Source organism: Acidovorax sp. GW821-FHT10A04 (assembly GCF_059415825.1).
The window spans coordinates 168,399-224,021 of record NZ_JBWKNZ010000004.1 but is presented as its reverse complement, the minus strand read 5'-3'; the positions used below and the strand labels follow the sequence as shown (position 1 = coordinate 224,021).

Annotated in this window: 50 protein-coding genes (2 of these 50 running past the window's edge); 25 read left to right on the top strand and 25 right to left on the bottom strand. The window is 69.3% G+C overall.

What is annotated here, in order from left to right; genetic code table 11:
• Window positions 1–1,038: the 3' portion of a dihydrolipoyl dehydrogenase gene (gene lpdA / locus AC07PF_RS11205; protein WP_494611884.1), read on the top strand. Its footprint begins 795 nt before the window's first position; only the last 1,038 of its 1,833 coding nucleotides appear in the window; its start codon lies beyond the left edge, outside the window; its stop codon occupies window positions 1,036–1,038.
• 18 nt (window positions 1,039–1,056) lie between these two features.
• On the opposite strand, the gene AC07PF_RS11200 is transcribed toward lpdA, so the two are convergent.
• Entirely contained in the window at window positions 1,057–1,200 is a 144-nt protein-coding gene (locus AC07PF_RS11200; RefSeq protein WP_494611883.1) for a hypothetical protein, read from the bottom strand.
• Window positions 1,201–1,292: 92 nt separating this feature from the next.
• Between AC07PF_RS11200 and AC07PF_RS11195 the strand changes: the two genes are divergently transcribed.
• On the top strand, window positions 1,293–2,492 hold the full coding sequence (locus AC07PF_RS11195; protein WP_007848501.1) for a hypothetical protein: 1,200 nt from the start codon (window positions 1,293–1,295) through the stop codon (window positions 2,490–2,492).
• Window positions 2,493–2,508: 16 nt separating this feature from the next.
• On the top strand, window positions 2,509–3,021 hold the full coding sequence (locus AC07PF_RS11190; protein WP_494611882.1) for a DUF4274 domain-containing protein: 513 nt from the start codon (window positions 2,509–2,511) through the stop codon (window positions 3,019–3,021).
• Between the two features lie 13 nt (window positions 3,022–3,034).
• Here the strand turns inward: AC07PF_RS11190 and AC07PF_RS11185 are convergent, their stop codons facing one another.
• On the bottom strand, window positions 3,035–3,811 hold the full coding sequence (locus tag AC07PF_RS11185; protein WP_007848498.1) for a hypothetical protein: 777 nt from the start codon (window positions 3,809–3,811) through the stop codon (window positions 3,035–3,037).
• A gap of 98 nt (window positions 3,812–3,909) precedes the next feature.
• Between AC07PF_RS11185 and AC07PF_RS11180 the strand changes: the two genes are divergently transcribed.
• Entirely contained in the window at window positions 3,910–4,512 is a 603-nt protein-coding gene (locus tag AC07PF_RS11180) for a DUF2199 domain-containing protein (RefSeq protein ID WP_494611881.1), read from the top strand.
• Here the strand turns inward: AC07PF_RS11180 and AC07PF_RS11175 are convergent.
• Entirely contained in the window at window positions 4,499–5,485 is a 987-nt protein-coding gene (locus AC07PF_RS11175) for a DMT family transporter (protein ID WP_494611880.1), read from the bottom strand. The two genes, AC07PF_RS11180 and AC07PF_RS11175, sit on opposite strands and share 14 nt — an antisense overlap.
• 164 nt (window positions 5,486–5,649) lie before the next feature.
• On the opposite strand from AC07PF_RS11175, the gene AC07PF_RS11170 reads away from it, so the two are divergent.
• Entirely contained in the window at window positions 5,650–6,591 is a 942-nt protein-coding gene (locus AC07PF_RS11170; RefSeq protein ID WP_494611879.1) for a LysR substrate-binding domain-containing protein, read from the top strand.
• Here AC07PF_RS11170 and AC07PF_RS11165 read toward each other — a convergent pair.
• Window positions 6,543–8,405: a sensor histidine kinase gene (locus AC07PF_RS11165; RefSeq protein ID WP_494611878.1), complete on the bottom strand. Its 1,863-nt coding sequence runs from the start codon at window positions 8,403–8,405 to the stop codon at window positions 6,543–6,545. The genes AC07PF_RS11170 and AC07PF_RS11165 overlap by 49 nt on opposite strands.
• A gap of 309 nt (window positions 8,406–8,714) precedes the next feature.
• On the bottom strand, window positions 8,715–9,473 hold the full coding sequence (locus AC07PF_RS11160) for a DeoR/GlpR family DNA-binding transcription regulator (protein ID WP_494611877.1): 759 nt from the start codon (window positions 9,471–9,473) through the stop codon (window positions 8,715–8,717).
• Window positions 9,474–9,541: 68 nt separating this feature from the next.
• Here AC07PF_RS11160 and AC07PF_RS11155 point away from each other — a divergent pair, with 68 nt between their 5' ends.
• The gene (locus AC07PF_RS11155) at window positions 9,542–9,955 is read left to right on the top strand and encodes a DUF4406 domain-containing protein (protein WP_494611876.1); all 414 of its coding nucleotides are present in this window, start codon (window positions 9,542–9,544) and stop codon (window positions 9,953–9,955) included.
• Entirely contained in the window at window positions 9,952–10,569 is a 618-nt protein-coding gene (locus AC07PF_RS11150; protein WP_494611875.1) for an NUDIX domain-containing protein, read from the top strand. The genes AC07PF_RS11155 and AC07PF_RS11150 overlap by 4 nt, the downstream gene beginning before the upstream one ends.
• 267 nt (window positions 10,570–10,836) lie before the next feature.
• Here AC07PF_RS11150 and AC07PF_RS11145 read toward each other — a convergent pair whose 3' ends face one another.
• Window positions 10,837–13,197: a penicillin acylase family protein gene (locus AC07PF_RS11145; protein WP_494611874.1), complete on the bottom strand. Its 2,361-nt coding sequence runs from the start codon at window positions 13,195–13,197 to the stop codon at window positions 10,837–10,839.
• Between the two features lie 119 nt (window positions 13,198–13,316).
• Between AC07PF_RS11145 and AC07PF_RS11140 the strand changes: the two genes are divergently transcribed.
• Window positions 13,317–14,405: a GlxA family transcriptional regulator gene (locus AC07PF_RS11140; protein WP_494611873.1), complete on the top strand. Its 1,089-nt coding sequence runs from the start codon at window positions 13,317–13,319 to the stop codon at window positions 14,403–14,405.
• Window positions 14,406–14,414: 9 nt separating this feature from the next.
• Here AC07PF_RS11140 and AC07PF_RS11135 read toward each other — a convergent pair whose 3' ends face one another.
• Window positions 14,415–14,906, bottom strand: a complete 492-nt coding sequence (locus tag AC07PF_RS11135; protein ID WP_494611872.1) for an EVE domain-containing protein — start codon at window positions 14,904–14,906, stop codon at window positions 14,415–14,417.
• 89 nt (window positions 14,907–14,995) lie between these two features.
• On the opposite strand from AC07PF_RS11135, the gene AC07PF_RS11130 reads away from it, so the two are divergent.
• Window positions 14,996–16,792 (top strand): DUF3592 domain-containing protein, encoded by a 1,797-nt coding sequence (locus AC07PF_RS11130; protein WP_494611871.1) that lies wholly within the window; start codon window positions 14,996–14,998, stop codon window positions 16,790–16,792.
• On the opposite strand, the gene alkB is transcribed toward AC07PF_RS11130, so the two are convergent.
• The 7 genes from alkB to AC07PF_RS11095 form a co-directional block, all read right to left on the bottom strand.
• On the bottom strand, window positions 16,793–17,464 hold the full coding sequence (alkB, locus tag AC07PF_RS11125) for a DNA oxidative demethylase AlkB (RefSeq protein ID WP_494611870.1): 672 nt from the start codon (window positions 17,462–17,464) through the stop codon (window positions 16,793–16,795).
• Window positions 17,461–18,195, bottom strand: a complete 735-nt coding sequence (locus AC07PF_RS11120; protein ID WP_145696594.1) for a 2OG-Fe(II) oxygenase — start codon at window positions 18,193–18,195, stop codon at window positions 17,461–17,463. Before AC07PF_RS11120 ends, alkB begins: the two co-directional genes overlap by 4 nt.
• Window positions 18,192–19,346 (bottom strand): bifunctional DNA-binding transcriptional regulator/O6-methylguanine-DNA methyltransferase Ada, encoded by a 1,155-nt coding sequence (gene ada / locus AC07PF_RS11115; protein WP_494611869.1) that lies wholly within the window; start codon window positions 19,344–19,346, stop codon window positions 18,192–18,194. The genes AC07PF_RS11120 and ada overlap by 4 nt, the downstream gene beginning before the upstream one ends.
• Before the next feature lie 111 nt (window positions 19,347–19,457).
• Complete coding sequence (locus AC07PF_RS11110; protein ID WP_494611868.1) at window positions 19,458–22,274, bottom strand: DEAD/DEAH box helicase; 2,817 nt, start codon at window positions 22,272–22,274, stop codon at window positions 19,458–19,460.
• A 34-nt stretch (window positions 22,275–22,308) separates the two neighbouring features.
• A complete protein-coding gene (locus tag AC07PF_RS11105) occupies window positions 22,309–23,181 on the bottom strand; it encodes a helix-turn-helix domain-containing protein (protein WP_494611867.1) in 873 nt (290 codons plus the stop codon).
• Between the two features lie 15 nt (window positions 23,182–23,196).
• A complete protein-coding gene (locus tag AC07PF_RS11100; protein WP_007855446.1) occupies window positions 23,197–23,553 on the bottom strand; it encodes a nuclear transport factor 2 family protein in 357 nt (118 codons plus the stop codon).
• Window positions 23,554–23,640: 87 nt separating this feature from the next.
• Complete coding sequence (locus AC07PF_RS11095) at window positions 23,641–24,546, bottom strand: DMT family transporter (protein WP_494611866.1); 906 nt, start codon at window positions 24,544–24,546, stop codon at window positions 23,641–23,643.
• A 131-nt stretch (window positions 24,547–24,677) separates the two neighbouring features.
• On the opposite strand from AC07PF_RS11095, the gene AC07PF_RS11090 reads away from it, so the two are divergent.
• Window positions 24,678–25,118 (top strand): Lrp/AsnC family transcriptional regulator, encoded by a 441-nt coding sequence (locus tag AC07PF_RS11090; RefSeq protein ID WP_007855444.1) that lies wholly within the window; start codon window positions 24,678–24,680, stop codon window positions 25,116–25,118.
• Between the two features lie 3 nt (window positions 25,119–25,121).
• Here the strand turns inward: AC07PF_RS11090 and AC07PF_RS11085 are convergent, their stop codons facing one another.
• Window positions 25,122–25,991: a helix-turn-helix transcriptional regulator gene (locus AC07PF_RS11085; RefSeq protein WP_007855442.1), complete on the bottom strand. Its 870-nt coding sequence runs from the start codon at window positions 25,989–25,991 to the stop codon at window positions 25,122–25,124.
• Window positions 25,992–26,115: 124 nt separating this feature from the next.
• On the opposite strand from AC07PF_RS11085, the gene AC07PF_RS11080 reads away from it, so the two are divergent.
• The 3 genes from AC07PF_RS11080 to AC07PF_RS11070 are packed head-to-tail and all read left to right on the top strand — an operon-like array spanning window position 26,116 to window position 29,388.
• Window positions 26,116–26,592, top strand: a complete 477-nt coding sequence (locus AC07PF_RS11080; RefSeq protein ID WP_494611865.1) for a DUF3237 domain-containing protein — start codon at window positions 26,116–26,118, stop codon at window positions 26,590–26,592.
• Window positions 26,593–26,644: 52 nt separating this feature from the next.
• Entirely contained in the window at window positions 26,645–27,655 is a 1,011-nt protein-coding gene (locus AC07PF_RS11075) for a Bug family tripartite tricarboxylate transporter substrate binding protein (RefSeq protein ID WP_494611864.1), read from the top strand.
• Window positions 27,656–27,705: 50 nt separating this feature from the next.
• Complete coding sequence (locus AC07PF_RS11070) at window positions 27,706–29,388, top strand: tannase/feruloyl esterase family alpha/beta hydrolase (protein ID WP_494611863.1); 1,683 nt, start codon at window positions 27,706–27,708, stop codon at window positions 29,386–29,388.
• A 22-nt stretch (window positions 29,389–29,410) separates the two neighbouring features.
• Here the strand turns inward: AC07PF_RS11070 and AC07PF_RS11065 are convergent, their stop codons facing one another.
• Window positions 29,411–29,908, bottom strand: a complete 498-nt coding sequence (locus AC07PF_RS11065; RefSeq protein ID WP_007855436.1) for a hypothetical protein — start codon at window positions 29,906–29,908, stop codon at window positions 29,411–29,413.
• Between the two features lie 68 nt (window positions 29,909–29,976).
• Window positions 29,977–30,228, bottom strand: a complete 252-nt coding sequence (locus tag AC07PF_RS11060; protein ID WP_007855435.1) for a GlsB/YeaQ/YmgE family stress response membrane protein — start codon at window positions 30,226–30,228, stop codon at window positions 29,977–29,979.
• 242 nt (window positions 30,229–30,470) lie between these two features.
• Between AC07PF_RS11060 and AC07PF_RS11055 the strand changes: the two genes are divergently transcribed.
• The gene (locus tag AC07PF_RS11055; RefSeq protein ID WP_007855434.1) at window positions 30,471–30,857 is read left to right on the top strand and encodes a hypothetical protein; all 387 of its coding nucleotides are present in this window, start codon (window positions 30,471–30,473) and stop codon (window positions 30,855–30,857) included.
• A gap of 64 nt (window positions 30,858–30,921) precedes the next feature.
• On the opposite strand, the gene AC07PF_RS11050 is transcribed toward AC07PF_RS11055, so the two are convergent.
• The gene (locus AC07PF_RS11050; protein ID WP_035203814.1) at window positions 30,922–31,506 is read right to left on the bottom strand and encodes a C40 family peptidase; all 585 of its coding nucleotides are present in this window, start codon (window positions 31,504–31,506) and stop codon (window positions 30,922–30,924) included.
• A 213-nt stretch (window positions 31,507–31,719) separates the two neighbouring features.
• On the opposite strand from AC07PF_RS11050, the gene AC07PF_RS11045 reads away from it, so the two are divergent.
• Window positions 31,720–32,808, top strand: coding sequence for a PQQ-dependent sugar dehydrogenase (locus tag AC07PF_RS11045; RefSeq protein ID WP_494611862.1), 1,089 nt, complete (start codon window positions 31,720–31,722; stop codon window positions 32,806–32,808).
• A gap of 65 nt (window positions 32,809–32,873) precedes the next feature.
• Window positions 32,874–33,479: an isochorismatase family protein gene (locus tag AC07PF_RS11040; protein WP_007855431.1), complete on the top strand. Its 606-nt coding sequence runs from the start codon at window positions 32,874–32,876 to the stop codon at window positions 33,477–33,479.
• Here AC07PF_RS11040 and AC07PF_RS11035 read toward each other — a convergent pair.
• Window positions 33,472–34,311: an MmyB family transcriptional regulator gene (locus AC07PF_RS11035; RefSeq protein WP_007855430.1), complete on the bottom strand. Its 840-nt coding sequence runs from the start codon at window positions 34,309–34,311 to the stop codon at window positions 33,472–33,474. The genes AC07PF_RS11040 and AC07PF_RS11035 overlap by 8 nt on opposite strands.
• Before the next feature lie 115 nt (window positions 34,312–34,426).
• Here AC07PF_RS11035 and AC07PF_RS11030 point away from each other — a divergent pair, with 115 nt between their 5' ends.
• Together AC07PF_RS11030 and AC07PF_RS11025 are read left to right on the top strand one after the other, a co-directional pair.
• Window positions 34,427–34,858 (top strand): nuclear transport factor 2 family protein, encoded by a 432-nt coding sequence (locus tag AC07PF_RS11030; protein ID WP_494608907.1) that lies wholly within the window; start codon window positions 34,427–34,429, stop codon window positions 34,856–34,858.
• Window positions 34,859–34,941: 83 nt separating this feature from the next.
• Complete coding sequence (locus AC07PF_RS11025) at window positions 34,942–36,879, top strand: propionate--CoA ligase (protein ID WP_494611861.1); 1,938 nt, start codon at window positions 34,942–34,944, stop codon at window positions 36,877–36,879.
• 15 nt (window positions 36,880–36,894) lie between these two features.
• On the opposite strand, the gene AC07PF_RS11020 is transcribed toward AC07PF_RS11025, so the two are convergent.
• The 4 genes from AC07PF_RS11020 to AC07PF_RS11005 all read right to left on the bottom strand — a co-directional run bounded on the left by AC07PF_RS11020 (window position 36,895) and on the right by AC07PF_RS11005 (window position 43,729).
• A complete protein-coding gene (locus tag AC07PF_RS11020) occupies window positions 36,895–37,395 on the bottom strand; it encodes a YcxB family protein (protein ID WP_494611860.1) in 501 nt (166 codons plus the stop codon).
• A 92-nt stretch (window positions 37,396–37,487) separates the two neighbouring features.
• Window positions 37,488–41,327: a sensor domain-containing protein gene (locus AC07PF_RS11015; protein WP_494611859.1), complete on the bottom strand. Its 3,840-nt coding sequence runs from the start codon at window positions 41,325–41,327 to the stop codon at window positions 37,488–37,490.
• A 234-nt stretch (window positions 41,328–41,561) separates the two neighbouring features.
• On the bottom strand, window positions 41,562–42,098 hold the full coding sequence (locus AC07PF_RS11010; protein ID WP_494611858.1) for a methylated-DNA--[protein]-cysteine S-methyltransferase: 537 nt from the start codon (window positions 42,096–42,098) through the stop codon (window positions 41,562–41,564).
• Window positions 42,099–42,145: 47 nt separating this feature from the next.
• Window positions 42,146–43,729 carry a DNA-3-methyladenine glycosylase 2 family protein gene (locus tag AC07PF_RS11005; RefSeq protein WP_494611857.1) on the bottom strand — a complete coding sequence of 528 codons (1,584 nt, stop codon included), beginning with the start codon at window positions 43,727–43,729 and terminating at the stop codon, window positions 42,146–42,148.
• Between the two features lie 149 nt (window positions 43,730–43,878).
• Between AC07PF_RS11005 and AC07PF_RS11000 the strand changes: the two genes are divergently transcribed.
• The 5 genes from AC07PF_RS11000 (at window position 43,879) to AC07PF_RS10980 (ending at window position 50,418) form a co-directional block, all read left to right on the top strand.
• The gene (locus AC07PF_RS11000) at window positions 43,879–45,267 is read left to right on the top strand and encodes a phosphomannomutase/phosphoglucomutase (protein WP_494611856.1); all 1,389 of its coding nucleotides are present in this window, start codon (window positions 43,879–43,881) and stop codon (window positions 45,265–45,267) included.
• Window positions 45,268–45,305: 38 nt separating this feature from the next.
• Entirely contained in the window at window positions 45,306–46,085 is a 780-nt protein-coding gene (locus AC07PF_RS10995) for a carbon-nitrogen hydrolase family protein (protein ID WP_494611855.1), read from the top strand.
• Between the two features lie 10 nt (window positions 46,086–46,095).
• A complete protein-coding gene (locus AC07PF_RS10990; protein ID WP_494611854.1) occupies window positions 46,096–47,439 on the top strand; it encodes a 3-deoxy-D-manno-octulosonic acid transferase in 1,344 nt (447 codons plus the stop codon).
• A complete protein-coding gene (locus tag AC07PF_RS10985; RefSeq protein WP_494611853.1) occupies window positions 47,432–47,893 on the top strand; it encodes a GNAT family N-acetyltransferase in 462 nt (153 codons plus the stop codon). The genes AC07PF_RS10990 and AC07PF_RS10985 overlap by 8 nt, the downstream gene beginning before the upstream one ends.
• Before the next feature lie 125 nt (window positions 47,894–48,018).
• Window positions 48,019–50,418, top strand: coding sequence for a penicillin acylase family protein (locus AC07PF_RS10980; RefSeq protein ID WP_494611852.1), 2,400 nt, complete (start codon window positions 48,019–48,021; stop codon window positions 50,416–50,418).
• A gap of 22 nt (window positions 50,419–50,440) precedes the next feature.
• On the opposite strand, the gene AC07PF_RS10975 is transcribed toward AC07PF_RS10980, so the two are convergent.
• Both AC07PF_RS10975 and AC07PF_RS10970 read right to left on the bottom strand, forming a co-directional pair.
• A complete protein-coding gene (locus AC07PF_RS10975) occupies window positions 50,441–51,850 on the bottom strand; it encodes a sensor histidine kinase (protein WP_494611851.1) in 1,410 nt (469 codons plus the stop codon).
• Window positions 51,850–52,536 (bottom strand): response regulator, encoded by a 687-nt coding sequence (locus AC07PF_RS10970; RefSeq protein WP_494611850.1) that lies wholly within the window; start codon window positions 52,534–52,536, stop codon window positions 51,850–51,852. Before AC07PF_RS10970 ends, AC07PF_RS10975 begins: the two co-directional genes overlap by 1 nt.
• A 205-nt stretch (window positions 52,537–52,741) precedes the next feature.
• Here AC07PF_RS10970 and AC07PF_RS10965 point away from each other — a divergent pair, with 205 nt between their 5' ends.
• Both AC07PF_RS10965 and AC07PF_RS10960 read left to right on the top strand, forming a co-directional pair.
• Window positions 52,742–53,335, top strand: coding sequence for an outer membrane beta-barrel protein (locus tag AC07PF_RS10965; protein ID WP_494611849.1), 594 nt, complete (start codon window positions 52,742–52,744; stop codon window positions 53,333–53,335).
• Between the two features lie 255 nt (window positions 53,336–53,590).
• Window positions 53,591–55,623 carry the 5' portion of a putative bifunctional diguanylate cyclase/phosphodiesterase gene (locus tag AC07PF_RS10960; RefSeq protein ID WP_494611848.1) on the top strand. The gene runs 196 nt beyond the window's last position, so 2,033 of the gene's 2,229 nt are visible here — the first part of the coding sequence; its start codon is at window positions 53,591–53,593; its stop codon lies beyond the right edge, outside the window.

The following is a 55,623-nucleotide window of genomic DNA, read 5'->3' as shown; positions in this document are numbered from 1 at the left end:
ATCGCCGCCGGCAGCCAGGCAGTGCGCCTGCCTTTCATGCCCGACGATCCGCGCGTGGTGGACTCCACCGGCGCGCTGGAATTGAAGGAAGTCCCCAAGCGCATGCTCATCCTGGGCGGCGGCATCATCGGCCTGGAAATGGGCACCGTCTACAGCACCCTGGGCGCGCGCCTGGACGTGGTGGAAATGCTGGACGGCCTGATGCAGGGCGCCGACCGCGACCTCGTCAAGGTCTGGCAGAAGATGAACGCCAAGCGCTTCGACAACATCATGCTCAAGACCAAGACGGTGGGGGCCAAGGCCACGCCCGAAGGCATCGAGGTGACGTTTGCTTCGGCGGAGGAGGGCGGTACCGCCCCGGCGCCCCAGGTCTATGACCTGGTGCTGCAGGCCGTGGGCCGCACCCCCAACGGCAAGAAGATCGCCGCCGAGAAGGCCGGGGTGGCTGTCACGGACCGTGGCTTCATCAACGTCGACATCCAGATGCGCACCAATGTGCCGCACATCTTCGCCATCGGCGACATCGTGGGCCAGCCCATGCTGGCGCACAAGGCGGTGCACGAAGCGCATGTGGCGGCCGAAGTCATCGCTGGCGAGATCCAGGGCAACAAGGAACTGGCCAGCGCCGCCTTCAACGCCCGCGTGATCCCCTCGGTGGCCTACACCGACCCCGAAGTGGCCTGGGTGGGCCTGACCGAAGACCAGGCCAAGGCCCAGGGCATCAAGGTCAAGAAGGGCCTGTTTCCCTGGACGGCCTCGGGCCGCGCCATCGCCAACGGCCGTGACGAGGGCTACACCAAGCTCTTGTTCGACGACAGCCCCGAGGCCCATGGCCACGGCAAGATCCTGGGCGGCGGCATCGTGGGCACCCACGCCGGCGACATGATCGGCGAGATCGCGCTGGCCATCGAGATGGGCGCGGACGCGGTGGACATCGGCAAGACCATCCACCCGCACCCCACGCTGGGCGAGAGCATCGGCATGGCGGCGGAGATCGCGCATGGCAGCTGCACGGATGTGCCGCCGCAGAAGAAGTAAGTAGGCAGACGGGCCGCTTCACTCCAGCAAAAAGCCGCGCATGCCTTCGGGCACGTGCGGCTTTTTTTTGTGCCCGGCCACGTACCGATCCACCAGGACATCGGCGTGCGCGGCTACAACGTGGCTTTCTACAAGCCGTTGTGCGAATGCATCGAGTCCCATGCAGGCGGGGTTTTCCGGTAGCCGCCCGGCGCGCCATTGCGCACAATCCGCTGATCCTGTTACATATTCGGGTGTCTGCCGCTTTCGCTTTCATGAGCACCATCGTCCAGATCTTCGACCGCATCACGGCCACCGACGTGCCCACGGCCCTGGCCGCGTGCCAGCGCGACCAGCGGGCCACGCCCCGCGTGGTGGCCATGTTCGACCAGTTCTTGCGCGAGGTGCAGTGCTACTACCCGCTGGCCGCTGGTGCCAACGGGGTGGAGCAGCCCCTGATCTGGGCCGAGGGCCTGCCGTTCGGGCCGTTGGACCACTGGCCGTTGAACCTGGGCCTGCACCTGCAGGCGCTGGACGCCACGGTGCTCTCCACCCTGGGCCATGTGGCAGCCGACGCCGGGCTGCAGCTGTTCGAGCCGCAGGGCGGGGCGCTGTACCGGCTGGACCGCCAGGTGGTCTACGAGGACGGCACGGTCGAGCCCTTTGCCGAACGCGCCCTGCGCGTGGAGCCGCCCAAGGTGCAGGCCGCGCCCGGCAGCTTTGCCCCGGCGCGGGTGCCGCACAGCCTGGACGTGCTGTGCGGTGCACTGATGGAGCGGCTCGCGCCCCTGGGTTTCGAAGTCCACCCCCATCCGGTGAACTCACGCGCGCGCCTCGTGCAGCGCAGTTATGGCCCTACGGTGCAGGCGTTTTTCATACAGGTGCAGCCCGAGCATGACCGGCAGTACATCCATTGCTCCGTGAACTGGTGGCTGCCCGGCGTGCGCGAGGCCTGGCTGGCGCGCCTGGACGAACTGGGCGGGCCCGAACTGCGCGGCCGCATCAAGACCTTCATCCCCGACTACGAGCGGACCCTGAACGATTTTCAGCAGATCCCCTGGCACCGCAACCCGCGCCTGGGCCAGAACGACCTGCGCAGCGCGCACGACCTGGCCGAGTTTGCCAAGGCCCTGGCCTTCTGGGCCGCCGAGCGCGCCATCCTCTGGCAGGACGCGCCCAAGGACATGGCGGCCCTGGGCAAGCTGCTGCTTTCGGTCGACCAGGTCAGCCGCGTGCTCAAGGACGGCGAGAGCGGCGTGCACGGCCTGTTCTATCTGCAGGAGCAGATGGCCCTTCTGGTACTGGCCTTGCACTGCAGGACGCCGCTGCGCGATGTCTGGGTCGAAACCCTGCGCCACCGCCAGCGCGTGACGCAGCACGTGCAGTGGAAGCCCGTCAGCGGCAACGATGGCAATGCCTTGTTCGACGCCATTCTCCACAGCCTGGTCGAGCGGCCTGCCGCACTGGGCGCCTGATCCATCCCCTACCGACATGACTTCCGACAACGACATCGAAACCCGTGTCCAGGCGATCGTGCAGGCCTACCTGGCCGATGCCTCTCCCGCCGCCTGGCACGTCTTTGCTGCGCGCTCCAACTACGACGGCAATCTGCAGGCATTACAGTGGCTGGTGGACCAGCCCACGCTGGACCGGGGTACGGCGCTGCTCATCTACTGGTACCTGGGCGCCGGCTGGCATGTACAGTTCACCTCGGCAGAACAGGCCTTGAGCCCAGAGACCTTCTTGCTATTGCGCCTGATCGAGGAGCGCTACGCAGCGGGCTTCTACAACACGGGCCATATCTGGTTCGACCCGCACACCTCCGAAGGCGGCCGGCCCGACGACTACCCCAAGGTGCCGGTGGTGCGGCCCGTGCCCGCCATCATGCTGGAGCCGGTGAACGGCAGCGAGTTCGTTGAGCTGGACCCGGAGGGCTTTGACGACGGGCTGCCGATGGCTGTGGCAGTGGCGATCTACGCGCTGTTCGAGGACAGCGACAGCTGAGCTTTCCGGCGGGTCAGCGGGCCGTCGTACCGTCGGGCGCCTCGGTGTCTGCACTGTGCGAGCCCAGTCCCGCGCCCATGGCCATGCCTCCCATGCCGGCCCCACCACCGCCACTGCCACCTGCGCTGCGCCCGCCACCGCCCTCGGTACTGCCGGCTGCCCGCTTTCCGGCGGCACCGCCTCCACCGCCGCTGCTGGGGCGCAATGGGCCCTGGTTGGGAATGGCCACCGCGCTGGGGATGGGCTCCAGGTCCAGTGCCGAGCGAATGAAGTGGCGCAGCGACACCACCAGTTGCGCAGTCTCGATGCTGCGCCCGGCCACCATGTCCTGGGCGGCCTTGGCGGCCAGTTCCACCTGTTCCTCGGTGCCGAGCAGGATCACGTCGGACAGCGCGGCCTCGACCGCATCGCGCACGCGGCGCTGGCGTTCGGTGCTGGTGAGGGCGAGGGAAGGCAGGGCTGGCTCCCCAGTTTCGGCGGCATCGGCTTGCGGCGTTTCTCCAGCCATGGCCATCTGCACGGCGCTGTCATGCACCTGGTGGCGCCTCAGGTCGCGCATGTGCGTGGGATGCACCTGCAACTGCCCGGTGAATGAGCCACCCAGCGTCTTGTACGCGGCAATCAGGGTCTTGAGGCGTTCGTTGATCTGCCGGTTCTCGCGCTCGCGCCGCTTCTGGATGGTCTGCATGAACACCAGGCGCGTACCCACCATGACCAGGGTGGCCACCAGCAGGCCCATCAGGGTGGTGAGCAGGGTGGACCAGGAGCTGAAGTCGAGCAGGTTGCGCATGGGGGCTGGCAGCGTGGGGCGGGGGAGCACTGATGATAGGCAGGGTGCCTGGATGCCGGTGTAGGCCTGCGGCCCAACCAGCCGGTCTGTCAGGTAGCATGCCCCTCCCATCCCCCACAACCGGTGACCGAATCCACGGGCACGACCGCATGAACACCAGCCGCCCACCAGAGGCCGACACGCCAACCGCCCCGGCTCCCGGCATCTGCCCCTGCTGCGGGCTGGCGCACGACGGCCTGTCGGTTTCCATCCCGGTCTCGCGGCCGACACTGACGGACAAGGTGCCGCCCGCGGAGTGGGCCGAGCGGGTCTGGTCCAACGGCGAGATGTGCGTGATCGACGACGAGCGCTTCTACCTGTACGGGTCGGTGCTGCTCTCCATCCATGGCCACCCGGACGAGTTTGCCTGGGGCGCCTGGGCCGAAGTGAGCGAGGAGCAGTTCATGGCCTACCAGGAACTGCGTGCCGAGGAGGGGCGGGAGGCGCACGCGCCATTGGCGGCGCTGCTGGGCACCGACATCCCGTTCTACCCGGTGACCCTCGGCCTGCCGCTGATGGTGCATATCCAGCCGCAGGGGCTGCGGCCGAATTTTGTGCTGGATGCCGGGCCGCATCCGCTGGTGCAGGACCAGGCCGGGGGTGTCAGCCCTGAGCGCGTCGAGTCCATCAAGGCCTGGTTCGCCTCGATCAAGGCTGGGTGACCACGCTGGGCTTGCCCGCCAGCGGGGTGGACGGGGGCAGGGCCCTGGCCGCCGCTGGCGCGGGGCGCTTGCTGATCAGCAGCACCCCCGCCAGCACCAGCCCCGCGCCGGCCATCTGCCACCAGGACAGCGGCTCGTTGAGCAGCCAGCAGCCGAAGAAGATGGTCAGCATGGGCCCCAGGTTGCCGATCAGCGCGGTGCGGGCGGCGCCGATGCGGCGGATAGCGGCAGACGTCATGAACACCGGCAGCACGGTGGAGAAGATCGCCATGCCCAGTGCATGCAGGTACACCGGCGCGGGTTGCGCCAGCGCCGCGACCGGCTGGGTCGCGACAAAATGCGCCAGCGTGGCCACGGTGGACACCAGCATGGCCAGTGCGGTGAAGCGCGCCGCGCCCAGGGTGCGGATGGCCGATTCGCTGCCCGCCTGGTAGAAGGCGTACGACACGGCCGAGCCGAAGACGAAGCCTGCGCCGATGAGCACGGCCCGGGTATCGCCGGCCACGTGCAGGTCGTGCGCAAAGGCCAGGCCGATGCCGGCATAGGACAGCAGCAGCGAGCCGATCTCGCGCCGCGATGCGCGCTTGCCCATGAAGAGCACGCCGATCACGATGGTGAGCGTGGGGTACAGGAACAGGATCAGCCGCTCCAGGCTGGCCGTGATGTACTGCAGGCCGATGAAGTCGAGGATGCTCGCGCCGTAGTAGCCCAAGAGGCCCAGGGCCGTGACCAGCGCCCAGTCGCGCCGGGTCAGCGGCGCCAGGCTGCGGCTGGCGCGCCAGCCGACCCAGGCGAACACCGGCAGCGAGAACGCCATGCGCAGCGCCAGCAGGGTGACCGAATCGACCGGCGTGGCCTGGGGCACGGCATAGGCCAGCTTGACGAAAATGGCCTTGAACGAGAAGCCGAGGGCGGCGAGAACGGCCAGGGCCAGGCCGATGCGTTCGGCAGGCCAGTGTTTCCAGGAGGACATGGGGTGTTTAGGGTTCAATGCATGCGGTTGCCGCGAACGGTATGTGTGCATGCGATAGGGGGCAGAGGAATCAATGGGGCCATGTTGCTCTGTTATGTTGCAGGGCACAATTGCTATTCCCGCAAGCATGCGTTCGTACATAACGAACGCTATGGGCCCGCTGCATGAACTACGACCTGACCGACCTGCGCCTGTTCGTCGCCATTGCCGAAGAGCGCAACCTTACGCGCGGGGCCGCGCGCGCCTGCCTGGCGCCGTCATCGGCCAGCCACCGGCTGCGCCGGCTGGAGGATGCGCTCCACACCACCTTGTTCGAGCGGCAGACCCGCGGCGTGCAGCTCACGCGCGCGGGCGAAGCGCTGCTGCGCAATGCGCGCCAGGTGCTGGCCAGCCTGGAGCAGATGCATGCCAACCTGTCGCCCTTTGCCACGGGCATCCGCGGCCATGTGAGCCTGTGGGCCAACACCCATGCCACGCACACCTTTCTGCCCGATGACCTGGCCGGCTTCCTGAAGCAGCACCCCCAGGTCAGCGTGACGCTGGAGGAGCGCACCAGCGCCGAGATCGTGGTCGCCGTGGCCAGCGGTGAGATCGAGGTCGGTGTGCTCGCCGACAGCGGCAACAGCGCGGGCGTGGAGCTGGCGCCCTACCGGCAGGACCGGCTGGTGCTGATCGTGCCCAGGGGGCATGCGCTGTCGGGGCGTGCGCAGGTCGGCTTTGCCGAGGTGCTTGACCACGCTTTTGTCATGCTGCATGCGGGCTCGGCCATCCATACCTTCACGATGAACGCGGCGGCCTCCCTGGGGCGGCACCTGGATGTGCGCATCCAGGTGCGCAGCTTCGAGGCAGTTTGCCGCATGGTGGGGGCGGGCGTGGGCATCGGCCTGGTGCCGCGCAGCGCGGTCCAGCTGGCAGGCCTGGCGGACCCGCCGGTGGTCGTGGCGATGGACGAGCCCTGGGCCCAGCGCGACCTGCAGATCTGCGTGCGCAAGGGCGTGGCGCTCTCGGGTTTTGCCTCGGCACTGGTGGAGCACCTGCGGCGCAGCGGCACCAGCCCTCAAGAGGGTGGGCTGTCAGTCGGCAACCGGCCCTCGGGGAGGCCGTAGGGGCTGGGCTTGGGAGGTTTGATGGGTAGCCACAGGGTGAAGCGTGTTCCAGTCGGCCCGGAGGCCCACGCCACCGTGCCGCCGATGGCCTGGGCGCGGCGCTGCAGGTTGCGCAGGCCCCGGCCGGCAGACTCTGCATGGGCCTTGTCCACATCGAAGCCCTGTCCGTTGTCCTCGATGGCCACCTCGACGACTTCCCCCACCTGACCGGTGCTGAAGCGGATTTGGGTCGCCCGCGTATGGTGCAGGATGTTGGCCACGGTCTCCTGCACGATGCGCAGAATGTGCAGCGCGCTGGAGGGGTCCAGCCATTCAAGCACCGGCACGTCCTGCACCTCCCAGCGCAAGGCGATGCCCGCACTCTCGATGCGCGGCCCCATCCGAAAGCGCAGCGTGGCCAGCAGCAGCAGCAGGTCGGCATCCACCGGCTCCATCGAGTCGATGGCCAGCTTCAGGTCGTCCATGCAATCGGCCAGCACCCGGGCCATCTGCTCGTCGGTCAGAGTGCCGCCCTGGACCGAGCGGATGGCGCTGGTGAGCGAGGAGCCCAGGCCATCGTGCATGTCCTGCATCAGGCGCTGGCGCTCCTGGCTCAGCGTCTGCGCGTGCTCTGCCGTGCGCAGCGCCTGGTAGCTGCGCTCCAGTTCGGCCTCGCGCGCCGCGAGCCGTTCGGCCAGGCCTGCGTTGACCCGCTTCACCTCGGTGATGGCCCGCACGTAACGGCGCAGCATGATGAACATGAAGACGGCCAAGTACAGGACCGCGGCGTAGGGCGTGAGGTAGAACCATTCCAGGTCCAGCAGTTGCTGGGCCTTGAACCAGTCGTAGATGCCCAGACCCACCGCCACGGCGACGCTGCTGCTCAGCAGCAGGCCGTCCATCGACCGGCTGCGCCAGGAATGCCACAGCCCCCCGGCCACCACGGCGACCGCCAGCGAGATCTGCAGCATCTGCAGCCCCGGGCGCAGCAGCACCAGGGCGGGCAGCGGCAGGCCGAGCGGCAGCGTCAGCAGGGTGAACATGGCCGTCAGCGCCAGCAGCGCGCCGGTCAGCCGTGGCAAGGTGCGCCCATGCAGCAACTGCAGGAACGCGTGCAGGATCACGATCTGCCAGGCCAGCGCGTTCAGCGTGATCCAGCCGAACCAGGCGTCGCTCACCGGCAGCCGCTCCAGCCCGGTATGGAAATGCCAGCGCCGCACCACCTGCAGCAGCGAGAAGCCGGCCAGCAGCAGGTACAGGGGGTCCTGGCGGCGCCACAGCCACACGCCGAAGCAGAACAGCGCCACGGCAAGAAAGGCCGAACTGCTCATGAAGGGCAGCTGGAATTCCAGCCACTCGCGCACGGTGTAGTGCGACAGCAGGGCATTGGTGTCGCCCACATAGAACGACGAGAGCCCGCCGCCCGCGCCCTGCAGGCTGTCCAGGCGGATGAGGATCTCGCGCGGCGCAGCCGCCAGCGGTGTCTGGTTCAACGGCAGCAGCAGGCCCGGGTGGCGGAACAGGTTCCAGCTTGGGCTGCCCAGCGACCGGTGGATCAGCCGGCCGTCCGCGTACACCGCAATCTGGCCCGCGGTCTGCCAGCGCTTGAGGTAGAAGTGGGCCGTGCCGCCGGGCGGTGCAATGTCCGGCACCTGCACACGGAACCAGCGGGTCGATACGCGTGGCGTACCGCCAGCCGGGATGATCTGGCGCTCGAAGACAAAGGGCAGCGCGACCTCGCGCCAGTCCGCGCCCAGGGCTTGCCAATCGGTGTGCTCCTGCAGCGGCGCCGGCGAACCCGGCAGCTCCAGCTCCTGCGCGGCGGTGAAATGCACGACCGGCTGCGGCTGTGCCTGCACACCACCCATGCCCAAGACCACCGCCAGCAGGCAGACCAGCACCCATCGCAGCCGGCAGACAGTGGCTAGGAGCCTGTCTGACTTGGAAATCGTCGGCTGCAAATCGGCCGCAGCGGTCCATTTTTCACCGTTTTTTTGCCCCATAGCCTGGCTATGGGGCTGCAAATCCGGCAAAAACTGTCCTCGCTGAGGCCAATTTTCGCTTTCGACGCTCCAAGTCCGACAGACTCCTAGAAATCGCATGGCGGCATTGTGCATGCTGCGCGCCACCGCGCATGCGGGGCTTCAGTCGGCCAGCACGAGCTCCACGCCCGTGGCCCGCAAGGCCTTCTGGACCTGGGCGGGCGCCGCAGCCGGCACCACCAGGGCGCTCAGCTCCTTGAGTTGCGCGATGCCGAAGGGCGAGGCCGCGCCGAGCTTGTCGGTGGATGCCAGCACCACGGTTTCTGCCGCGCGCTGGTGCAGGGCGCGCTTGACGGCGGCCTCCTCGAAATCGCCGGTGGTGAGCCCGGCCTGGGCGTGCACGCCGGTCACGCCCATCAGGAACAGGTCGGCACGCAGCCGCCCGGCGGCCTCCACCACGCTGGCGCCCACGTTCACCATGGAGTGCCGGTACAGGCGCCCGCCCAGACTCAGCACCTCGATGTGCACATGCCCGGCGAGCGCCGTGGCCACGGCAGGGCTGTGGGTCACCACCGTGGCGTGCAGGTCGAGCGGCAGGTGCTGCACCACCTGCAGCGAGGTGGTGCCGCCATCGAGGATGACCACCTGGCCGGGCCGCACCAGCGCGGCCCCGGCGCGGCCCAGCAGGCGCTTTTCGCCGGGCGCCAGCTCCTGGCGCACCTGCAGGTCGCCCACGGCGGCCGAGGCGGGCAGGGCGCCGCCGTGCACCCGCTGCAGCTTGCCTTCGCCTGCGAGCTCGCGCAGGTCGCGCCGCACCGTGTCTTCGGACACGCCCCACTCATCGCTGAGCGCCTTGGCCACGACCTGGCCCTGCTGTGCGAGGCGCTGGAGGATGAGCTGTTTGCGTTGGGTGGTGAGCATGGGCGGGTTGGTTGCATGAAATCAAATGAAAATGCATGATACTGCACGATTGAACTGTGGAGAACCCCATGCCCGACACCACGGCGGCCGACCGCCCTCTGCTGGTACTCATTGCCGGCCCCTACCTTTCCGGCACCGATGGCGACCCCGAGCGCATTGCCGCCAACCGGGCGCGGCTGGAAGCGGCCGCTTTGCCCATCTACCAGCGCGGCCACCTGCCCATGCTGGGCGAATGGCTGGCCCTGCCCATCATCCATGCGGCCGGCGGGCACACGCACGGGGACGCGGTGTTCCATGCCTACCAGTACCCCGTGGCTGCCCGCCTGCTGGCGCGCTGCGATGCGGTGCTGCGCCTGCCCGGCGCCTCGCGCGGCGCCGACATGGACGTGGTCCGCGCGCAGGCCCTGGGCCTGCCGGTCTACCACCACATCGAGGAGCTGCCCGTGCGCGAGGCCGCTGAAGAAGAGGCGGTGGCGCCATGAAGCGCCCCGAAGCGGCGCCCTTGCCGGGCGATGCCGCCGATGTCCGGCTGCTGGGTGCCGACCTGCTGTCCGACAGCTGGTACACCCTGCGCCAGATCCACTTCGAGCTGCGCCGCCGCGACGGCCAGTGGCAGCGGCTGAGCCGCGAAGCTTATGACCGGGGCAATGGGGCGGTGCTGCTGCTGTGGGACCCGCTGCGCCGCACCGTGGTGCTGACCCGGCAGTTCCGCCTGCCGGCTTTTCTGAATGGCTCCCCCGATGGCCAGTTGATCGAGGCCTGTGCCGGCCTGCTCGATGGCGATGGGCCCGAGGCCTGCATACGCCGCGAGGCCGAGGAGGAGACCGGCTACCGCATCCGCGCGCCGCGCAAGCTGTTCGAGGCCTACATGAGCCCGGGTTCGGTGACCGAGAAGCTGCACTTCTTCATCGCCGAGTACGCCCCCGGCGACCGGGTGCGCGCGGGCGGCGGCGTGGTGGAAGAGGGCGAGGACATCGAGGTCATCGAGATGCCCCTGGCCGAGGCGCTGGCGGCCATCGCCTCGGGCCGCATCCAGGACGGCAAGACCATCATGCTGCTGCAGCATGCGGCGCTGGCTAGCGTGAACACCCCCTGAGTCGCTTCGCGCCTCCGTGCGTCCGCCAGAGGCGGTCGCTCTTCAGGCACGTCCAAGCCTGCGCAGGCAGGCTTGGAGCCGCGGCCCTCAGCCCCTCTCTCATATTGCTGCGCAATCTGGGAGGGGGACGCCCCCAGCGCAAGCGCTGTATACGCCGCCTTCGCGGCGGGGCGGCCCTTGCGCGGGGGCACTGGCTTCGGCCGCGCCAGTTTCATGCACTGCTGCCAGCACAGCGCAGTTGTTGCCTGAAGCCGTGTCGGCCAGGTTTTACGGCCGCACCAGCCGCAGCGGCTCGCCGATGCGTTCGCGCTCCACGTCCGCACGGTGAAACGGCAGGGCGTGCCAGGCCTTGCCGGAGAACTGGCGCATCTGGTCGTTCGCATGCGGCGAATCGGGGTTGGTCGACTGGCCATAGGTCAGGATGGCATGGGCCACGGGCCCGCGCGCGTCGAAAGTCACGGTCTGCACATAGCTCGTGCCGTAGTCGATGCGCAGGCCTGCGGTGTTGATCGGTGCGGGCTCCTGGCGGCCCAGGTTATTGAGCACGCCCTCGAACTCCTCGCCGCCGTGCAGACCGATGGCCTCCTCGGTGATGGCCGGGCGCTGCACGCTGCCCAGCGTGGCGTCCAGGGCAAAGCCGCTGCTGCGGATGGTGGTGACCGCCTTGTCCAGCGCCTCCCAGACTTTGGCGGCCACGGCGGCATCGTCCATCTTCAATCCGGCAGGGGTGGTGACGGGCTGGGCCGGGTCGAACGGAATGCGGAACACGCCAGGGATGTTGCGCGCATTGCGCCAGAACTCGCGGAACACATGGGCGCCGCGGGCGTCCAGGTCGTTGCGCAGGTTCCAGCCGCGCAGGGCGGTGCAGGCGTCGCGCGATGCGGCGCTGGGCGCCTGGCCGCAGGCGGCCAGCAGGTCCGGCACGGTGACCGAGGCCATGAAATTGCGGTTCTGGAACAGCTGCTGCTGGATGCCCTGCAGCGTCACCTTGCCCCGGCCCAGCATCTCGGGGATCTCGGCGAGCCCCGCGCGGGTGCGCGGGCGGGTCAGGCTGGCGTCGCCCACCAGGGGCGAGATGGCGCCGAACTTCTGGGCGGGGTGGGTGTAGACGAAGCTGTCGTTGCTGTTGTGCACCCAGTCGTTGCGAAAGGCCACCGGCATGCGGGCCATGGGGATCAGGCTCGGCACGGGCGAAGCGCTGTCGCGGCGCCAGGCGCAGTCGCTGCGCGCGCCGTCCAGCACCACCAGGCCGGCGCTGCCACGCAAGGCCGCGGCGGGCTTGCCCGGGGCGCAGCGCTCCAGGTCGGCGGCGTCCAGGTCGGGCACCACGCTCACATCGGCATACATCACGCGGCCCTGGCGGTCGGCCGCCAGCGTGTTCACCCAGGGCAGGCCCAGCGAGGCATGGGCCCGGTGCAGGTCGTCCACCCGGGTGGCACGGGCGAAGGTCAGCGCGGCATCCATCATGCGGGTGTTGCCCGTGTTGGCGTCGCGCAAGGCGTAGGCGGTCTTGCCGGTCCAGGTGAGGCCGGCGCGCGGCACCACCACCAGCGGGCCCCAGCGGCTGGACCACACGGTCTGTTCGCGCGCCTGCAGCGTGCCATCGGGGTTGCGCACCTGGGCCTTCACCTGGCGCGCGACCATCTTCTCGGGTTGGCCATCCACCAGGTAGCTGGTCGGGTCGCCGGGCACCAGGGCCAGCTCGTACAGCGTGAAGCGCTTGCCGGTGGAGACGGTGTGCGACCAGGCCACGTCCTTGTTGAAACCGATCGAGACCATGGGGTAGGTGCCTATGCCCACGCCCATCACGTCCATGTGGCCCGGGATGGTCAGGTGCATCTCGTAGAAGCGGTTGGGCCCGCTCCAGGGGAAGTGTGGGTTGCCCAGCAGCATGCCGCTGCCATTGGCCGTGACCTCCTTGCCGAAGGCCCAGGCATTGGAGCCCAGGGGCGAGTCGAGCAGGCCCACATCGCGCAGGGCCTGCGCGGCATCGGCCAGGTCCACGGCGGGTGCCGCTACCTGTGCGGCCTGGGGCGAGGGGGGTTGCGCGCCCAGCATGCCGTCGGCCAGCGCGGCAATGCCGGCCTGCACGGCCACGACCTCGGCCATGCGCCGGTACTCCACCAGCGTCATCGACTGCACCCAGGGCTGGCCCTGGCAGGCCTTGGGCAGGCGGGCCGCGTTGTCCGCCAGAAAGCGGTTGTAGCCTGCCACATAGCCACGCGCCATGGACTGCGCCTGCGCACTGGTGGCCGCCCAGCTGCGTGCCAGGAGGGCGTCGTCCATGTGTGCGGCCATGAACAGGTCGATCTGCTCGTTGGGCAGGTAGCGGCGGCCCAGCAGGCCGGTGGTCTTGCCGCCGAAAGTGGCGCCGCGCTGCCCGCGTGCGGTGACGAGCTGGTCGGCCGTCATGCAGACGTTGTCCTGCGCGTACGCATAGGCCACGCCATAGGCCAGTGATTCAGGGTCGTGCGCGGTGATGTGGGGAATCCCGTAGGTCGTGCGCTCAATGGTCACGCTGCGGTCGCCGCTGTCGGGCGTGCTGGCGCAGGCGCTCAGCAGCAGGGCGACGGCGCCGCTCGCGGCCGTGGTGCAAAAGGCCGTGGTACGGCTCCGTGTGGGTGTCATGGTAGGTGTCTCCGGTTCTGTGTGTTGTCTTGGCGTTGGGGATCGCAGGGCCATGCTACGTCTCGGTAACATTTGGACATGGTGGTGAAATGGACACGAATGGTTGCAAAATGGCCGCCATGCCGCCTAACCTGTCACCGCCATTTGCCTGTGTGAACGTGGGCATCCTCTGGGGCCAGGACAGCATCACCAGCACGGCGGCGGCCGTGGTGGACATCCTGCGCGCCATGAACATGCTGGCCGCCATGCGCGCGGCCGATGCCCCGCCACCGCTGCGCTGGCACTGGCTGGAACTGCCCGGCGAGGCGGGGCTCCATGCCCCGCCCATTCCGGGCACGGATGGGCTGCAGGGACCTCTGCACGTGGTGGTGGTACCTGGCTGGCTGGTGCCCACGGGTCCGCAGTTGCGCGACATCTGCGACCGGCATGCCGCGCACTTCGGGCCGCTGCTGCGCTCCCACGTCGCGGGCGGCGGGCTGGTGGCAGCGCTGTTCAACGGCTCGGCCCTGCTGGCCGATTGCGGGCTGCTGGCGGGGCGCAAGGTTGCGGTACCCTGGGTGTTCGCCCCATCCATCTTTATGCAGGCCGGCGACACCGGGCAGGGCGCAGCCATCGGCGCCAACTGGCAGCGCCACCAGGGCTGGCAGCGCGATGGCGCCCTGTGGACCACGGCTTCGCTGCAGGAGACCATTGCCGCCATGCTCGATCTGCTGGCCTGCACGCCCCTGGCCGAGCTGGCCCAGGCTGCATCGCCGGTGCTGCGCTTCGACCCGGAGCGCCAGCTGACAGCACCCGCGGGGATGGAGACGCCCACCGGTCGCCCGCTGGTTTCCGGCGCGCTGGAGCAGGCCCGCCGCTGGCTGCAGGCACACCGCAGCGAGCCCTACAGCCTGCAGGCCACGGCGCGCGCGGCATCCATCAGCCCGCGCACCCTGCTGCGCTGGTTTGCGCAGGAGCATGGACAGACCCCGCAGGACTACCTGCACGGCCTGCGCGTGGCGCAGGCCCAGGCGCTGCTGCAGACCACCTACCTCACCGTGGAGGACGTGGCCCAGCAATGCGGCTACAGCGATACCGGCAGTTTCCGCAAGGTCTTCGTGCGCCTGTGCGGTGTGACGCCGGGGGCTTGGCGCCAGCGCTTTCGGCTGCGCACCACGCGCAAGCAGTGGCAGGGGCCCGGTGGGCCGCCTGTGGCGAAAGGCCGCTGAGAATCGCGGTCAGGGCCTGGTATCCAGCAGCGCCATGATGCGGTCCCAGTGGGGTGCATCCACCGGCGTGATCGACAGGCGGCTTCCTTTTTGCAGCACCCGCAGGTCGGCCAGTGCGGGGTGCTGGCGCAGCTCGGGCAGGCCCAAGAGGCGCGTCTTGCGCAGGGCCTGCACGTCGAGCAGCAGCCAGCGCGGCGCGTCGGGCGGCGACTTGGGGTCGTGGTAGGGCGAGGCCGGGTCGAACTGCGTGGGGTCGGCCCGCGTGCCCGAGGCCACGCGGGCGATGCCGACGATGCCGGGCTCGGCGCAGCTCGAGTGGTAGAACAGCACGCCGTCGCCCACCTGCATGCCGTCGCGCATGAAGTTGCGCGCCTGGTAGTTGCGCACGCCGGTCCAGGGCACGGTGGCGTCGGGCGCGGCCAGGGCGTCGTCGATGGAGCATTCCTCGGGCTCGGACTTCATGAGCCAGTGGCGGGGGGTGGCGCTGGATGGGGATGTCATGGCACCATTCTGGCAAAGAGACTGTTCGACCGCAAAACATGCGAGGGGAAAACGCACTGCTGTCCGTATGGGCAGCTGCGCTACAAGCCATGGCTGAGCAATCCGACACCAAGAGCAAGAAAGGCAACGGTCCCGGCCCCTGGGTGCTGGTGCTGTTCGGCATGCCGTTTGCGGCCGTGGGCCTGGGCCTGCTGCTGCTGAGCGTGCTGCCCACCCTGTACGACTGGACCACCATGCAGGGCTGGCAGCCCGTGCAGGCCACGCTGGTGTCGGCCGAGACCGTTGCCAGCCGCGGCAGCAAGTCCACCACCTACAGCGTCAAGGCCGAGTACCGCTACCGCGTGGCGGGCCAGGAATACACCGGGCGCCGCGTGGCCATCGGCTCGGGCAGCGACAACGTGGGCGAGTTCCAGCAGGAGCTGGGCGCCCGGCTTGAAGCCGCGCAGCGCAGCGGTACGCCGGTGGAGGCCTGGGTGAACCCGGGCGACCCCACCGAGGCCGTGCTGGACCGCAGCCTGCGGCCGGGCATGCTGGCCTTCAAGCTGGTGTTTGCGCTGGTGTTCGGCGGAGCGGGCTTGGGCATCATCATTTTCGCCCTGCGCATCCGGTTCGCGCTGAGTCCGGGGGCGCCGACGGCGGGGCCGGCCTGGGAGGCGCGCCCCTGGGAATCGCGCGCCGCCTGGAAGGACAACCGCATCCGGTCGCACCGGCGCCTCGGGGTCTGGGTGGCCTGGACCATGGCGGTGCTGTGGAACCTGGTGGCGATCCCCATGGCCTTCACCGTGGTGCCGCGTGCGCTGGCCCGGGGCAACCACCTGGCAGCGGGCACCCTGGTGCTGGTTGCGCTGGTCGGCCTGGTGCTGCTGGCCTGGGCCGCCCGCAGTGCCTTCCATGCCCGGCGCTATGGCGATGCGCGGCTGGAGTTGGACCCGTTTCCCGGCTCCATCGGCGGGCACTTCGGCGCCACCCTGGCGGTGCCCGTGGCCTACAGTTCGGGGCTGCGTTTTCTGGCCACCCTGCAGTGCGTGGAGCACACGCGCACCCGTTCGGGCGGCAAGACCAGCTACGAAAGCCGCACGCTGTGGCAGGTGCGCGGCCTGGCGCAGGTGGAGGCACAGGGCGAAGGCGTGCGGTTGGCAGTGCGCTTCGACGTGCCGGCGCACCTGCCCGCATCGGAAGACCCGGGCAGCGACTACCACCGCTGGGAGCTGCAGGTCCAAAGCGTGCCAGGCAGCTCGGGGGACAACCTCGCGCCGGGCTTTGCGCGCAGCTTCGATGTACCGGTGTACCTCACGAACCAGAAGTCGGTCTGGCTGCGCCACGACGCGGCCGAGCACCCGCAACTGGCCGAGGTGGCCCAGGCCGGCGATGACGCGAACCTGTCCGACATGGAGCAGGTGCCTGGCGGGGTGCGGCTGTACTTTCCCTACGGCCGGCGCTGGAAGACCATGCTGGCGCTGCTCGTGTTTGGCGCCATCTTCGCGGGCGCGGGCACGCTGCTGTGGAACAACGAGGCGCCGCTGCCGTTCACCCTGATCTTCGGCGGCATCGGCTGGCTGGTGGTGCTGGGCGCCCTGTACGGCCTGGGCAACAGCCTCACGGTGCACCTGGACCGCCAGGGCATCCGCTCCGAGCGGCGTCTGCTGGGCGTGGTGCGCTGGCAGAGTGCGGCTTCGGCGAGCGAGGTCACCCGCCTGGAGCTCAAGGAAAGTTACTCCACCACCACGGGGGGCCACAAGGAGACCTACTACCGCCTGCAGGCCGCGCTGGCCAGCGGCAAGACCATCACCGTGGCCGACAGCCTGCGCGGCAAGGCTGCGGCTCAGCAACTGCTGTCGTCCCTGTGCCGGCAGACGGGCTATACCAAGGGGTCGGCGCAGGCCTGATTACCCGGCCTTGCGAAAGGTCAGGTTGATGCGAAATGCTCCGGTCAGTGGGTGTTCGGCCTCGGCCAGCGGCACCACGCCGTGGTAGCGCAGACGCGCCGGGCCTCCCCAGACCACCACGTCGCCATGCACCAGGGGAATGCGCTGTGCTTTGTCGGCCCGCGCATCGCCGCCGAACAGGAAGACGGCAGGGATGCCCAGCGAGACCGAGACGATGGGGTGGCCGTGGTCGCGCTCGTCCTTGTCCTGGTGCAACGAAAGGCGGGCACCGGGCGCATAGCGGTTGATGAGGCAGGCATCGGGCGCGAAGCCCGCAAAACCCGCGGCATCGGCGGCCCCGCGCGCCAGGGTGGCGAACACGGTCGGCAGCGGGGGCCAGGGCCGGCCGCTGAGCGGGTCGGCCCGGCCATAGCGGTAGCCGCTGCGGTCGGAGATCCAGCCCAGCGGGCCGCTGTTGGTCATGGCCACCGACATGCGCTGGCCGCCCGGGGTTTCCAGGTGCCGGAAGGGCGCATGCCCGGCGATGCCGTCGACCGCCTGCAGCAGCGCCGGTGCCACATCGAGCGCAAAGCCGCGCAGCAGAACCGCCCCCGGGGCGAGCGCTTGCCGCGTGCCGGCCTGCTGCTGGAGCAGCGCGGCTTCCTCCTCATGGCCAAACAGGTTCAGGCTCATGTCGCGTCGTGGAAGATGATGCCCGCAGTGTGCCGCATGCCCGAGCGCAGCCGGCTCACGCCATGGCGCATGTTCACGCGGTAGGGGCCGCGCGTGCCGTTGACCGGGCGGTGGTGCACGGCAAAAACGACTGCATCGCCCTGGCGCAGGGGCACGACCTCGGCGCGCGACTGCATGCGCGGGCGCTGCTCGGTCAGCACGAACTCACCGCCCGTGAAGTCGCGCCCGGGCTCCGACAGCAATATCGCCACCTGCAGCGGGAACACATGCTCGCCATACAGGTCCTGGTGCAGGCAGTTGTAGTCGCCCGCCTGGTACTGCAGCAAGAGCGGCGTGGGCCGCACCTGGCCGGCCGCATGGCAGCGGTCGATGAACTCGGCATGCGTGGCCGGGTAGCGGGTGGGGATGTCCATCACCGCATTCCAGTGGTTGGCCAGTGGGCACAGGTGCGGGTACAGCGCTTCGCGCAGACCGGCCACCAGGGGCGGCAGCGGGTAGGCAAAGTACTGGTACTCGCCCTGGCCGAAGCCGTGGCGCGCCATCACCACGCGGCTGCGAAAGCGGCTGCCGTCCGGGTACAGGCCCGCGAGCGCCTGGCATTCCCCGGGGCTGAGCAGGGCCGGGAGAATGGCAGCGCCCTGGGCGTTCAGGCCGTCCGTGACTTCGGCCCAGCCGATGGCACTGGCGCGGGCGGCCCAGTCCGTGGCGTGTTCGGGGAGGCGGGCATTCATGCGGGCTGGCCCTTGGTTTGGCGCTGCTCGCGATCCAGCAGGGCCTGCTTGCGCTCCACGCCCCAGCGGTAGCCCGACAGAGCGCCGTCGTTGCGCACCACCCGATGGCAGGGGATGGCCACGGCCAGGGCATTGGCCGCGCAGGCCTGTGCCACGGCGCGGGCCGCCGTGGGGGAGCCGATGCGCTGGGCGATCTCGGCATAGCTGGCTGTTGCGCCGGCGGGGATGGCCTGCAGCGCCTGCCACACACGCTGCTGGAAGGCCGTGCCCTGCACGTCGAGCGGCAGGTCCAGGCCCAGGCCAGGGGCTTCCACGAAGGCCACGACCCGCGCCACCAGCGCATCGAAGCTGCGGTCGTCGCCCACCAGGTGGGCCTGGGGAAAGCGGTCCTGCAGATCCTGCGCCAGCAACTGGGCGTCGTCCCCCAGCAAAATGGCGCACACACCGCGCCCGCTCTGCGCCACGAGGAGGGCGCCCAGCGAGCACTGCGCGATTGCGAAGCGGATGGTGACCTGCCTGCCACCCGCCTGGTAGCGCGTGGGCGTCATGCCCAGCACGCCGTCGGCCTCTTCGTAGAAACGGCTGGTGGCGTTGTAGCCCGCGTTGAAGATGGCATCGGTCACGCTGCCGGCCTGGGGCGCGGCCAGTTCGCTGCGCACGCGCTGCGCGCGCTGTGCGGCGCCATAGGCCTTGGGCGTGAGGCCCGTGGCCTGCTTGAAGATGCGGTGGAAGTGGTGGGCGCTCAGGCCCACGCGGGCGGCCAGCGCATCCAGCGTGGGCGGCGCCTCGGCCGCCTCGATGATGCGGCAGGCCTCGGTGACCAGGGCCGCGTGGTGCGCTACGGGCGATGCCTGGGTCGGCTTGCAGCGCTTGCAGGGGCGAAAGCCGGCGCGTTCGGCATCGGCGGTGCTGTCGTGGAAGCGCACGTTCTCGGGCAGCGCCGGCCGGGCGGCGCAGCTCGGGCGGCAGTAGACGCCGGTGGTCTGCACCGAGTAGTAGAAGCGGCCGTCGGCCGCAGCGTCGCGCGAGCGCACCGCCGCCCAGCGCGGGTCGGCCAGGGTGGCCGCGGCCTGGGCGGCCTTGGCGCTGGCCTTGGGCGGGTGGCTGGTGGGCATGCTGCGGTGGGCGAATGCGGTGGTGGTGGTGTTCATGGGGGCCTCGCAAAGGTGTTGGAGATGGCCCCACTGTAAAAATGGACCGCCTTGCACGCACCCCGAAGCTTGCTTTTGAATTCTGCACCGTTGGCAGTCGCCCCGGTGCCGTCAGGGATCAGGCACGAACGGCAGCGCTCTGCGAAGCCCCGTCCCGCCCCAGCGTTTGGCGTTCTCGCCCGGTATTGCCAGCGGGTTGTTCTGCGGCTCCGACAGCGGGGCCAGCAGGGCCTGCAGGTCGGCCTCGCTGAACTTGACGGCGCCTTCCCCGTCATGCCCCAGCACGCCCTGGGCCAGCGCGGCCTTGCGCGCCTGCAGTTCCAGCATGCGCTCCTCGATGCTGCCTTCCACCACCAGCTTGTAAACGAAGACCGGCTGGTCCTGGCCGATCCGGTGGGCGCGGGCCGTGGCCTGCTCCTCCACGGCCGGGTTCCACCACGGGTCCACATGGACCACCGTGTCAGCGGCCGTGAGGTTCAGGCCGACGCCGCCGGCCTTGAGGCTCACCAGCAGGATGGGCGGGCTGGCCTCGTCCTGCGCCTGGAAGCGCTGCACCACCGCGCCGCGCTGGCCCGGTGGCGTCTGGCCGGTGAGGGCGAGGAAGGGCAGTTCCAGCACCTGCAACTGCTGGGCCACCAGCTCCAGCATCTCGGTGAACTGCGAGAACACCAGCACGCGCCGGCCTTCGGCCACCAGGGCCGGCAGCATGTCGGCCAGCAGTTCGAGCTTGGCGCGCTCCATGCTGGCCGCCATCTTGCTGCCCTTGACCAGGCGCGGGTCGCAACACACCTGGCGCAGCTTGAGCAGGGCGTCGAGGATGCTGATCTGCGCGCCGTCGAAGCTCTCGCGCTCCAGCACCCGGCGCACCTGCTTGTCGACGGTGGTGCGCACGGCCTCGTACAGCTCGCGCTGCTTGCCCTGCAGTTGCACGTGCTGGATGACTTCGGTGCGCGGGGGCAGCTCGGTGGCCACGTCCTGCTTGCGCCGGCGCAGGATGAAGGGGCGCACGCGCTGCGAGAGCAACTGGGCGCGCAGGGTTTCGCCGTTCTCCTCGATGGGCTTGCGCCAGCGGGCGTTGAAGCTGCGCACGTCGCCCAGAAAGCCGGGCATCAGGAAGTCGAACTGCGCCCAGAGCTCGCCCAGGTGGTTTTCCAGCGGCGTGCCGGTCAGGCACAGCAGGTGCGGGGCCTGCAGGCGGCGCAGGGCGCGCGCGCTGCGGCTGCCGGCGTTCTTGACCATCTGCGCTTCGTCAAGGATCAGCAGGTGGAAGGCCTGCCCCGCCAGCGCCTCCACGTCGCGCCAGAGCAGGGGGTAGGTGGTCAGCACCAGGTCGTGTTCGGCAATCTCGGCAAACGCCTTGCCCCGGTCCGGCCCGTGCAGGGCCAGCACGCGCAGGCCCGGGGCCATGCGCCGGGCCTCGGCCTGCCAGTTGAACAGCAGCGAGGTGGGCAGCACCACCAGGGCCGGCCGGGTGAGGCGGCCGGCCTCCTTTTCCACCAGGATATGGGCCAGGGCCTGCGCGGTTTTCCCGAGGCCCATGTCGTCGGCCAGGATGCCGCCCAGCCCTTGCGCGCGCAGGTACTGCAGCCAGGCCAGGCCTTCGAGCTGGTAGGGGCGCAGCTGCACCTGCAGGCCCTCGGGCGCGGCGACCGGCTCGGGCGTGCCGATGGCCTTGAGGCGCCTGGCCAGTTGGGACAGGCCGATGTCGCCCTGCAACTGCCAGTCGTTGGCACTGCCCACGCGGTGGGCCTGCACCAGGCCGGCGCGCAGGGCTTCGAGCCGGCGCAGTTCCCAGGCGCCCAGGCGCAGCGGGTCGCCGTCCTGGCGCTGGTTGCGCTCGGGGTCGGTGAGCAGATCGATCATGGCGCCCACGATGGCCTTGAGCGGGCCGGCGGGTGCGTCGATGCGCCGCCCACCCGGCGCGCGCAGCGAGATGGTCTCCAGGTCGTCGATGCGCGCCATGCGCCGTGCGATGAGCCAGCGCGCATCGCGCTTGAGCAGGTCGGCCAGCATGGGCGCCAGGTCCAGGGTCTCGCCGTCGATTTCGATGCCCAGGCTCAGCAGCCAGGCGCCTTCGCGTGCGGGCAGCTGCAGCTTTTGCACCGGGCGCTCGCGCGGGCCCACGGGCCCGGCCACTTCCTTGCCCAGTACCTCGCCGGTGTCGGGGGCGATGAGGAGCTTCCAGCGTTGCACCGGTACGCTCTCGTGTGCAAAGCCGGGCCGCACCACCACGCTCCAGCCCTGGGCCGCAAGGCGTGGCACCTGTTCGGCCCAGAAGTCGCCGAAGAAGGCCTCCTGCGCCAGCGTCCACACCGGGCCCAGGCTGGCGCCGGCATCGCGGTTGCGCCACTGCAGGGTGCGCGCGTCCAGGGGCTGCAGGCCCAACTCCCAGGCCAGGTCCATGGCGTCGGATTCGGCCGCCAGGTCGCGCTGCATGCGCACCACGGGGCCGCCGGTGTCGTACAGGTCCACGAGCGGTGCCGGGCGCGAGTTGAGGATGGAGGTGGGCGCCGGCGCCTGCCAGGCGATGGCCGCCTGTCGCGTGTCTTCGAGGCGGTAGGTCCAGTCGATCTGCACCAGCGTTACGCTGTCGCCGCGCGGGCCCATCTTGCCCTGGGGCTTGAGGCCCAGCAGTCCCTCGCCCCGGCCCAGGGTCATGAGGGTGATGCGCGGCTGGAAGTGGCCAGCCGCAATGCCTGGGGGCAAGGCCGGGCGCTGCGGGGATTGGGGGGCTTCATTGCCATCGCCCCGCATCAGCCCCATCACGCGCGCGGCCTCGGCGTCCGTCAGCGGGGGCAGGGCCTTGAGCGCATCGGCCCCGGCCTGGCGGCGCAGGGCGGCCACCCAGGCGGCGATCACCGCCTGGCGGTCGGAGCGCGGTAGGTTCGGTTCTGCGGGGGAGGGAAAGGGGTCACCGGAACGTGTCACTGGGCGGTGATTGTGCCCGTACTATCCAACTCAATTACCCGAGCACAGGCACGGCGTAGTGCATGACGGACGCGTCCGATCCACCCTGGTAGCCGGGGCCATAGATTTCCAGGTCCGCACCGCCGCTGTGGCGCTGCTCGGAACCCGCCAGCCAGTTGGCGTAGATGTAGTTGACGGTGTGGTTCACGTTCTCCGGCGCGCCCCGGTGCTCGAACGTGGCGTAGCGCGCGGCCGGCACTTCGAAGTGCACCATGCCTTCGGGCAAGGCGCCGGCGTGCGAGACTTCGATGGCGGCGTGGTACAGCAGCAGGTCGCTGGTGCTCGCGGTCTGGCTCACCACGCCGTAGCAGACACCGGGAACCCGGTGGGGGATTTCTGCCAGCCGGGGCATGAAGCTGGCCCACAGCGGGGGCAGCTTCTGTCCCAGGTTGTCCTTGTCGGAGTCGGCTCCGTAGAAATGGGTGGCCAGGCCCACCAGTTGCAGCGGCGGGCGCTCGCGGATGTCCGGGCTGAGTGACAGGTTGCGGTCCAGCTGGCGCAGGTAGTCCTCGTCGAACTGGACCTTCTTGACGAAGAGGCTGCGCCTGCCGAACTTGCGGTACTGGTTGGGCGTGAGCTCGAAGCAGGCCTTGAAGGCCCGGGTGAAGCTCTCCTGCGTGTCGTATCCGGCCGCCAGGGCAATGTCCAGGATGCCCAGGCGCGTGTGGAGCAACTGGTCCAGCGCCTTGGCGAAGCGCCGCGACCGGATGTAGGTCTTCAGGGTCTCGTTGGTCAGGGCCTTGAAGATGCGCTGGAAGTGCCACTGGCTCAGCCCGGCGGCCTGCGCCACGTCCGACAGGGCGATGTCGGTATCGAGGTGCGCCTCGATGAAGTCGATGCCGCGCTGGATGCGGTGCAGGTAGAACATGCCGGGCTTCTTCCTTCAAGGGGTGTCGTAGAAGCCGGTCATCGCCAGCAGCTTGCCCTGATCGTTGAACTGGCCAAAGCTTACCCCCTCACCAAGCACCGCGCCATCGGCGCCTACCATCTTCCACTGGGCCATGCAGTGCTGGTGGTGGCTCGCAAAGCGCTCGGTCACGAAGTAGGCGCCCGGCAACTGTTGGTGAAAGCCCTGCATGGTCTCTCCGAGCGCCTCCCAGCCGGACGCAACCCCCAGCGGGTCGGTGTAGGTGCATTGTTCGTCCAGGCTGGCGGCGAACAGGGCCTGCTTTTCAGCGGCGGTGGGCGCCTTCCATGAGGCGACGTAGGTTTCCCAGGTGGTTTGCATTGCGTGGTCCATGGGGGTGCTCCTTGGGTTGAGATAGAAGCCACCGATGGTGCCCATCGCTGCCGGCAGGTTTTGATATTTTGTGCTTGTCTCATGGGCCTACTTCACGCCTTGCGCTGTGGGCTGCGGGGTCGTCGCCCGCGGCCGATTGCCTTGCAGGTTCATCGCGGCCGCGGCCAGAAGGATGGCCGCGGCCCCGAGCCACTGCGCGGGCTGCAGCCGGTGACCGAAGGCCACGAAGTCCACCGCGATGGCGACTATCGGGTAGATGAAGGACAGCGCGCCCTGCAGGTAGGTGGGCAGCTTCTGCACCGCGCCGTAGAGCAGGATGTACATGAGGCCGGTGTGCACAACACCCACGGTGACCAGCAGCAGCCAGGTCCGCCCATCCTGGGGCAGGGTGCCAAAGTTGGCGAACGGTGCCAGCATGAGCACCCCCACGCAGACCTGCACCAGCGCGATCAGGTGCGGTGGCGTGCCCGTGAGCCGCTTGGCGATGACCGAGGCCACGGCCCAGAAGAAGGCCGCGCCCAGCGCCATGGCGATGCCCAGCGCATAGTGGCTGCCCGCGAAGCTGGCGCCCGGCCGGGCCTGCACGATGAGCAGCATGCCGCCAAAGGCCAGGGCCAGCCAGCCGAGCTTGGCGAGGGTGATGCGCTCGCCGAAGAGCAGGGCGCCGAAAGCCACCAGCATGAAGGGCTGGGTGTTGTAGACCGCCGTGGCGATGGAGATCGAGGCATGCGCGTACGCGCCGAACAGCAGCAGCCAGTTGGTGACAATGGCCACGCCGCCGAGCGCGGCCCAGGCCGCCTGGCGCCAAGTCAGCACCCCGCGCAGCAGGCCCATGGCCGCGCACACCAGCGCCAGCGTGGCCGCACCGAAGGCGCAGCGCCAGAACACCACGTCCAGCGCCGCCAGCCCCGACTGCACGACGAACCAGCCTATCGTGCCCGAAATGGCCATCGCACCACCCATTTCGAGCGTGCCCTGCGTCTTCTTGTCCATCACCGTTCCACCTTGTATTCCGATGCACCGAGTGTAGAAAAATGGCGATGCCAGGTGAATGGTCAAAAAAAGTCGATTGCTCAGATAGTCCTCATAATCCAAGGCATGGCTTGAATCTGGAGCAATTTTCCATGGACCTGGTCGATCAATCCATTTTGTCGGTGCTGCATGCGGATGCGCGCACCTCGCTCAAGCTGCTGGCCGAGCGCGTGGGCCTGTCGGCACCCAGCGTGTCCGAGCGGCTGCGCCGGCTGGAAGAGCGCGGGGTGATCCGCGCCTTCACCCTGGACATCGAGCCGCGCGCCCTGGGCTACCAGCTGCAGGCCATCGTGCGCATCAAGCCGCTGCCGGGCCAACTGGCCGCGGTGGAGCAGTTGATACGCGACACGCCCGAGTTCTGCGAGTGCGACAAAGTGACGGGCGACGATTGCTTCATCGCCCGGGTCTACGTGCGTTCCATCGAGCAGCTCGACGGCGTGCTCGACCGCATCGCGGACAAGGCCCAGACCAGCACGGCCATCGTCAAGGCGCAGACCATCAGGCGACGGCCGCCGCCGTTCACACCCGGTTGAGCGTCAGCGACCCAGCACCTTCGCGAACAGCTCGTTGCGAAAGTGGATGCCCATGCGGGCAAAGGCGCGGTTGCGGTAGGTCTTGACCGTGGGCACGCCCAGGCCCAGGTCGGCGGCGATGCCCTCGTGCGTCATGCCCTGCAGCACCCGGGCGCAGACGTCGAGTTCGCGGTCCGTCAGATCGTGCTGCAGGCGCAGCAGCCGCTCGCGCAGGGCCGGCAGGCCCTGGGGCAGGGTGGCCAGGGCCGGGAGCACCGCATGCTCCGCGTCCTCTTCCTGCAGCAGAGGCACCATGGACTGCGGACGCGCGAGCGTGATGTGCTTGCGCGCCAGGGCCAGCAACACGGGTGCCACGCTCTCGAAGCCGCTGATCTGGCCGTCGCGAAAAGGCGGCTGGTGCTGGTGGCGGTAGAAGTTGACGGCGAACACCGAACCGTCGCTCTCGTAGTCGACCACCGAGACGCGCTCGGCCACGCCGTGGGCTTCGTAGACACGGGCGCGGTGCTCGCCCTCGACTTCGGTGGCCGTCACGTGGCACAGCCGGGTCAGTGGTTCGGCGGGGGCGTCCTCGAACGGCCGGCCCCAGGTGCGGTCGCGGCGGTAGGGGCCCGAGAGGTAGGCCCACCAGCAGTCCTGCGTGGTGTCGGGCACGCCTCGGCTGGCGGACATGAACAGGGTGGGCTTGCAGCGATGCCCGGTGCGGTACACCGACCACGAGGCCGCGGGCAGCACGGGGGCCAGGTCGTCGAGCAGGCCAGCGGCGAAGCCGGCCTCGCCCAGGCGCTGCACCATGCCGGCCAGGGCCTGGCCTGCGGGGCCGGTCGCGGCGTGCCTGCCCGTGGCGGGCGGCTCGGAGGGGAGCCATTGCCTCATGGTCGGGTGCCTTGCAGGTGCGTGGAAATCGGTGTCATCGGGTTGTCATCCTCAGGGATGACAGGCGGCCGGCACAACCGGATTTACGCTAGGTTCATAACTAATTTTGCCCTGGATGCCGCCCATGCCCGACCCGCAAGCCTTGCCGGAACCCCGGCTGAAATTCTTTGCCGACCTGCGTGTGCAGGTGGGGCTACCGCAGGAGGTGGGCCAGACTGCCCACGGCCTGCGGCGGCTGATCCCCATCACCGGCGGCACGGCCACGGGCGAGGGCTGGACGGCCCGGGTGCTGCCGGGCGGCGCCGACTTCCAGCTCATCGTCAACGACCGGCTCTCCGAGCTCGACGCGCGCTATGTGCTCGAAACCGAGGGCGGCGATTTCATCTACGTGCAGAACCGGGCCGTGCGCTCGGGCCCGCCCGAGCTGATTGCGCGCCTGGTGCGCGGCGAGCCGGTGGACCCGGGGCAGATCTATTTCCGCTGCAGCCCGAGCTTCGAGACCGCCTCGCCCGCGCTGGCCTGGATCGCTGAGCGCATGTTCGTGGGCTCGGGCGCGCGCTACCCCGATGCCGTGGCCATGCGTTTCTTCGAGTTGGCCTGAGCCTTCCTGATCCCCCCGACTTTCCTCACAAGAACCCCTGGAGACAACAAGCATGACGAAGACTTCATTCCAACCCGTCCGCCGCGCACTGCTGGCTGCCACCGTGGTCGCAGGCCTGGCCGCGCCATGGGCCAGCGCCCAGGCGCAGAACGCCGCCGCCGGCTACCCGAACAAGCCGGTGCGCATCATCGTGGGATTTCCGGCCGGCACGGGGCCGGACATCGTGGCGCGGCTGCTGGCGCAAAAACTCTCCGAGGCCTGGGGCAACCAGGGCGTGATCGTGGACAACAAGCCCGGCGCGGGCGGGCTGATCGCCGCCACCGAGGCCGCACGTGCCACGCCCGATGGCTACACGCTGATGCTGGGCGAGACCGGCCAGCTGAGCATTGCGCCCAGCAGCTACACCAAGCTGCCGTACTCGCCGCAAAAGGATTTCGTGGCGGTGAGCCAGGTGGTCACCTCCGACTTCGTGCTGCTGGTCAACCCGCAGAAGGTGCCGGCGCGCAACGTCAAGGATTTCGTCGAATGGACCAAGCAGCAGAAGGGCCTGTTCCTGGCGACGTTCGGTGCGGGCACGCCGGGGCATTTCGGCGCCTTCATGTTCGGTGATGCGGTGCAATTGAAGCCCGAGCCCGTGCACTACAAGAACACCACGGACGCGCTCGGTGGCCTGTTCAGCGGCGACGTGCAGGGCGTGTTCGCCAGCGTGGGCCTGGCCGCCCCCAACGTCAAGTCCGGCAAGCTCGCGGCCCTGGGCAGCACCGGCGCCACGCGCACCAACGCGCTACCCGAGGTGCCGACCATCAAGGAGCAGGGCTACGCCAACCTGGAGTTCTCGTCCTGGTTCGGCATCGTGGCACCGGCCAAGACCCCGCCCGAGGTCGTGGCCAAGCTGAGCGCCGACATCGTCAAGGCCGTGCAGTCGCCCGAGGGCAAGGCCAAGATGGAAGAGGCCGGCTTTCGCGTGACGGGCACGGGATCGCAGGAGTTCACCAGGATCATCGCCGCCGATACGGTGACCTGGGGCAAGGCCGTGGCGGCCACCGGTTTCAAGGCCGATTGACCGGGCAGAGCCGCACCCAGAACCACAACAACACCCCCAGGAGACACACCATGCCATCCACTCCCCTTCGCACGCGCGCCGTGCGCCGCGCAGCACTGCCCGCCGCCGTGCTGCTGCCCCTCGCGCTGGCCGCCTGTGGCGGCAGCAACGACGGCCCCATGTGGCCCCCGGCCAATGGCGCCTACTCGGCGGCCTGTACCGGCCTGGTGGCCAATGCCAAGCTGGCGGGCACCACGCTGGCCACCAGCTATGTGCCGCCGGACAGCAAGCGCCCGGGTGGCGCGGCCACGGGGGCCTTCCTGCCCGGCCACTGCGTGGTCACGGGCAGCATCAACCCGCGCGTCGGGGTGGATGGCAAGAATTACGCCATCGGCTTCCAGCTGAGCCTGCCGGACAACTGGAACGGCCGCTTCCTGTTCGTGGGTGGGGGCGGCAACGACGGCATCCTGCGCGATACCTCGCTGAGTTCCAGCATCTCGGGTGGCACGCCATCGCCGCTGGGGCAGGGCTTCGCGGTCATGTCCACCGATGGCGGGCACATCGGCACCACGGCCAGCTTTGGCGCTGACCCGCAGGCGCGCATCGACCACGCCTACAACTCCTACGACAAGACCGCCGTATCGGCCAAGTCGCTGATTGCCACGCACTACGGACGCAAGCCCGACCGTTCCTACTTTTCGGGCTGCTCGGGGGGCGGGCGCCAGGGCATGGTGTTCTCGCAGCGCTTTCCCGATTACTTCGACGCCATCACGGCCGGTGCCCCGGCCATGCGCGTATCGAGTGGCGCCACGGTGGCCGCGATGTGGAACACCATCGCCTTCAATGCCATTGCGCCGCAGGATGCCTCGGGCAACCGCATCCTCTCGCAAGCCTTCAGCAATGCCGACCTGAGCCTGGTCGCCAATGCCGTGAAATCCTCGTGCGATGCCGCCGACGGGGTGGTCGACGGCATGGTCAGCAACACCAAGGCCTGCAAATTCAACCCTGCTGTGCTGCAGTGCAGCGGTGCAAAGGCCGCAGACTGCCTCTCGACCGCCCAGGTAGGCGCGCTCACCAAGGTGTTTGCTGGCCCGCGCAACTCGGCCGGCCAGGCGCTCTATGCCGGCCAACCCTGGGATCCAGGCCTGGCCGCACCGGGATGGCGCGCCTGGACGCTGGGCAGCTCGACCACCGCCACCCCCGATGCGCGCTACATCACGCTGATGGTGGATGCGCTCATCAACGAGTTCTTCACGCCGCCGGACCTCACGTTCAATCCGCTGGCCTTCAACTTCGACACCGACCCGGCGCGCATGGCCGCCTACTCGGCGATCTATGACACCTATGCCGACGACAAGCTCACGGCCTTTCGCCAGCGTGGCGGAAAGCTGCTCTTCATCCACGGCATGTCGGACCCGATCTTCTCGGCCAACGACACGGTGGACTACTACGAGCGTCTGGCGGCCAACAACGGGGGCATCGCCAGCACCCAGGGATTTGCGCGGACCTTCCTCGTGCCCGGCATGAACCACTGCTCGGGCGGCCCGGCCACGGACAGCTTCGATTCGATCCAGACCATGGTGGATTGGGTAGAGAAGGGTATCGCGCCCGACACCATTGCCGCGAAGGCGCTGCCCACCCAAGTGGACTACCCCAACCGCACGCGGCCGCTGTGCGCCTACCCCCAGTTCGCCAAGTACAAGGGCACCGGCAGTGTGGAGGATGCGGGCAGCTTCGTCTGCTCAGCGCAATGACGCGGGCCGCGACTGCCTGTGCCTATTTCCGGGGTGCAGGCAGTTGCAGCTGGGCTTCCTTCGCCACGCGAATGCAGTCCTGCATGTGCTGCTCGCCCAGGTAGCGCAGCGTGGCGTAGCCAATGGCCGCCGACACGGCCTGGCCAGCCAGGGGCACGTACTTGGCCAGTTGCTTGGTGGTCAGGCGCAGTCCGACGGTCTGGGTGGCGCGTATCACCAGCTCGCGGGTGATGAGCTTGCCGATCAGCACCGAGCCGACCAGGCCCACGGCCTTTTGCACCTTTTCGCGCTTTTCGGGGTCGAGCTGGTCCAGTTGCTGGGCCGACAGGCCGAACTCCGAGCTGATCTGCGGCAGCAGGCGCGAGAGCAGGGCGGCGTCGACGGCCCAGTCCAGCCCGGGTACGGGAACGGTGCTGGCGGCCGCGGCCACCAGGGCTCGGCGGTGCAGCAGGCTCCGGCTGCGCTGCACGGCGGCGGCCAGGGCGGGGTCGTCAGCGGCCATTTGTCGGGCAGTGGGCATGGGTCACCTGCAAAGTGGAAACTCAGCCTGATCTGGGGCCGCGGCGGCCAAAGGCAATGGCCCGGCGCTCAGCTTTTTCCCTTGATCAGGCTGTAGATGAACAGCAGCACGATGGCGCCCACGACGGAGGCGATCCATCCGGCCGCATCGCCTTGCTGGTACCAGCCCATGGCCACACCCACATAGCTGGCCAGGAACGAGCCCGCCACGCCCAGCAGGGCCGTCATGATCCAGCCCATGGAGTCATTTCCGGGTTTGATGGCGCGCGCGATGAAGCCCACGACCAATCCAATCAACAGCGTTCCTATCAGTGAGAACATGGTTTGTCGCTTTGTGTACAGGTGAAAGAAGGAATGGCCCGACTGTAGCCGCGCGGCGGGCACCCGTCTGTCGGACAGGATGCCTTGGGCGCATGGGCCGCAGTTGTTGACAATCAATCGGCGGGCGGGCCGGCGGTGTAGGACTTGTCGCACATGGTAGCGCGCGTACCGCTGATGACCGCTGGCATCGGGACTGCCTACAGTGGTGGACATGCCCAGAACCCGCCAGAAAGAGGTCCGAGATGCGTAAATTGGTCGCTCCCATCGCCCCCACGTCCTTCGTGGCGGTCATCGCGCTCGTGGTCGGGGTGTTTGCGGCGTCGCCATCGGCGGTGCATGCGCAGGGCGACGAGGCGTCGCTGCAGCGTGGCGCCGTGGCGGACATGACGCCGCAGCAGCGCTACAACACCGCCATCCGCGAGGCGGGTGGGGGGATGAAGGTGGCGCTGGAGGAGTGCCGCGCCCAGGCCGGTGCCGAGCGCCGTTCCTGCGAGGCCCAGGCCCGGGCGCGTTACCAGGCCGACATGGCGGCCGCCAAGGAATTCCTGCGCAACCCGAATGCCCGGCCGGTGAACGTGACGGGCGGGCCCATCCGCGGCACGGAATCCACCTACGTGGTCAAGCCATGACCCTCCAAAGCAAAAGCGCGCCGATGGCGCGCTTTGTTGTCATGCGGGCTGCCGGAAAAGCAACTTACTTCGCGGCAGGGGCGTTGGCCTCGACCGCCGTGGCCGTGGGCGTGACGCGGCGGGCGCCATCGAAGCGGCGCTGCCAATAGGACTGGCGCATGTCTTCCACCCGGACTTCCGATCCACTGCGAGGAGAGTGAATGAATTTGCCGTCACCCACATAGATGCCTACATGGCTGAACGCCCGGCGCATGGTGTTGAAGAACACCAGGTCACCCGGCTGCAGTTCCTTCTTGTCGATCACCGTGGTGGTGGCGGCTTGCTGGTCTGCGCGGCGGGGAAGCAGCAGGCCGACCGTCTGCTCATAGATGGCGCGGACGAAGCCGCTGCAGTCAAAGCCGGTCTCGGCGCTGTTGCCGCCACGCTTGTAGCGCACGCCGAGAAACCCCATGGCATTGCCCACCAGGTCGGACGCCTTGTCCGCCACCGTATGGGCTTTGTCGGCCACCGTGTGCTGCATGTCCTTGAGCTGGGACAAGAGACCCTTGTCCATCAGGATTTTTTCCATGTCATCCGCTTGACCGGCGGATGGTGCAGCCTGTGCGCTGACAGCGCAAGCCAGGAGGAGGGTGCAAAACCATTTGGACATGGGGGCGAAGGGTACCACGCTAAATTGCCCGTTTTGTGAGGGAAGTCACGTATGCCTTCATCTGGGGGCTGGACTTGCCTGCGCCACTCCCTTATACCCATGGGTTGCATGGAACCCAGGTCCAACAAGGCTGACATGTATCTGACATCGAAATGCCGCATTTCTTTGCGCGCCGTGGGGTTTCTTGCTCTTTTTTCCATAGCGTCTGCAGGCATGGGAAGCGCCCATGCCCAGGGGACCGCCCCCGCTGCCAAGGCTGTCACCTTGGCGTCAGTGGCCACCGGCCTGGTGAATCCCTGGGCCGTGGCCTTCCTGCCCGAAGGCCGTTTCCTGGTCACCGAACGGCCCGGCCGCATGCGGGTGGTGGAGGCCAATGGCCAACTGGGGTCTGCCCTGGCCGGCCTGCCGAGCATTGCCGCCGGAGGGCAGGGCGGGCTGCTCGACGTGGTGACCGACGCCGATTTCGCACGCAACCGGCGCATCTTCTTTTGCTACTCGGAACCCGGCGCGGCCGGCACCTCGGACAACAGCACCGCCCTGGCACGGGCCACCCTGGCGCCCGACAACCGCTCGCTGCAGGACGTGAAGGTCATCTTCAGCCAGAAGCCCAAGGTGGCCAGCAACCTGCACTTCGGCTGCCGCATCGTCCAGGCGGGGGACGGCAACCTGTTCCTGGCGCTGGGCGAGCGCTACCACCGCAAGGATGACGCGCAAAAGCTCGACAACCACCACGGCAAGATCGTGCGCATCACAGCCGATGGTGCGGCACCGGCGGACAACCCGTTTCGCGAGCGGGCCGGCGCCTTGCCCGAAATCTGGAGCTACGGCCACCGCAATGCCCAGGGCGCGGCGCTCGCGCCCGACGGCAAGCTGTGGATGCACGAGCACGGCCCCCAGGGCGGCGACGAGATCAACCTGCCCCAGCCGGGCCGCAACTATGGCTGGCCGGTGATCACCTATGGCGAAAACTACGGCGGCGGCAAGGTGGGCGAGGGCACGGCCAAGGCCGGCATGGAGCAGCCGCTGCACTACTGGGTGCCCTCCATCGCGCCCTCGGGCATGGCCTTCCTGACCAGCGACCGCTATGGCGCCGCCTGGCGCGGCAGCCTGTTCGTGGGCTCGCTCAAGTTCGGCACGCTGCACCGGTTCGAAGTGGCCAATGGCAAGCTGCAACGCGAGGAGAAGCTGCTCGAAGGCAATAAGGAGCGCATTCGCGATGTGCGCCAGGGCCCTGACGGCTTTCTCTATCTGGTGACCGACAGCCCGCAAGGGCGGCTGCTGCGGCTCACCCCGGCGTCCTGAAAAGGACAGGTGGGGACCGGGGGCTGCGACAATGCCGCATCCCATTGAATTTCCCCGTATACGCCATGCTGCTCGACGCCTCCGAATCCCAACTCGTCCTGGTGGACTACCAGGAACGCCTGATGCCCGCCATTGCCGAAGGCGCTGCCGTGCTGGCCAATGCACGCCGCCTGGCGCAGATCGCGCAGCTGCTGGAGGTGCCCGTCTGGGGTACCGAGCAGAACCCCTCGCGTCTGGGCCCCAATGACCCGGCCCTGCGCGCCCTGTGCCAGAAGACCCTGGCCAAGATGCACTTCAGTGCCGCCGAGGAAGGCCTGGGCGAATGGTTGCGCCCCCCTGCCAAGCCCCAGCAGGGCGGCAATGCCCGCAGCCTGCCCAAGCACCTGCAAAAGCCCGCCCAGCAGGCGCCCGAGCGCGGCACCATCGTGATAGCGGGCTGCGAGGCCCATGTCTGCCTGATGCAGACCGCACTGGACCTGATCGACGACGAGTTCGAGGTCTGGGTCGTGACCGACGCCTGCGGCTCGCGCACCGACCGCAACCGCGATGCGGCGTTCGACCGCTTGGCCGGTGCGGGGGCCGAACTGGTCACGACGGAGATGGTGGCCTTCGAATGGCTGGGCAGCTGTGAGCACCCGGACTTCAAGGACGTGCTGGCGCTGATCAAGTAGGTGGCGCGGTAGCTGCCAGCGCGTTTTCCAGCGCGCGCCGGGTGTCCGCGTCGGCCGGTAGCAGGTGGTCCATGCGCAGCGACTCCAGCGTCACGTCGAGCGGCGAGGCCAGGGTGGTGAAGGCCGACATGAAGCGCAGCACTCCCGCGCTGGAGCGCAACTGCATCAGCAGCACGGGAGGTTCATGGACCTGCCCTGTGGGTATTGGAAGGGTCATGCGGGCCATCGGCATGGTCTGCAGGCGCTCTGCCAGCGCGGGGTTGAGGGCTGCCTCCGCCTGGGCGCGCTGCAGCACTGCCGATGCCATGTCGGCAGCATTGACGATCCATGGCAGCAAGCCGTCGGGCCCGAGCAGCAGCTCGAGCATGTTCATTGTTGCGGCACCTGGGCGCACCGCAGGCGTGAACCCTATCAGCCGCATCAGAGCGGGCGTTGCGGCATTGGTCTCCAGCACATTCCATTGGGCATCGAGCAGCATGGCCGGAGCCGGTTCGTGTGCGCGCAGAAACTCCCGCAGGGTGTCCCGCACGGGAGCCAAATGCTCGTCCTGCCAGTCGCGGCAGGGGTAGTGCGGTGCGAAGCCGGCGGCCAGCAGGGCGCGGTTGCGTTCGGCCAGCGGGGTGCGCAGCGCATCCAGCAGCGCGAGCAGCATGGCGCGACTGGGTTGGGCCTTGCCGGTCTCCAGGCAGCTCAAATGGCGCTGAGACACCCCCGTGTGCAGCGCCAGCGCCATCTGGCTCAGGCGCTGGCGCTCGCGCAGCGCCTTGAGCAACAGGCCTACGGGGGCAGCTTTCGGAGGGGCGGACCTGGCGTCGGTGCGGGGTGAATGCATGGGGCAATGGTCGCACACCGGGCACACGAGTCGTCGTGGTTATGACCTGGGAGGTGATTGATGCAATGACCTGGGATGCAGAAGATCGGCTCCTCACCATTGACCAGGAGCATCCATGCAGACCCCTTCTTCCCACGTTTCCGCTGTCCAATCCATTGCGCCTTCCACCTTGGCAACGGTACAGACCTGGCGCCAGATGGCCCGCCAGCGGGATTTCAGCGCGGCTGCAGGCCTTCTGCATCCTGACGCCGTATTGCACTCGCCCCTCAGCCACGAGGGCCTGGAGGGCGGCGCGCAGGTGGCGGGTATCCTGTGCATGGCCATCGGCCTTTACAGCGCGTTCAGCTTCGGAGAGCCGCTGTGGCGCGATGGCGGCCACCAGGTGGCGTTGCCTTTTGAAGGGCAGATGGGACCCCACACGGCACGCGGGGTGGATCTGCTGACGCTCGATGCCGACGGCCGTGTGACCGCCATCGAGGTGTTCATGCGTCCCCTGGCCGTGGTCAGCTATCTGGCGCAGCAGGTGGCTGCATTGCAGCCCGCCTGAACTGCTGGCGCCCAGGGGCTGACGACGGCGAGGGCGCCAGTCAGCTTCCAGCAAGCCCGTCATGAATAATTATGAATTCAGAAATGCACCCCGGCCGAGGAGTGCACACGAGATGCTGGAGACACACCATGACGCGCTACGCAGATTTCTACCGCCATTCCATCGAGCAGCCTGATGCCTTCTGGGCCGGGCAGGCGAAACTCATCGACTGGCAGACGCCCCCGCAGCAGATCTGCGACTACAGCAACCCGCCGTTTGCGCGCTGGTATGTGGGCGGCACCACCAATCTGTGCCACAACGCGGTGGACCGGCACCTGGCCGAGCGCGCCGATCAGCCCGCGCTGGTGGCCATTTCCACCGAGACCGACAGCGAGCGCAGCTACAGCTTTGCCGAGCTGCATGCCGAGGTGCAGCGCATGGCCGCCGTGCTGCTCTCCCTGGGGGTGAAGAAGGGCGACCGCGTGCTCATCTACATGCCGATGGTGGCCGAGGCGGCGTTTGCCATGCTGGCCTGCGCACGCATCGGTGCGCTGCACTCGGTGGTGTTCGGCGGTTTTGCCTCGGGCTCGCTGGCCTCGCGCATCGAGGACGCCGAGCCCGTGGCCGTGGTCAGCGCCGACGCCGGTTCGCGCGGTGGCAAGGTCGTGCCCTACAAGCCGCTGCTCGACGAGGCCATCGTCCAGTCGCGCCACAAGCCGGCAGCCGTGCTCATGGTCAACCGGGGCCTGGCGCCCATGCAGCTGCACCCGGGCCGTGACCACGATTGGGCGGCCCTGCGCGCGCAGCACCTCGCTGCCGTGGTGCCTTGTGAATGGGTGGAATCCACCCACCCGAGCTACACCTTGTACACCAGCGGCACCACCGGCAAGCCCAAGGGCGTGCAGCGCGACACCGGTGGCTATGCGGTGGCGCTGGCGGCCAGCATGCAGCACATCTTCGACGCGAAGCCGGGCGACACCTACTTTGCCACCAGCGACATCGGCTGGGTGGTGGGGCACAGCTACATCGTCTATGGCCCGCTGATCGCAGGCATGACGACCATCATGTACGAGGGCCTGCCGATCCGGCCCGATGCCGGCGTGTGGTGGAGCATTGTCGAGAAGTACCAGGTCACGCACATGTTCTCGGCGCCCACGGCCGTGCGCGTGCTCAAGAAGCAGGACGCGAGCTGGCTGCGCAAGTACGACGTATCAAGCCTCAAGGCCCTGTGGCTGGCCGGCGAGCCGTTGGACGAGCCCACTGCGCAATGGATCAGCGATGCGCTGCAGGTACCCATCATCGACAACTACTGGCAGACCGAGACCGGCTGGCCCATCCTCACGCTGGCCAATGGCATCGAGCCGCAGACCACGCGCTTCGGCAGCCCGGGCAAGGCCATGTACGGCTATGCCGTGAAGTTGATCGACGAATCGACCGGCGAAGAGTTGACCGGTGCCAACCAGAAGGGTGTGGTCGCCATAGAGGGGCCGCTGCCGCCCGGCTGCATGCAGACCGTGTGGCGCGACGACGAACGCTTCGTCAACACCTACTGGAAGAGCATCCCGGGTAAGCTGATCTACAGCACCTTCGACTGGGGCATCCGCGATGCCGATGGCTACCACTTCATCCTGGGCCGCACCGACGACGTGATCAACGTGGCAGGCCACCGCCTGGGCACGCGCGAGATCGAGGAGAGCATCGCCTCGCACCCGAATATCGCCGAAGTGGCGGTGGTGGGCGTGGCCGATGCGCTCAAGGGCCAGGTGGCCATGGCCTTCGCGGTGGCGCGCGACGCCAGCGGGCTCGACGACCCGGCTGCGCGCCTGAAGCTCGAGGGCGAGGTCATGCAGCGCGTGGACCAGCAGCTCGGCGCCGTGGCCCGGCCGTCGCGCGTGCACTTCGTCACCGTGCTGCCCAAGACGCGCAGCGGCAAGCTGCTGCGCCGCGCCCTGCAGGCCGTGGCCGAGCGCCGCGACCCGGGTGACCTGACCACCATGGAAGACCCGGCCGCGCTGCAGCAGGTGCGGGAGTTGGTGGGATAGAGCGGGTAGCTCGCTTCAGAGCCGGTGGACCTTGCCACCGGCAGCGCGCACGCTGGCCTCGATGAGGTACTGCATCTCGGGCGGCAGGTCGGCCACCGGCAGGGTACTGAACTGCGCGGGCGAGAACAGCAGCAGCCAGACGCGCTCGAATTGCCAGACCTGCGTCACGCTGCTCCAGGGCAGGGTGGCCAGGCCCGCAGGCGAGGCGAGCGTGAAGCTGTCCTGGTCTGCCCGCAGCGTGGCCTGGGGCGTGCCGCCCATGTCGCGCAGCTTGCCCATGGCATTGCGGTGGTGCACGGCATAGACGCTGGCGCACACCAGCAGGCTGATGGCCACGGCCGCGCCGGTGACGCCGATCTGCCAGGACCGGTCGCCACGCGCCAGCAGCACCCCGAACCAGATGGCCAGCGCCGCGCTGATCAGCAGCGTGCGCCGGCCCGTCGAGCGGCGCCAGAAGCAAAACACGGCATGGCGGACCAGGTCGGGGTGGTAGTGCAGGGTGGTTTCCAGGGGCATGGCGCTCAAGGCATGGAAGAACAAAGGGCCGCAGTGTGCCACCGATGGCCTGGCTGCCTGGGGCGCGCCGTGCCGCGTGCGGTGGCGACAGCTCAGTGCGGCCGTTGCCGCTGCCAACCCGGGGGCGCCTGCCACTGGCCGGCCCATTCCACGAACGCCTCCAGCGCCATGGGCCGGGCGATGCAATAGCCCTGGGCCTGGGCGCAGCCCAGTTGCTGCAGCATCTGGCCTTGCTCGATGGTTTCCACCCCCTCGGCGATCACACGGTAGCCGAAGGAGCGGGCCAGGCCGATCACGCCCTGCACGATGGCCAGGTCGCCGGGGTCGCCCATCATGCCGTGCACGAAGCTCTGGTCGATCTTGAGTGTGTCCATGGGCAGGCGGCGCAGGTAGGTCAGCGATGAATAGCCGGTGCCGAAGTCGTCCAGCGCAACGCTCACGCCCAGTTCGCGCAGGCGCGTCAGCGTGGCGGCCACGGCGCTGATGTCGTAGAGCGCGGCGCTCTCGGTGATCTCGATCTCGACCTGGCGCGCATCGATGTCGGGGCGCCCGGCCAGCATCTGGGCCATCCAGTCGGCAAAGCCGGGGTGCTGAAGGTGCAGGGCCGAGATGTTGATGCTCAGCGGCAGGGCCAGGCCCTGGCCGTTCAGGCGCCGGAGAAGGTCCAGGGCCGCGCCGACCACCCATTGGCCGAAACCGATCTCGAGCTCGGTGCCCTCCAGCAGCGGCAGGAAGGCCCCGGGCGGCAGCAGGCCGCGCTCGGGGTGCTGCCAGCGGGCCAGGACTTCGGCGCCCACCACGGCGCCGCTGCGCATGTCCACCTTGGGTTGCAGGTGCAGGATGAACTGAGCGCCGGCAATCGCCTCCTGCAGGTGCTTGCCCTGCTCGCGCTGCGCCACCAGGGCCCGCTCCTGCGCGGCATCGAACTGGTGGAAGCGGTTGCGCCCGGCCTGCTTGGCGGCATACATGGCCTGGTCGGCATGGCGCAGCAGGGTGTCGGCATCGGCCTCGTCCAGCGGGAACACGGTGTAGCCGATGCTGGCCGTGACGACCACGCGCTCGGTGTCCAGCGCGTAGGGGGCGGAGATGTTCTCCATCACCCGGGAGAGCATGCGTTCGCATTCGGCGGTGTCGGCCAGGTCGGGCAGCAGCATCACGAACTCGTCCCCCCCAAGGCGGGCCACGCTGTCGCCTGGGCGCAGGGCGCGCGAGAGCCGGCCTGCCACCATCACCAGCAGGCGGTCGCCCGCGCCGTGGCCCAGGCGGTCGTTCACGGGCTTGAAGCCGTCGAGGTCGAGGTAGCCCACGCCGAGCTGGGTGCCGCGCTCGCGCGCCTGGTCCAGGCACTCCTGCAGCCTGCGTGCCAGCAGCACGCGGTTGGGCAGGCCGGTGAGGGCGTCGAAGTGCGCCAGCTTCTGCAGCAGCACCTCCTGCTCGCGCTGGGGCGTCACATCGAGCGCCACGCCCAGCATGCGCAGGGGCTCGCCGCCCGCGCCGAAGCTCACGATCTTGCCCAGGTTGCGCACCCAGCGCGTGCCCTCGTGGGGGGCGGGCACCTTCCAGGTGGCGTCGAACGGCGTGGCGGGCCGCGCCGCGTGGCGCGCCACTTCGGCCGTGATGCGGTCGATGTCGTCCGCCGCCACCGCGCTGGTCCAGCGCACCGAGGTCTGGGCGATGGGCCCTGGCGTGCGGCCCTGCATGGAGGCCCAGCGGCTGTCGCCGGTGATGGTGCCGCGCTCCATGTCCCAGTCCCACAGGCCCAGGGAGGCGGCCGAGATGGTCAGCGACAGCAGTTCCTCGCGTTCGCGCACCTGCTCTTCCTGGCGCTTGCGGTCGGTGATGTCGTGCACCGAGAACAGCCAGCAGGGCTCGCCGTCGAAATCGATGGCGCGCATGGACTGCAGCACCGTCAGCCGGGTGCCGGGGCGGCCGTTGAGCGTCACCTCGTGGCTGGCCTGCGGGTCGGTCCGTTCAAAGGCCTGTATCAGCCGCTGGCGCTCCTCCTGGGTGAAGATGCCCAGTTGCACCGCCGTGCGGCCCACGGCCTCGGCGCGCGGTATGCCCAGCAAGGTTTCCCAGGCCGGGTTCACGTCCAGGTACTGCCCATCGCTGCGGCGCGACAGGCCCATGGGAAACGGCATGAGCTGGAAGATGCGCGAAAAGCGCTCTTCGGACTGGCGCAGGCGCTCGGTGGCGCGCTTGGCCTCGTCGATGTCCTGCATGACCCCGCGCACGCGCGTCACGCGGCCGTTCTCGATGACGGGCTCGCCCCGGGCGCGCACCCACAGCAGGTGCCCATCGGCGTGGACCACCTCCAGCTCCAGGCTCCACTCGGCGCGATCGAGGATGCTGGCGCGAAAGTGGTTGCGCAGCGTCTCGCGGTAGGCGGGCGCCACCATGCGGTCGATGTAGTCGGTGGGCAGGGGCGAGCCGGGCGGCATGCCGTGGATGTCAAAGCACACGTCCGACCAGTAGACCAGGCCCTTGCCGCGCACGTCCTCCCAGGCGCCCAGGCGCGCCAACCGGCCAGCCTGCTGCAGCAGGCTGTTGAGGGCGCGCAGTTCGTCGCTGGTGCGTTGGGCTTCGGTCATGTCGTGGAAAACGAAGACGAAACAGTTTTCACCATCCACAAGCACGGAGCGTGCCGACATCAGCCCCGGGATGCGCACGCCGCGCCGCTGCGCCACCAGGGGCAGGCGGTCCACCTTGCCGTGGCGCTGGTAGGTGTCCAGCAGGCGCTGGCGCTCCTCGTCGCTGGCCCAGATCCTGAGGTCGGTCGAGGTACGGCCCGCCACCTGGTCATGTGCCAGGCCGAACATCTCGCAGAAAGCCGGGTTCACGTCGACGTAGCGGCCGTCCGAGATACGGCTGATGCCCGCCGGATCGGGCAGCGTCTGGTAGAACGAGGTGTACTTGGCCTCGGAGTCGCGCAGCGCCTGCTGGGCCTCGCGGTGGGCGGAGATGTCCACGTCCATGCCGATCAGGCGCAGCGGCTTGCCGCTGGCATCGCGCAAGGACACCATGCCGCGCGACATGAGCCAGCGCCAGCGCCCGGTGGTATCGAGCACGCGGAACTCGGCCTCGTAGGTGTCTTCGAGCCCATCCATGGCGCGGGCGAGCCTGGCGGCATTGCGGTCCCGGTCGACGGGGTGGCGCAGGTCGTACCAGCGCTGCCACAGGCCAGGGGCCTTGAGCGCGTCGTCGCCTAGGCCGAACTGTGCGTAGAACCCGCCTTCGCAGCGGAACTGGCGCGTGTCCACGTCCCACTCCCAGCGCCCGCCGTTCAGGGAGTCCAGGGCCATGCGCAGCTGTTGCTCACGCTGGCCCAGTGCCCGGTGGGCCGACTCCATCGAGTCCATCGACTGGGCCTTGCTGATCAGCAGCAGGCGGCAGCCCCCCAGTACCAGGATGCCGGTTCCATGCTGCCAGGGAAGGTTTTCCCACCAGGTCACCAGATCCGGGCTCTCTGCCTGGGCACTGACTGCGGTGAGCACCAGGCCGCTCACCACCGGCAGACTCAGCGCCAGGCCCAGCATCTCCGGCCAGTTGCGCTTGTGCCGGTGGAGTGCCACCTGCCGCCACAGCGCCCCGCAGGCCCAGGCGCCCGCCAGGACCAGCGCCCCGGCGAGCGAGGGCGAGCCCTGGATCCAGGTGGCGGCGAGAAAAGCCAGGCCGGCGCAGAGGGCGGTGGCGCTTACGCCGAAGCACAGCGCCACGAAGGCGGTGGCCGTGGGGTAGGCCACCAAGGCGGTGCCGCTTGCCTGGAAGTTGAGCACGGCCAGCATGGCTGCCGACACCAGGCCCCCCGCCAGGCCGGCCAGCCACTCGGTGCGCCGTGAAGGAGCCAGCACCTCCCGGGGTGGCAACAGCGCCAGGCCCAGGACGGTCAGCAGCAACAGCAGGCTGCCTGCCAGCAAGGTGTTATGCGCCATGGTGCCCGCGGCCGGCCCCCTGTGCGTGCGAATGCTGGGCTGCGCATGCAGCGCGTGGCCAGACCGGCGCTGTAACGCTTGTAAGCAGATGAAAAACCGACGCAAGGCCCATGCGCAGAGTTTAGGGCCGATCCATGGGCTCCCGTGCCGGGGTGCGGGTCCTGACAAGCCCGATTGACAACAGGGGGCCCGTCGCGATGATGGACCCTTGGTGGCCGCGGGCCTGCCAGCCCCTCAGGCCGCCAGCAGATCCAGGGTTCGGGGCTGTGCGCCCTCGATGGCCAGCAAGGCGCCCTTGCGGTCCAGGCCACCGGCATAGCCGGTCAGGCTGCCATCGGCACCCAGCACCCGGTGGCAGGGCACGACCACGCTGATCGGGTTGCGCCCCACGGCGGCCCCCACGGCGCGCACCGCGCGCGGCCGGCCCAGCCCGCGGCTCAGGTCACCATAGGTGGAGGTGGCGCCGCAGCCGATGGCCAGCAGCGCGCGCCAGACTTCCTGCTGGAACGTGGTGCCGCCCGACAGGTCCAGCGGCAGGTCGAACGCGCGGCGCTCGCTGCGCAGGAACTGCTGCAACTGGCCCGCGGCCTCCTGCATCAGGGAATGGCCGGCCACCTCGGGCCAGGCGCCGGGGCCATCGAGCAGGGGCGTGGGCTGGTGCCGCTGGCCGTCGAACCACAGGCCGACCAGGCCCTGAGGAGATGCCGCCAGACGCACGGCGCCGAGCGGGGAGGTGGCGCGCGATTGCACCGTGGCGGGATGGAATTGCATGGAAGGGGTGCTCTCTCTATATAGATAGGCAGGTGGCCGCCGCCGTGTCAGGCACTGGGGGCACTGGGGGCCAGGGCCGCAGCCCCGGGCACGGGCAGTTCGGCCCAGGCCCGCAGCACGGCATAGCTGCGCCACGGGCGCCAGGCGGCCGAGGCCTCGGTGGCGGCGCGGGCCGGGTTCTTCTGGCCCTGCACGCCCAGGGCCTTGTGCAACGCCACGTCCCCCGCCGGGAAGGCGTCGGGCCAGCGCAGCACGCGCATGGCGATGTATTGGGCCGTCCAGTCGCCGATGCCGGGCAGGGCGCACAGGGCGGCCGTGGTGCCGGCCACGTCGGCACCCGCGTGCAGTGGCAGGGCGCCGCTGTCTACCGCCTGCGCCAATGCCACGATGGCCGCCTGGCGCTGGCGCACGATGCCCATCTGGCCCAGCACCTCGCCTTCGGCACGCGCCAGCACCGAGGGTGGCGGGAACAGCCGGGTGAGCTCGGGCCACGGTGTTTCGATGGGCTCGCCCAGGCGTTCCACCAGGCGCTGCCCAAGGGTGCGGGCCGCGGCCACCGTGATCTGCTGGCCCAGCACGGCGCGCACGGCCAGCTCGAAGCCATCGAAGGCACCGGGGACGCGCAGGCCGTCGCCCTCGGGAAAGCGTTCGTGCAGCACGGCATTGATGGCGCCGGGGTCGGCGTCCAGGTCCAGCATGGCGCGCACCCGGGCAATCACCACCGGCAGCACCGGGTACAGGCTGTCGCTGGTCTGCAGCAGCACCTGGTGCCGGGCGGTGTCGAACCGGGCACTGAGCCAGCCCGTGACCTCGGCGCCCCCGGTCACGGCCGGGGACAGGCGCACCGTGCGCCGCAGGGCCGGGGCGCCGTCGCCCGCCTGTTGCACCCATTCCACCCCGAGAAACCGGCGCCGCTCGAAGAAGGCGAGCAGCGCCGCCACGTCGAGCGGCGGCCGGTATGCCAAGCGCAGCGTGCCCGTGCTGGTGGCGCTGTGGGCGCTGCCATTCTTGCGCAGCTGGCCCGGTTGGAGCCCGTAGTGCTCTGCAAACGCCGCATTGAAGCGGCGCACGCTGCCAAAGCCGCTGGACAGGGCCACCTGGGTGATGGGCAGGGGGGTGTCGGTCAGCAGCTGCTTGGCCGTGAGCAGGCGCCGCGTCTGCAGGTACTGCAGCGGCGATACGCCCAGGGCCGCCTCGAAGATGCGGCGCAGGTGCCGGTCGCTCACGCCCAGGCGCTCGGCCAGCCGGGCGACGGTCGCCCCCTGGCTGTCCCGGGCCCAGCCTTCGGGGGCATCGAGCAGGCGTACGGCCTGCAGCACCAGGATGCCCGAGGCGTCCTGCACCGACCAGGCCAGGGATTGGGGGGCCAGCTCGGGCCGGCAGCGCAGGCAGGGGCGAAATCCCGCGCTCTCGGCCTGGGCCGCCATGGCGAAGAAGCGGCAGTTCTCGCGCCGCGGTGTGCGCACCGAGCAGACCGGGCGGCAGTAGATGCCGGTGGAGGTCACTCCCGTGAAGAAACGGCCGTCGAAGCGGGCATCGCGGGCTTGCAGTGCCAGGTAGCGGCCCTCGTCATCCGCCACCGGGCCGGTGGCGGTGCAAGGCTGGCCAGGAGAGAGCAGGGGGGTGGACATGGGGGGAATGATAGGCCGCGCCTACATCCGGTCTGGCCGTTTTCGGACATGTGCCTCGGGCAATCTGTATACGATGCTTCGCTGGAGCTGCAGGGGGCGCCCCCTACAATCCAGCGCACTGTTCCAACGCTCACCGCAAAGGCCCCCACGTGCAACCCACGCCCGCCATTTTCAAAGCCTATGACATCCGCGGCATCGTGCCGACCACCCTGAACGAAGACGTCGCCCTCGGCCTGGGCCGTGCCTTCGGCACGGCCGCCCGCGCCGAAGGCCAGACCACCGTGGCCGTGGGCCGCGATGGCCGCCTCTCCGGTCCGGCCATGTCGGCCGCGCTGATCCAGGGGCTGGTGGAGGCAGGCATGGAAGTGATCGATGTGGGCATGGTCACCACGCCGCTGCTGTACTTCGCGGCCAGCACACTGTGCCAAAGCGGCATCCAGGTCACCGGCAGCCACAACCCGCGCGACTACAACGGCTTCAAGATGGTGCTGGCTGGCCGCGCCATCTACGGTGAAGAGATCCAGTCCCTGCGCCACACCATGGAGCAGGAGAGCTGGCAGCTTTCGGCCGGCGGCAGCGTGCGCCATGTGGACGTGCTGCCCGCCTACCGCGAGCGCATCACCGGCGACGTGAAGCTTGCCCGCCCGCTGAAGATCGTCGTCGACTGCGGCAACGGCATTGCCGGTGCCACGGCCCCGGACATCTTCCGTGCCCTGGGCTGCGAGGTGATCGAGCTGTTTTCCGAGGTGGACGGCAACTTCCCCAACCACCACCCCGACCCGAGCAAGCCCGAGAACCTGCGCGACCTGATCGCCGCGCTGCAGGGCAGCGACGCCGAACTGGGCCTGGCCTTCGATGGCGACGGCGACCGCCTGGGCATCGTCACGCGAGATGGCACCAACATCTTCCCCGACCGGCAGATGATGCTGTTCGCCCAGGACGTGCTCACGCGCGTGCCCGGTGGCAACATCCTCTTCGACGTCAAGTGCACCCAGCGCCTGGCGCCGGCCATTGCCGCCGCGGGCGGCGTGCCGGTGATGTTCAAGACCGGGCACTCCCTGATCAAGGCGCGCATGAAGGAGCTCGACTCGCCCCTGGGCGGCGAGATGAGCGGCCACATCTTCTTCAAGGAGCGCTGGTACGGTTTCGACGACGGCACCTACGCCGGCTGCCGCCTGCTCGAGATCCTGAGCCGCCATGCCGATCCGAGCGCCGTGCTCAATGCACTGCCCACGAGTTTCTCGACGCCCGAACTCAACGTCTCCTGCGCCGAGGGCGAGCCGCACCGCCTCACGGCCGAGCTGCAGGCCCTGGCGGCCGGCAGCTTCAGCGCGCCTGCCCAGGTGAACACCATCGACGGGCTGCGCGTGGACTGGCCGGACGGCTTTGGCCTGATCCGCGCGAGCAACACCACGCCGGTGCTGGTGCTGCGCTTCGAGGGTCACACCGAGGAGGCCCTGGCGCGCATCGAGGCGGCCATGCTGGCGATGCTGCACAAGGTCAAGCCCGACGCCCGACTGGGCGCCGCCGCCCACTGAGCCCAGGCCTGACTTCCATCTTTGCGAACGCATTCTCCTTGACTACCCCCTTGTCTCCCGTGCTGTGCATCGCCGCAGCGCAATCGATATCCGTGCCTGGCGATGTGCAGGCCAACGTGCAGTCGCACCTGTCCATGGTGCTCGCAGCCGCGCGCCACGGCGTGCAGCTGCTGGTGTTCCCCGAGCTGTCGCTCACCGGCTATGAACCCACGCTGGCCGCAGGCCTGGTGCTCGGCGCCGACGATGCCGTGCTGGCGCCCCTGCGTGAGGCCGCTCGCAGCACCGGCATGGCGCTGGTGGTCGGGGCGCCCGTGGCCTCGCTCGCGGCGGGCGACAAGCCGGCCATCGGTGCCTGGGTGTTCGGTGCCGATGGCGCAGCCGCCCTGTACCGCAAGCGCTACCTGCACCCTGGTGAAGAGCAGTTCGCCAGCGCCGGTGGTGAAGATGTCCACGTGCGCCTGCTGGCGGGCCAGCCCACGGCGCTGGCCGTGTGTGCCGACACCACGCATCCCGAGCATGCCCGGGCCGCCCTGGATGCGGGCGCCTTCCTGTATGCCTGCGGCTCGGTGATCTCCGAAGGCGGGTACGCCAAGGATTCGGTCCAGTTGAAGGGCTATGCCGCCGATCTGGGCATGTCCGTGTTGATGGCCAACCATGGCGCTCCCACGGGGGGCTACGCTTGCGCAGGCCGCAGCGCCTTCTGGGCGCCCGGCGGCGCACAGGTGGTGGCAGCGCCTGGCGTGGGTGCCTGCCTGGTCATTGCCTCCCGCGAGGACGGGGCATGGCAAGGCCGCGTGGTCGAGGCCCCCGCGCAATGAGGCGTACCGCATGACCACCGCGCGCGCCCTGTATTCCATGGTGACCTGGGCGGCCCAGCCGCTGCTGCGCCGCAAGCTGCGCCGCCGTGCCGCGGCCGAACCGGGTTATGCGGTGGCGGTGGGCGAGCGCTTTGGCCGCTACCCCCAGCCCATCGACAGCCTGGTGCTGCACAGCAGCACCGATCCGCTGGGCCAGTTCGTCTGGATCCACGCCGTGTCGCTGGGCGAGACGCGCGCCGCCGCCATCCTGCTGGCCGAGCTGCGCGCGCAGCTGCCCGGCATGCGCCTGCTGCTCACGCATGGCACGGCCACCGGCCGGGCCGAGGGTGAAAAGCTGCTGCAGGCGGGCGATGTGCAGGTCTGGCTGCCCTGGGACACGCAGGGTGCCGTGCTGCGCTTTCTGCGCCAGTTTCGCCCGGCCATCGGCATCCTGATGGAGACCGAGGTCTGGCCCAACCTGGTGGCCGCGTGCCGCCAGCGTGGCGTGCCCCTGGTGCTGGCCAATGCCCGCTTCAACGCGCACTCGCTGCGCAAGGCAAAGCGAGTGTCGCCCCTGGCGCGCCCGGCCTATGCGGCGCTGACCGCCGTGTATGCCCAGACCGAGGACGATGCCGAACGCCTGCACGCCATCGGCGCCCAGGTGCACGGGGTGTTCGGCAACCTCAAGTTCGACGTGGTGCCCGATGTGGCACAGCTGGAGCTGGGGCGTGCCTGGCGCGTGCAGGCCATGCGCCCCGTGGCCATGCTGGCCAGCAGCCGCGAAGGCGAAGAGGCGCTGTGGCTCGAGGCGATTCGCGCCTGGAGCACCTCGCGCGCGGATGCCGCGCAACCCGTGCAATGGCTGGTCGTGCCACGGCATCCGCAGCGCTTCGACGATGTGCAGCAGCAGCTCCAGGCGGCCGGCCTCACGGTGTCGCGCCGCAGCACCTGGAGCCTGCTGCCCGAGCCGGCCGACGTGTGGCTGGGCGACTCGCTCGGCGAGATGGCCCTGTACTACGGCATGGCCGGCGTGGCGCTGCTGGGCGGCAGCTTCGCGCCGCTGGGGGGGCAGAACCTCATCGAGGCGGCTGCCTGCGGCTGCCCCGTGGTGCTGGGCCCGCACACCTTCAATTTTGCCGAGGCGGCCGAGCTCGCTTGTGCCGCTGGAGCGGCGCAGCGCGTGCCCGACCTCACCGCCGGCGTCGCGCAGGCCATGCAACTGGTGCGCGAACCCGCGCAGCAGGCGGCCGCCAGCGAGCGGGCGGCCCGCTTCGCACGCCAGCACCGGGGCGCAGCCCGGGCCACGGTGCGGGAGTTGCTGCAGCTGGTGCGCCGGCGCACGGTGGGGCGGCTCGAAGAAGACGCCGATGCCTGAGCCGCAGTCGCCGCCGCCGTCCATCCGCTCGGCGGTGGCGGCCGACGCTGCGGCCATCGCCGGCCTGATGGGGCAATTGGGCTACGAGGCCAGCGAGGCGCTGGTCGTCCGCAAGCTCGCGATCCTGGCCGTGCAAGCCGGCGACAACGTGCTGTTGGCCGAGGTCGATGGCCGTGTGGCCGGTGTCATCAGCCTGCATGTGCTCGAGCTTTTCCATGCCGAAGGCCGGATCGGCCGCATCACCTCGCTGGTGGTCGATGCCGGGCAGCGGGGCCGCGGGGTCGGGGAGGCGCTGGTGGCCGCTGCCGACCGCTTCTTTACCGGGCAGGGCTGTGTGCGCGCCGAAGTGACCAGCGGCGACCACCGGCCTGCGGCCCATGCGTTCTATGCGGCCCAGGGCTACGCGCCCGATGAACGGCGTTTTCTCAAGCGCTATACGGCGGTAAGCGGCTGAACGGGCGCGCTGGGCCGCGGTGCTCAGCATTCCTTCAGCAAGCCTTCACCGGGCGCCCAGGCTTCATTCCTATCGTGCCGGAAGACCGCAGCAAGGGGCTGCGGCCGAATCCAACCAGGTACGACATGAATCTTCACCATTTGCATCTCCGGCCTCCAGTGCCCGCCCGGGGGCGCCGCCATGCCGGGTGGCTGGTCCTTGGCATCGGTGCCGCGGCGGCGCTGGCCGCGTGTGGCGGTGGCGGACAGGGCAGCACCGCTTCCGGCAACGGCTACAAGGCCGAGATCCGCCGCACCGCCCATGGCATCCCCCATATCGAGGCCGAGGACGAGAAAGGCATCGGCTACGGCGTGGGCTACGCCTACGCGCAGGACAATTTCTGCCTGCTGGCCGAGCACTTCGTCACCGTGCGGGGCGAACGCTCGCGCTACTTCGGCGAGGGGGATGCGCCACAGGCGGGGCAGGGGACGCTCCCCAACAACATCGCCTCCGACCTGTTCTACCGCTACCACAACGACGAGGCCCCGCTGCGCGCGGCCTGGGGCGCCTACAGCGCGCCGGTCAAGGCGCTGTTCAAGGGCTTTGCCGCAGGCTACAACCGCTACCTGCGCGAAACCGGGGCCGCAGGCCTGCCAGCGGATTGCAAGGGCCAGGCCTGGGTGCGTGCCGTGGACGACACCGACCTCGTTCGCCTGATGCGCGACTACGCGGCGCTCAACGGAATCGCCGACATGGCGCCCTTCCTGGCCCAGGCCGTTCCGCCCGGGCTCGGCGCCAAGGCCACGCAAGCGGCCGGGCAGGCCAGGCGGCAGATGCTGGCGCGAAAGCCCGGCACGGGCAGCAATGCCATCGCGCTGGGCAGCGATGCCACCGACAACGGGCGTGGCCTGGTGCTCGGCAACCCGCACTTCCCCTGGGCCGGCGTGCTGCGCATGTACCAGCTGCACCTGACCATTCCGGGCCGCATGGACGTGATGGGGGCCAGCCTGCCGGGTCTGCCCATGGTGGGGATCGGCTTCACCCGCGATTTCGCCTGGACGCACACCACCAACACGGCGGCGCGCATCACCTTCCACCAACTGCACCTGGACCCAGCGGACCCCACGCGCTACCTGGTGGACGGGCGCAGCCAGGCCATGGAACGCAAGCTGCTGCGCGTGGAGGTGCGAGAGCCCGATGGGCGCATTGCGGCGCGTGAGCATGCCTACTACGCCACCGACTTCGGGCCGGTCCTGGTCCATGACCAGCTGGGTTGGGACCGCCAGCATGCCTACACCGTGCGCGACGCCAACACGGACAACCACCGGCTGGCCGACCAATGGCTGGCCATGAACCAGGCGCGTTCGCTCGACGAGATGAAGGAGGCCGTGCTGCGCATCGTGGGCAACCCCTGGAACAATACCCTGGCAGCGGATGCCGCCGGGCGCACCGTGTTCATGAGCGCAACGCCCACGCCGAATGTCTCCGAACAGTTGCTGGCGGACTGTCGGCCCGCCCGGGCCGATGCCCTGGAAGGTACGCCGGCCCCCGTGCTGCGGGGCGACACGGCCCGTTGCCAGTGGGTGCGCGATCCGGCGGCGCCGCAGGCCGGCATCGTTGCGGGCCGTGCCCTGCCGGTGCTGGAACGGCGCGACTATGTGCAGAACTCCAACGACAGCGCCTGGCTCACCAACCCCGAGGCCCCGCTCACGGGCTTTTCCCCGTTGCTGAGCGTGGCCGGAACACCGCAGGGGCTGCGCACCCGCCAGGGCCTGGCCTGGCTGCAGGCTGCCCTGCAGCCGCGCAACGGCCTGCCCACGCGGCGCGTGTCGCAGGACCAGGTGCAGGCCATGGTGCTGGACAACCGCGTCCACCTCGCCGAGCTGGTGCTGGACGACATGTTGTCGCTGTGCCCGGCTGCCATGGGGTCGGCCGAACTGGTGCAGGCCTGCACGGCGCTCAAGGCCTGGGATCGGACCGCCGGCCTTTATGCCGGGATCGGCTACGGCTACCTGGAGGACTTCGCGTTGTCCTTTTTGGGCACCATGCCGGATGTCTGGCGCGTGGCCTTCGACCCTGCCGACCCGGTGCACACCCCGCGCGGCCTGCGCGTGGAGCAGCCCGCCGTGGCGGCGCAGGTGCGCACCGCGATGGAGGCCGCCGTGCGCAACGTCGCCGCGCGCGGCTGGGTGCCGGGGCAGCGCTGGGGCGACATCCAGGGCGCGACACGGGGCGGGCGGCGCATCCCCGTGCCGGGAGGCAGTGATGAACTGGGTGTGTACAACATGATGGTGAGCTGGGATGTCACCGGCAATGGACAGCGCGAAGCCATCCACGGTACCAGCTACCTGCAGTCGGTCGGGTTCACGGCCGAGGGGCCGCGCGCCCGGGCCCTGCTGGCCTATTCGCAATCGACCAACCCGGGCTCGGCCTGGTTTGCCGACCAGACCGAGCGCTTTGCCCGGCGCGAATGGGTGGAGCTGCCCTTCACGCGCGCCCAGATCGATGCCCAGAGCAGTGGGGCGCACAGCGTGATAGCCGAATGAGGCCGCCCCGGCGGCTGGCGGATCAGCCGGCCGCCGGGCTGCCCGCCAGGGGCAGGGCGACCCGCACCTGGAGCCCACCGCTGGCGCCATCGTGCAGGCTGACATGGCCGCCATGCCGTGCCGCCACGTTCTGCACGATGGCCAGGCCCAGGCCACTGCCGCTCTGGGCCTGGTCGGGCACGCGAAAGAAGCGGTCGAACACGCGCTCGCGCCACTGCGCAGGAATCCCGGGACCTTCGTCGGACATCTCCAGCCAGGCTTCGGAGCCCTTGATCTGGAGCTGCACCGACACGGTGCCTCCCTGCGGGCTGTACTTGACGGCGTTGTCCACCAGGTTGTCGAGCATGGACGCCAGGCTTTCACGCTCGCCCAGCACGGTCACTGCCGGGGACTGCGCGAGCTCCAGCTCCACGCCGGCCTCGGCGGCCAGGCCGGCGAGCTCGGCCAGGCGGTCCTGCACCAGGGCGTCCAGGCGCAGTGGCCCGGGCGTGGCGGCGTCGGCGGTGGCATCGGCGCGCATGAGCTGCAGCAGCTGCCCGACCATGCGGGTGGCGCGCTGGTTGCTGCGCAGCAGGCTCTGCATGAGCTCGCGCTGGCGCGGGTCGGTGGACTGCTGGTGCAAAGCCTCCACGTTGACCCGCATGGCCGCCAGCGGCGTGCGCAGTTCGTGGGCGGCATCGGCGATCAGGCTGCGTTCGCGGGCTGCACTGCCCTGTACGCGTGCCAGCAGGGTGTTGATGCTGCGCAGGAAGGGCTTGAGCTCGGCATGGCGCGGCTGGAACGAGAGGGGCGCCAGGTCGCCGGGCCCGCGGGTGGCGATCTCTTCGCTCACGCGCCGCCAGGGTCGCAGCGCCGCGCGCACCGACCACCAGGCCGGGAAGGCCAGGAAGGGCAGGCTCACGAGCAGCGGCAGGATGTAGTAGCCGCGCGAGTTGAAGGTGATGAGCAGGCGTGGCAGGTCCGGGATGGCAATCGCCACCTCGGTGTCGGACGTGGTGGAGCGGCTGGTGCGCATGCGCCAGGTCTTGCCGTCCACCAGCACGTTTTCCACCGTGTCCAGCTGCCGGTTGCGCACCAGCGGCAGGTCGGGGGAGGAACGGTAGATGGCCTGGCCCTTGTGCCAGACGAAGAGCACCGGGGCGAAGCTGCCGTCCTCCACGCCATCGCCATACTCCGAACGCAGGGCGCGGTCGAAGGCCTTGAGGCCCTCGGCCTGCCGCTGTGATGCATCGGCGAGGTGGTCGGCGATCGACAGCGCCAGGCCGTAGACGGGCTCGCTGTTCAGCAGGTCGTTGTCGCCATGGGCGGTAAACAGCAGCGCCGCCATGAGGACCGTCCACAGGGCGGTCAGCACCGCCATCTGCGCCAGCAGCAGGCGCCGGCCCAGCGAGGGCTGCATAGAGCGCCGCAGGCGCGCCACCAGCCGGCGCATCACGGGGCCCCCGAAACGCCGGGCAGGGGCCTGGCGTCCACCACGTAGCCGATGCCGCGCACGGTGCGGATGAAGCCCGGGCCGATCTTGCGGCGCAGGTTGGAGACATGCACCTCCAGCGCATTGCTGCCGTTGTCCGGCCCGCCGGGCAGCACCTGCTCTTCGAGAAGCCGGCGCGTGACCACGCGGTCCACCCGCTTGAGCAGCAGTGCCAGCAGGTCGAATTCGCAGCGCGAGAGTTCGACCGGCCGGCCTTCCACGCTGGCGCGGCGGGTCGGTTCGTGCAGCGCCAGGCCGCGCAGCTGCAGGGTTTCGTCATCGAAGCCGAAGCTGCGCCGCGCCAGGGCGCGCACGCGCGACAGCAGTTCGGCCAGCGCGAAGGGCTTGACGAGGTAGTCGTCCGCCCCGTGGTCCAGGCCCTTGAGGCGGTCGTGCAGGCTGTCGCGCGCGCTCAGGATCAGCACCGGCAGGCGCTGCCGGTTGCGCCGCTGGGCGAGCAGCAGGTCCAGCCCGTCGCCATCGGGCAGGCCCAGGTCCAGGATGGCCATGTCGAACAGGCCGCTGTCGAGTTCGCGCCGGGCGTCGTCCAGGCGCCGCACCCAGACCACATCCAGGCCCTGGTCGGCCAGGGCAATGCGTATGCCGTTGCCCAGGTCCAGGTCGTCTTCCACCAGCAGCAGTCTCATGGGCCTTTCCTCGCAGCGTGTCGCCAGCCAAAAGGGCAAGTATCTGCGAGCAGGCGCGCTGGTCCTTCAGCTTGTCTTCAGCCAATCCGAGCCCGCGTTCAGGTGGGCCGTGAACACTGCCTGGGTGCTGGGTCCGCAGCCCGCTGCCAGTGGCAGGGGCTGCCAGCCACTTTCTTTCAACGGATGAACCAACAGGAAACCTGAAATGCAGAAATCATCGATCGCGTCGCTCCTCGTGCCCCTGGCGCTGTGCACGGCCATGGCCGGCCCTGTCCAGGCGGCCGAGCCGGCACCCCATACGGGCCTGTACGTCGGCGGCGCGGCAGGCATGTCGCGCTACCGGCTGGCCGATCCTGGCGCACCGGTGGTCAGCAAGGACCAGTCGGGCACGGGCATCAAGCTCTATGGCGGCTTGCGCTTCACCGAGAACTTCGGGATCGAAGCCGGCTACGCGCAACTGGGCCAATTCAGCGAACGCGTGCGCCAGGGCGGGGCCGAGGTCCACCAGCAGGGCAAGGGCCGCGTGTTCTATGCCGCGGCCACCGGGCGCATCCCGGTGACCGACGCGATTGCGATCAACGCCCGGGCGGGCATCGCCCAGGGGCGGGTGTCGGGCCACAACGTGCTGTCCGCCAGCGCCAATCCCATCGGGCGCGAGCGCGGGCTGATGCTGGGCGGTGGCCTGGAGTACGGCCTGTCGCGCCACCTGGCCGTCACTGCGGACTACGACCATTTCGGCAAGCTCTCGCGCGCCGCCAAGGGCGGCCTGGTGACGGTGGGGTTGCGCGCAAGCTTCTGAGCGCGGCGCTGCTCTGCCCCAGGCGCGGCACCGCTGCCGGTCGGCATGCAATAACCATTTGTGACACCGATCTGTCACAAATGCTTGCATCTGCGCTGCGAAAATCGGGCTTTAGAGTGGGTCCGACGCTGCGTGCGCAAGCTTTCTTCTTCCGGCAAATCGGTGCGGCACGCGTTGTCCAGGCAGGACGGCTGGCTGCTCATACGCTGGGCGAGCATGGCCCTGGCCGTGTGCGCCGTTTTTCTCATCTGCCTTTTGACCTGGCAGCGCCTGCGGGCGGAAGAGCAGTTGCTCGACAGCAATGCGCAGGCGCAGCAGCAAAGCCTGGCCACCATCGTCTCGGAAAACCTGACCCAGGTGATGGACCGGGGGCGCACGGTGGCTGTGGCCGCCGAGTCCTGGCTCAGCGGGGACCGCATGGAGGCCGAGCAGCGCCTGGTGAGCATGCTGGCCATCGACCAGATCTTCCTGAATTTCTCGCTCTACGACACCTCGCTGCGGCGCGTGTACAGCTCTTCGCCCACCGGCGCGGATGCGCCCACGCGCGAGGAGCTGCAGTCCATCGTGCTGGGCAGCGACCGCGCGGGCGCGCGGGCCGTGACCGTCCTGGTCTCGGTGCGCGCGCAGGAGAACCTGTGGGCGGTGCCGGTGCTGTTTCCCATTGCCGATGAGTACGGGGTCAGCAAGGGGTTCCTGCTGATCACCCTGGACATGGGGTACTTCCTCGGGCTGTACCGCAACATCGACATCGGGCGCAGCGGTGTCATCCGCATCCTCGGGCTGGATGGCACGGAACTGGCCGAGGCCCGTGCCGAGGGCCTTACCCACCAGCGCCAGCGGCGCAGGTTCAAGGAGTTCGCCGCGCTGGCGGAGGTGGCCGACGGGGGCAGCCTCGCGGGCGAAACGCAGGGCGCGGGCGGCCTGATCGCCAGCGCACGCCAGGTGGAGCGTGCCCCGTTCATCGTGGTGGTGAGCAAGGATCTGTCGGAGATCCGGGCCAGCCATGTGCGCAGCAGCATCCGCGTCTGGGCCAGCATCGCCGTGCTGGCCGGGGTGCTGGCCATCGCGACCTGGGGCCTCGCCCGGGGTTTTCGGCGCCAGCAAACGCTGTTCCTGGCACTGGTGAGCGCGGACGGCGAGAAGCGCTCGCTGATCGCGCAGCTTGAAGAGGAAAAGGCGCGGGCCGTGGCGCTGGCATCGTTCGACCACCTCACGGGGCTGCACAACCGGCGCCTGTTCAACGAACTCGCGGCCAGCCACCTGGAGGTGGCGCGCAGGAGCCGCAAGCACTACGCCCTGGTCTACATGGACCTGGACCGCTTCAAGTCCATCAACGACACGCTGGGACACCATGTGGGCGACCGGCTGCTGCAGGCCGTGGCGGAGCGGCTCAAGGGCGGCCTGCGCAGTGCCGACATCGTGGGCCGCATGGGGGGCGATGAGTTCGCCGTGCTGCTGACCGAGCTGGACTCGGCCGAATCCGTGGACGCCATCGCCACCAAGCTGCTGCACCAGCTGAGCCAACCCTACCTGGCGCTGGATGGCCATGAGGTGCAGACCAGCCCGAGCATGGGCATCGCCTTCTTCCCGCGCGACGGGCACGACGTGAGCAGCCTGTGCCGCAATGCCGACTCTGCCATGTATGCCGCCAAGCGCCTGGGACGCGGCTGCTTCTCGTATTACGACGCGGCGCTTCGGCCCCAGACCGACCGGGCCTTGCGGCTGCAGGAAGAACTGCCGCAGGCCATCGAGCAGGGCCAGTTGGTGCTGCATTTCCAGCCCAAGGTGCGGCTGTCGGATTACCGCATTGTGGGTTTCGAAGCACTGGTGCGCTGGGCCCATCCCGAACTGGGGCTTATCTTTCCCGGGGATTTCATCCCCCTGGCCGAGGAGTCGGGCCTGGTCCTGCCGCTGGGCAACTGGGTCATGCAGGCCTGCTGCGCCCAGCAGGCCCTGTGGCGGCAGCAGGGCGTACAGGTGGTGCCGCTCGCGTTCAACCTGTCCCCGCGCCAGTTGCGCGACGCCGGGCTTCCCCGGCGCATGGCCGAACTGCTCTTCGCACACGGGCTGGGGGCGGGCGACATCGAGATCGAGATCACCGAGAGCTCGCTGGTCATGGCCATCCAGGTGCTCGAAGAGCTGCAGCACATGGGCGTGGTGGTCGGTCTCGACGACTTCGGCAGCGGCTTTTCCAACCTGAGCCAGGTGCGCCATCTGCCCATCAGCAGCCTGAAGATCGACCGCTCCTTCATCAACGACATCCGCACCAGCAAGGAGGTCGGCGTGAT

What these genes read in the sequence shown, in the direction of transcription:
- AC07PF_RS11200 (WP_494611883.1), bottom strand. Translation starts at nt 1,200, where the DNA reads ATGGGACTCGATGCATTCGCACAACGGCTTGTAGAAAGCCACGTTGTA.
- AC07PF_RS11195 (WP_007848501.1), top strand. Translation starts at nt 1,293, where the DNA reads ATGAGCACCATCGTCCAGATCTTCGACCGCATCACGGCCACCGACGTG.
- AC07PF_RS11190 (WP_494611882.1), top strand. Translation starts at nt 2,509, where the DNA reads ATGACTTCCGACAACGACATCGAAACCCGTGTCCAGGCGATCGTGCAG.
- AC07PF_RS11185 (WP_007848498.1), bottom strand. Translation starts at nt 3,811, where the DNA reads ATGCGCAACCTGCTCGACTTCAGCTCCTGGTCCACCCTGCTCACCACC.
- AC07PF_RS11180 (WP_494611881.1), top strand. Translation starts at nt 3,910, where the DNA reads ATGCCCCTCCCATCCCCCACAACCGGTGACCGAATCCACGGGCACGAC.
- AC07PF_RS11175 (WP_494611880.1), bottom strand. Translation starts at nt 5,485, where the DNA reads ATGTCCTCCTGGAAACACTGGCCTGCCGAACGCATCGGCCTGGCCCTG.
- AC07PF_RS11170 (WP_494611879.1), top strand. Translation starts at nt 5,650, where the DNA reads ATGAACTACGACCTGACCGACCTGCGCCTGTTCGTCGCCATTGCCGAA.
- AC07PF_RS11160 (WP_494611877.1), bottom strand. Translation starts at nt 9,473, where the DNA reads ATGCTCACCACCCAACGCAAACAGCTCATCCTCCAGCGCCTCGCACAG.
- AC07PF_RS11155 (WP_494611876.1), top strand. Translation starts at nt 9,542, where the DNA reads ATGCCCGACACCACGGCGGCCGACCGCCCTCTGCTGGTACTCATTGCC.
- AC07PF_RS11150 (WP_494611875.1), top strand. Translation starts at nt 9,952, where the DNA reads ATGAAGCGCCCCGAAGCGGCGCCCTTGCCGGGCGATGCCGCCGATGTC.
- AC07PF_RS11145 (WP_494611874.1), bottom strand. Translation starts at nt 13,197, where the DNA reads ATGACACCCACACGGAGCCGTACCACGGCCTTTTGCACCACGGCCGCG.
- AC07PF_RS11140 (WP_494611873.1), top strand. Translation starts at nt 13,317, where the DNA reads ATGCCGCCTAACCTGTCACCGCCATTTGCCTGTGTGAACGTGGGCATC.
- AC07PF_RS11135 (WP_494611872.1), bottom strand. Translation starts at nt 14,906, where the DNA reads ATGACATCCCCATCCAGCGCCACCCCCCGCCACTGGCTCATGAAGTCC.
- AC07PF_RS11130 (WP_494611871.1), top strand. Translation starts at nt 14,996, where the DNA reads ATGGCTGAGCAATCCGACACCAAGAGCAAGAAAGGCAACGGTCCCGGC.
- alkB (WP_494611870.1), bottom strand. Translation starts at nt 17,464, where the DNA reads ATGAGCCTGAACCTGTTTGGCCATGAGGAGGAAGCCGCGCTGCTCCAG.
- AC07PF_RS11120 (WP_145696594.1), bottom strand. Translation starts at nt 18,195, where the DNA reads ATGAATGCCCGCCTCCCCGAACACGCCACGGACTGGGCCGCCCGCGCC.
- ada (WP_494611869.1), bottom strand. Translation starts at nt 19,346, where the DNA reads ATGAACACCACCACCACCGCATTCGCCCACCGCAGCATGCCCACCAGC.
- AC07PF_RS11105 (WP_494611867.1), bottom strand. Translation starts at nt 23,181, where the DNA reads ATGTTCTACCTGCACCGCATCCAGCGCGGCATCGACTTCATCGAGGCG.
- AC07PF_RS11100 (WP_007855446.1), bottom strand. Translation starts at nt 23,553, where the DNA reads ATGGACCACGCAATGCAAACCACCTGGGAAACCTACGTCGCCTCATGG.
- AC07PF_RS11095 (WP_494611866.1), bottom strand. Translation starts at nt 24,546, where the DNA reads ATGGACAAGAAGACGCAGGGCACGCTCGAAATGGGTGGTGCGATGGCC.
- AC07PF_RS11090 (WP_007855444.1), top strand. Translation starts at nt 24,678, where the DNA reads ATGGACCTGGTCGATCAATCCATTTTGTCGGTGCTGCATGCGGATGCG.
- AC07PF_RS11085 (WP_007855442.1), bottom strand. Translation starts at nt 25,991, where the DNA reads ATGAGGCAATGGCTCCCCTCCGAGCCGCCCGCCACGGGCAGGCACGCC.
- AC07PF_RS11080 (WP_494611865.1), top strand. Translation starts at nt 26,116, where the DNA reads ATGCCCGACCCGCAAGCCTTGCCGGAACCCCGGCTGAAATTCTTTGCC.
- AC07PF_RS11075 (WP_494611864.1), top strand. Translation starts at nt 26,645, where the DNA reads ATGACGAAGACTTCATTCCAACCCGTCCGCCGCGCACTGCTGGCTGCC.
- AC07PF_RS11070 (WP_494611863.1), top strand. Translation starts at nt 27,706, where the DNA reads ATGCCATCCACTCCCCTTCGCACGCGCGCCGTGCGCCGCGCAGCACTG.
- AC07PF_RS11065 (WP_007855436.1), bottom strand. Translation starts at nt 29,908, where the DNA reads ATGCCCACTGCCCGACAAATGGCCGCTGACGACCCCGCCCTGGCCGCC.
- AC07PF_RS11060 (WP_007855435.1), bottom strand. Translation starts at nt 30,228, where the DNA reads ATGTTCTCACTGATAGGAACGCTGTTGATTGGATTGGTCGTGGGCTTC.
- AC07PF_RS11055 (WP_007855434.1), top strand. Translation starts at nt 30,471, where the DNA reads ATGCGTAAATTGGTCGCTCCCATCGCCCCCACGTCCTTCGTGGCGGTC.
- AC07PF_RS11050 (WP_035203814.1), bottom strand. Translation starts at nt 31,506, where the DNA reads ATGTCCAAATGGTTTTGCACCCTCCTCCTGGCTTGCGCTGTCAGCGCA.
- AC07PF_RS11045 (WP_494611862.1), top strand. Translation starts at nt 31,720, where the DNA reads ATGGGAAGCGCCCATGCCCAGGGGACCGCCCCCGCTGCCAAGGCTGTC.
- AC07PF_RS11040 (WP_007855431.1), top strand. Translation starts at nt 32,874, where the DNA reads ATGCTGCTCGACGCCTCCGAATCCCAACTCGTCCTGGTGGACTACCAG.
- AC07PF_RS11035 (WP_007855430.1), bottom strand. Translation starts at nt 34,311, where the DNA reads ATGCATTCACCCCGCACCGACGCCAGGTCCGCCCCTCCGAAAGCTGCC.
- AC07PF_RS11030 (WP_494608907.1), top strand. Translation starts at nt 34,427, where the DNA reads ATGCAGACCCCTTCTTCCCACGTTTCCGCTGTCCAATCCATTGCGCCT.
- AC07PF_RS11025 (WP_494611861.1), top strand. Translation starts at nt 34,942, where the DNA reads ATGCACCCCGGCCGAGGAGTGCACACGAGATGCTGGAGACACACCATG.
- AC07PF_RS11020 (WP_494611860.1), bottom strand. Translation starts at nt 37,395, where the DNA reads ATGCCCCTGGAAACCACCCTGCACTACCACCCCGACCTGGTCCGCCAT.
- AC07PF_RS11015 (WP_494611859.1), bottom strand. Translation starts at nt 41,327, where the DNA reads ATGGCGCATAACACCTTGCTGGCAGGCAGCCTGCTGTTGCTGCTGACC.
- AC07PF_RS11010 (WP_494611858.1), bottom strand. Translation starts at nt 42,098, where the DNA reads ATGCAATTCCATCCCGCCACGGTGCAATCGCGCGCCACCTCCCCGCTC.
- AC07PF_RS11005 (WP_494611857.1), bottom strand. Translation starts at nt 43,729, where the DNA reads ATGTCCACCCCCCTGCTCTCTCCTGGCCAGCCTTGCACCGCCACCGGC.
- AC07PF_RS10990 (WP_494611854.1), top strand. Translation starts at nt 46,096, where the DNA reads ATGACCACCGCGCGCGCCCTGTATTCCATGGTGACCTGGGCGGCCCAG.
- AC07PF_RS10985 (WP_494611853.1), top strand. Translation starts at nt 47,432, where the DNA reads ATGCCTGAGCCGCAGTCGCCGCCGCCGTCCATCCGCTCGGCGGTGGCG.
- AC07PF_RS10980 (WP_494611852.1), top strand. Translation starts at nt 48,019, where the DNA reads ATGAATCTTCACCATTTGCATCTCCGGCCTCCAGTGCCCGCCCGGGGG.
- AC07PF_RS10975 (WP_494611851.1), bottom strand. Translation starts at nt 51,850, where the DNA reads ATGCGCCGGCTGGTGGCGCGCCTGCGGCGCTCTATGCAGCCCTCGCTG.
- AC07PF_RS10970 (WP_494611850.1), bottom strand. Translation starts at nt 52,536, where the DNA reads ATGAGACTGCTGCTGGTGGAAGACGACCTGGACCTGGGCAACGGCATA.
- AC07PF_RS10965 (WP_494611849.1), top strand. Translation starts at nt 52,742, where the DNA reads ATGCAGAAATCATCGATCGCGTCGCTCCTCGTGCCCCTGGCGCTGTGC.